The 55,650-nt window shown below is 65.3% G+C and carries 55 protein-coding genes and 1 pseudogene (2 of these 56 only partly in view); 26 read left to right on the plus strand and 30 right to left on the minus strand.

The genetic code is table 11. From position 1 onward, the window contains the following. The 4 genes from B1756_RS10515 to B1756_RS10530 all read right to left on the minus strand — a co-directional run. Positions 1–69, minus strand: the 5' portion of a protein-coding gene (locus B1756_RS10515; RefSeq protein WP_086888495.1) for a pyridoxal-phosphate dependent enzyme. The gene continues 1,134 nt to the left of window position 1, outside the view; 69 of the gene's 1,203 nt are visible here — the first part of the coding sequence; it begins with the start codon at positions 67–69; its stop codon lies beyond the left edge, outside the window. After that, entirely contained in the window at positions 69–1,028 is a 960-nt protein-coding gene (locus B1756_RS10520) for a succinylglutamate desuccinylase/aspartoacylase family protein (RefSeq protein ID WP_086890142.1), read from the minus strand. Before B1756_RS10520 ends, B1756_RS10515 begins: the two co-directional genes overlap by 1 nt. 100 nt (positions 1,029–1,128) lie before the next feature. Continuing rightward, positions 1,129–2,253, minus strand: a complete 1,125-nt coding sequence (gene ygfZ / locus B1756_RS10525) for a CAF17-like 4Fe-4S cluster assembly/insertion protein YgfZ (RefSeq protein WP_086888496.1) — start codon at positions 2,251–2,253, stop codon at positions 1,129–1,131. A gap of 78 nt (positions 2,254–2,331) precedes the next feature. Then, on the minus strand, positions 2,332–2,640 hold the full coding sequence (locus tag B1756_RS10530) for a DUF6432 family protein (RefSeq protein WP_086888497.1): 309 nt from the start codon (positions 2,638–2,640) through the stop codon (positions 2,332–2,334). Between the two features lie 144 nt (positions 2,641–2,784). Here B1756_RS10530 and B1756_RS10535 point away from each other — a divergent pair, with 144 nt between their 5' ends. The 3 genes from B1756_RS10535 to B1756_RS10545 all read left to right on the plus strand — a co-directional run bounded on the left by B1756_RS10535 (position 2,785) and on the right by B1756_RS10545 (position 4,665). Then, complete coding sequence (locus B1756_RS10535) at positions 2,785–3,879, plus strand: DUF7093 family protein (RefSeq protein ID WP_086888498.1); 1,095 nt, start codon at positions 2,785–2,787, stop codon at positions 3,877–3,879. Between the two features lie 106 nt (positions 3,880–3,985). Beyond that, positions 3,986–4,372 carry a DUF5611 family protein gene (locus B1756_RS10540; RefSeq protein WP_086888499.1) on the plus strand — a complete coding sequence of 129 codons (387 nt, stop codon included), beginning with the start codon at positions 3,986–3,988 and terminating at the stop codon, positions 4,370–4,372. A gap of 104 nt (positions 4,373–4,476) precedes the next feature. Then, positions 4,477–4,665, plus strand: coding sequence for a hypothetical protein (locus B1756_RS10545; protein WP_086888500.1), 189 nt, complete (start codon positions 4,477–4,479; stop codon positions 4,663–4,665). A gap of 109 nt (positions 4,666–4,774) precedes the next feature. On the opposite strand, the gene B1756_RS10550 is transcribed toward B1756_RS10545, so the two are convergent. After that, on the minus strand, positions 4,775–6,295 hold the full coding sequence (locus tag B1756_RS10550) for a heme-binding protein (RefSeq protein ID WP_086888501.1): 1,521 nt from the start codon (positions 6,293–6,295) through the stop codon (positions 4,775–4,777). A gap of 169 nt (positions 6,296–6,464) precedes the next feature. On the opposite strand from B1756_RS10550, the gene B1756_RS10555 reads away from it, so the two are divergent. Next, positions 6,465–7,001 (plus strand): PadR family transcriptional regulator, encoded by a 537-nt coding sequence (locus tag B1756_RS10555; protein ID WP_086888502.1) that lies wholly within the window; start codon positions 6,465–6,467, stop codon positions 6,999–7,001. A 39-nt stretch (positions 7,002–7,040) separates the two neighbouring features. Here B1756_RS10555 and B1756_RS10560 read toward each other — a convergent pair whose 3' ends face one another. Together B1756_RS10560 and B1756_RS10565 are read right to left on the minus strand one after the other, a co-directional pair. Beyond that, positions 7,041–8,897 (minus strand): site-2 protease family protein, encoded by a 1,857-nt coding sequence (locus B1756_RS10560; protein ID WP_086888503.1) that lies wholly within the window; start codon positions 8,895–8,897, stop codon positions 7,041–7,043. A 61-nt stretch (positions 8,898–8,958) separates the two neighbouring features. After that, positions 8,959–9,855 carry a cation diffusion facilitator family transporter gene (locus tag B1756_RS10565; protein ID WP_086888504.1) on the minus strand — a complete coding sequence of 299 codons (897 nt, stop codon included), beginning with the start codon at positions 9,853–9,855 and terminating at the stop codon, positions 8,959–8,961. 300 nt (positions 9,856–10,155) lie between these two features. On the opposite strand from B1756_RS10565, the gene B1756_RS10570 reads away from it, so the two are divergent. Then, entirely contained in the window at positions 10,156–10,584 is a 429-nt protein-coding gene (locus B1756_RS10570) for a fluoride efflux transporter FluC (protein ID WP_086890143.1), read from the plus strand. Continuing rightward, on the plus strand, positions 10,581–10,982 hold the full coding sequence (locus tag B1756_RS10575) for a fluoride efflux transporter FluC (RefSeq protein ID WP_086888505.1): 402 nt from the start codon (positions 10,581–10,583) through the stop codon (positions 10,980–10,982). Before B1756_RS10570 ends, B1756_RS10575 begins: the two co-directional genes overlap by 4 nt. A 17-nt stretch (positions 10,983–10,999) precedes the next feature. On the opposite strand, the gene B1756_RS10580 is transcribed toward B1756_RS10575, so the two are convergent. From B1756_RS10580 to B1756_RS19650, 3 genes are all read right to left on the minus strand, one after another. Beyond that, positions 11,000–12,508, minus strand: a complete 1,509-nt coding sequence (locus tag B1756_RS10580; protein WP_086888506.1) for a globin-coupled sensor protein — start codon at positions 12,506–12,508, stop codon at positions 11,000–11,002. A gap of 164 nt (positions 12,509–12,672) precedes the next feature. Then, the gene (mgtE, locus tag B1756_RS10585) at positions 12,673–13,722 is read right to left on the minus strand and encodes a magnesium transporter (protein ID WP_086888507.1); all 1,050 of its coding nucleotides are present in this window, start codon (positions 13,720–13,722) and stop codon (positions 12,673–12,675) included. Continuing rightward, on the minus strand, positions 13,709–13,876 hold the full coding sequence (locus tag B1756_RS19650) for a hypothetical protein (protein WP_186336448.1): 168 nt from the start codon (positions 13,874–13,876) through the stop codon (positions 13,709–13,711). Before B1756_RS19650 ends, mgtE begins: the two co-directional genes overlap by 14 nt. Before the next feature lie 189 nt (positions 13,877–14,065). Here B1756_RS19650 and B1756_RS10590 point away from each other — a divergent pair, with 189 nt between their 5' ends. The 3 genes from B1756_RS10590 (at position 14,066) to B1756_RS10600 (ending at position 15,680) form a co-directional block, all read left to right on the plus strand. Then, on the plus strand, positions 14,066–14,635 hold the full coding sequence (locus B1756_RS10590; RefSeq protein ID WP_086888508.1) for a magnesium transporter: 570 nt from the start codon (positions 14,066–14,068) through the stop codon (positions 14,633–14,635). A gap of 34 nt (positions 14,636–14,669) precedes the next feature. Beyond that, positions 14,670–15,251, plus strand: a complete 582-nt coding sequence (locus tag B1756_RS10595) for a magnesium transporter (RefSeq protein ID WP_086888509.1) — start codon at positions 14,670–14,672, stop codon at positions 15,249–15,251. 99 nt (positions 15,252–15,350) lie between these two features. Continuing rightward, on the plus strand, positions 15,351–15,680 hold the full coding sequence (locus B1756_RS10600) for a HalOD1 output domain-containing protein (protein WP_161493175.1): 330 nt from the start codon (positions 15,351–15,353) through the stop codon (positions 15,678–15,680). An 11-nt stretch (positions 15,681–15,691) separates the two neighbouring features. Here the strand turns inward: B1756_RS10600 and B1756_RS10605 are convergent, their stop codons facing one another. Both B1756_RS10605 and B1756_RS10610 read right to left on the minus strand, forming a co-directional pair. Next, the gene (locus B1756_RS10605; RefSeq protein WP_086888510.1) at positions 15,692–16,900 is read right to left on the minus strand and encodes a potassium channel family protein; all 1,209 of its coding nucleotides are present in this window, start codon (positions 16,898–16,900) and stop codon (positions 15,692–15,694) included. Between the two features lie 63 nt (positions 16,901–16,963). Next, positions 16,964–17,443: a hypothetical protein gene (locus B1756_RS10610; RefSeq protein ID WP_086888511.1), complete on the minus strand. Its 480-nt coding sequence runs from the start codon at positions 17,441–17,443 to the stop codon at positions 16,964–16,966. 128 nt (positions 17,444–17,571) lie between these two features. Between B1756_RS10610 and serS the strand changes: the two genes are divergently transcribed. Next, the gene (serS, locus tag B1756_RS10615; protein WP_086888512.1) at positions 17,572–18,951 is read left to right on the plus strand and encodes a serine--tRNA ligase; all 1,380 of its coding nucleotides are present in this window, start codon (positions 17,572–17,574) and stop codon (positions 18,949–18,951) included. 1 nt (position 18,952) lies between these two features. On the opposite strand, the gene B1756_RS10620 is transcribed toward serS, so the two are convergent. From B1756_RS10620 to cofG, 4 genes are all read right to left on the minus strand, one after another. Continuing rightward, positions 18,953–19,315 (minus strand): PIN domain-containing protein, encoded by a 363-nt coding sequence (locus tag B1756_RS10620; RefSeq protein ID WP_267128186.1) that lies wholly within the window; start codon positions 19,313–19,315, stop codon positions 18,953–18,955. 29 nt (positions 19,316–19,344) lie between these two features. Continuing rightward, positions 19,345–19,578: a hypothetical protein gene (locus B1756_RS10625; RefSeq protein WP_086888514.1), complete on the minus strand. Its 234-nt coding sequence runs from the start codon at positions 19,576–19,578 to the stop codon at positions 19,345–19,347. 55 nt (positions 19,579–19,633) lie between these two features. Further along, complete coding sequence (locus B1756_RS10630; protein WP_086888515.1) at positions 19,634–21,064, minus strand: hypothetical protein; 1,431 nt, start codon at positions 21,062–21,064, stop codon at positions 19,634–19,636. 181 nt (positions 21,065–21,245) lie between these two features. After that, on the minus strand, positions 21,246–22,418 hold the full coding sequence (gene cofG, locus B1756_RS10635) for a 7,8-didemethyl-8-hydroxy-5-deazariboflavin synthase subunit CofG (protein WP_086888516.1): 1,173 nt from the start codon (positions 22,416–22,418) through the stop codon (positions 21,246–21,248). Between the two features lie 133 nt (positions 22,419–22,551). On the opposite strand from cofG, the gene B1756_RS10640 reads away from it, so the two are divergent. Then, a complete protein-coding gene (locus B1756_RS10640; protein WP_086888517.1) occupies positions 22,552–23,538 on the plus strand; it encodes a hypothetical protein in 987 nt (328 codons plus the stop codon). Here the strand turns inward: B1756_RS10640 and B1756_RS10645 are convergent, their stop codons facing one another. Further along, a complete protein-coding gene (locus B1756_RS10645; protein ID WP_086888518.1) occupies positions 23,539–24,558 on the minus strand; it encodes a DUF7972 family membrane protein in 1,020 nt (339 codons plus the stop codon). It abuts the gene before it with no gap. A gap of 92 nt (positions 24,559–24,650) precedes the next feature. Next, positions 24,651–25,733 (minus strand): DUF7972 family membrane protein, encoded by a 1,083-nt coding sequence (locus B1756_RS10650; RefSeq protein WP_086888519.1) that lies wholly within the window; start codon positions 25,731–25,733, stop codon positions 24,651–24,653. Positions 25,734–25,857: 124 nt separating this feature from the next. On the opposite strand from B1756_RS10650, the gene B1756_RS10655 reads away from it, so the two are divergent. Further along, positions 25,858–26,382 carry an FxLYD domain-containing protein gene (locus tag B1756_RS10655; protein ID WP_086888520.1) on the plus strand — a complete coding sequence of 175 codons (525 nt, stop codon included), beginning with the start codon at positions 25,858–25,860 and terminating at the stop codon, positions 26,380–26,382. A 57-nt stretch (positions 26,383–26,439) separates the two neighbouring features. Here B1756_RS10655 and B1756_RS10660 read toward each other — a convergent pair whose 3' ends face one another. The 3 genes from B1756_RS10660 to B1756_RS19880 all read right to left on the minus strand — a co-directional run bounded on the left by B1756_RS10660 (position 26,440) and on the right by B1756_RS19880 (position 28,693). Continuing rightward, positions 26,440–26,787 (minus strand): Cdc6/Cdc18 family protein, encoded by a 348-nt coding sequence (locus B1756_RS10660; RefSeq protein ID WP_086888521.1) that lies wholly within the window; start codon positions 26,785–26,787, stop codon positions 26,440–26,442. A 224-nt stretch (positions 26,788–27,011) separates the two neighbouring features. Then, positions 27,012–27,857 carry a PspA/IM30 family protein gene (locus tag B1756_RS10665; RefSeq protein WP_086888522.1) on the minus strand — a complete coding sequence of 282 codons (846 nt, stop codon included), beginning with the start codon at positions 27,855–27,857 and terminating at the stop codon, positions 27,012–27,014. 92 nt (positions 27,858–27,949) lie between these two features. Then, positions 27,950–28,693, minus strand: a complete 744-nt coding sequence (locus tag B1756_RS19880; protein ID WP_228434606.1) for a zinc ribbon domain-containing protein — start codon at positions 28,691–28,693, stop codon at positions 27,950–27,952. Between B1756_RS19880 and B1756_RS19885 the strand changes: the two genes are divergently transcribed. Continuing rightward, positions 28,661–29,752 (plus strand): hypothetical protein, encoded by a 1,092-nt coding sequence (locus tag B1756_RS19885; RefSeq protein ID WP_228434643.1) that lies wholly within the window; start codon positions 28,661–28,663, stop codon positions 29,750–29,752. The genes B1756_RS19880 and B1756_RS19885 overlap by 33 nt on opposite strands. On the opposite strand, the gene B1756_RS10675 is transcribed toward B1756_RS19885, so the two are convergent. After that, positions 29,715–30,341 (minus strand): IS607 family transposase, encoded by a 627-nt coding sequence (locus B1756_RS10675; RefSeq protein ID WP_086888524.1) that lies wholly within the window; start codon positions 30,339–30,341, stop codon positions 29,715–29,717. The genes B1756_RS19885 and B1756_RS10675 overlap by 38 nt on opposite strands. A 103-nt stretch (positions 30,342–30,444) precedes the next feature. On the opposite strand from B1756_RS10675, the gene B1756_RS10680 reads away from it, so the two are divergent. Further along, a complete protein-coding gene (locus tag B1756_RS10680; protein ID WP_086888525.1) occupies positions 30,445–31,083 on the plus strand; it encodes an alpha/beta hydrolase in 639 nt (212 codons plus the stop codon). Positions 31,084–31,100: 17 nt separating this feature from the next. Here B1756_RS10680 and hisA read toward each other — a convergent pair whose 3' ends face one another. After that, entirely contained in the window at positions 31,101–31,829 is a 729-nt protein-coding gene (gene hisA, locus B1756_RS10685; protein ID WP_086888526.1) for a 1-(5-phosphoribosyl)-5-[(5-phosphoribosylamino)methylideneamino]imidazole-4-carboxamide isomerase, read from the minus strand. A gap of 181 nt (positions 31,830–32,010) precedes the next feature. Here hisA and serA point away from each other — a divergent pair, with 181 nt between their 5' ends. Together serA and B1756_RS10695 are read left to right on the plus strand one after the other, a co-directional pair. Further along, the gene (gene serA, locus B1756_RS10690; protein WP_086890144.1) at positions 32,011–33,594 is read left to right on the plus strand and encodes a phosphoglycerate dehydrogenase; all 1,584 of its coding nucleotides are present in this window, start codon (positions 32,011–32,013) and stop codon (positions 33,592–33,594) included. A gap of 252 nt (positions 33,595–33,846) precedes the next feature. Then, positions 33,847–34,827 carry a CPBP family intramembrane glutamic endopeptidase gene (locus B1756_RS10695; protein WP_152031301.1) on the plus strand — a complete coding sequence of 327 codons (981 nt, stop codon included), beginning with the start codon at positions 33,847–33,849 and terminating at the stop codon, positions 34,825–34,827. A 41-nt stretch (positions 34,828–34,868) separates the two neighbouring features. Here B1756_RS10695 and B1756_RS10700 read toward each other — a convergent pair whose 3' ends face one another. Further along, entirely contained in the window at positions 34,869–35,777 is a 909-nt protein-coding gene (locus B1756_RS10700) for a hypothetical protein (RefSeq protein WP_186336449.1), read from the minus strand. Between the two features lie 150 nt (positions 35,778–35,927). Here B1756_RS10700 and B1756_RS10705 point away from each other — a divergent pair, with 150 nt between their 5' ends. The 8 genes from B1756_RS10705 (at position 35,928) to B1756_RS10740 (ending at position 46,934) form a co-directional block, all read left to right on the plus strand. Next, a complete protein-coding gene (locus B1756_RS10705) occupies positions 35,928–36,407 on the plus strand; it encodes an FxLYD domain-containing protein (protein ID WP_086888528.1) in 480 nt (159 codons plus the stop codon). A gap of 116 nt (positions 36,408–36,523) precedes the next feature. After that, complete coding sequence (locus B1756_RS10710; RefSeq protein ID WP_086888529.1) at positions 36,524–37,819, plus strand: NAD(P)/FAD-dependent oxidoreductase; 1,296 nt, start codon at positions 36,524–36,526, stop codon at positions 37,817–37,819. 382 nt (positions 37,820–38,201) lie between these two features. Beyond that, positions 38,202–38,996, plus strand: coding sequence for a M14 family metallopeptidase (locus B1756_RS10715; RefSeq protein ID WP_228434328.1), 795 nt, complete (start codon positions 38,202–38,204; stop codon positions 38,994–38,996). A gap of 53 nt (positions 38,997–39,049) precedes the next feature. Continuing rightward, entirely contained in the window at positions 39,050–40,120 is a 1,071-nt protein-coding gene (locus B1756_RS10720; RefSeq protein ID WP_086888531.1) for a glutamate-cysteine ligase family protein, read from the plus strand. 227 nt (positions 40,121–40,347) lie between these two features. Further along, positions 40,348–41,649, plus strand: coding sequence for a DUF418 domain-containing protein (locus B1756_RS10725; RefSeq protein ID WP_086888532.1), 1,302 nt, complete (start codon positions 40,348–40,350; stop codon positions 41,647–41,649). 99 nt (positions 41,650–41,748) lie between these two features. Continuing rightward, positions 41,749–44,397, plus strand: coding sequence for a DNA mismatch repair protein MutS (mutS, locus tag B1756_RS10730; protein ID WP_086888533.1), 2,649 nt, complete (start codon positions 41,749–41,751; stop codon positions 44,395–44,397). Positions 44,398–44,516: 119 nt separating this feature from the next. Further along, a complete protein-coding gene (locus tag B1756_RS10735; protein ID WP_086888534.1) occupies positions 44,517–46,475 on the plus strand; it encodes a 3-hydroxyacyl-CoA dehydrogenase/enoyl-CoA hydratase family protein in 1,959 nt (652 codons plus the stop codon). A 3-nt stretch (positions 46,476–46,478) separates the two neighbouring features. After that, a complete protein-coding gene (locus B1756_RS10740) occupies positions 46,479–46,934 on the plus strand; it encodes a PaaI family thioesterase (protein WP_086888535.1) in 456 nt (151 codons plus the stop codon). A gap of 9 nt (positions 46,935–46,943) precedes the next feature. On the opposite strand, the gene B1756_RS10745 is transcribed toward B1756_RS10740, so the two are convergent. The 6 genes and pseudogenes from B1756_RS10745 to B1756_RS10765 form a co-directional block, all read right to left on the minus strand. Then, the gene (locus B1756_RS10745) at positions 46,944–47,492 is read right to left on the minus strand and encodes an Lrp/AsnC family transcriptional regulator (protein WP_086888536.1); all 549 of its coding nucleotides are present in this window, start codon (positions 47,490–47,492) and stop codon (positions 46,944–46,946) included. Between the two features lie 286 nt (positions 47,493–47,778). After that, on the minus strand, positions 47,779–50,547 hold the full coding sequence (locus tag B1756_RS10750) for an ATP-dependent helicase (RefSeq protein WP_086888537.1): 2,769 nt from the start codon (positions 50,545–50,547) through the stop codon (positions 47,779–47,781). 123 nt (positions 50,548–50,670) lie between these two features. Then, on the minus strand, positions 50,671–50,958 hold the full coding sequence (locus B1756_RS10755; RefSeq protein ID WP_228434330.1) for a DUF8015 family protein: 288 nt from the start codon (positions 50,956–50,958) through the stop codon (positions 50,671–50,673). A 54-nt stretch (positions 50,959–51,012) separates the two neighbouring features. After that, positions 51,013–51,162 (minus strand): annotated as a pseudogene (locus tag B1756_RS19070) (alcohol dehydrogenase); the annotation flags it as partial. 49 nt (positions 51,163–51,211) lie between these two features. Continuing rightward, on the minus strand, positions 51,212–52,327 hold the full coding sequence (locus B1756_RS10760) for a Brp/Blh family beta-carotene 15,15'-dioxygenase (RefSeq protein ID WP_086888538.1): 1,116 nt from the start codon (positions 52,325–52,327) through the stop codon (positions 51,212–51,214). Then, positions 52,317–53,123: a lycopene cyclase domain-containing protein gene (locus B1756_RS10765; RefSeq protein ID WP_086888539.1), complete on the minus strand. Its 807-nt coding sequence runs from the start codon at positions 53,121–53,123 to the stop codon at positions 52,317–52,319. The genes B1756_RS10760 and B1756_RS10765 overlap by 11 nt, the downstream gene beginning before the upstream one ends. Positions 53,124–53,282: 159 nt before the next feature. On the opposite strand from B1756_RS10765, the gene B1756_RS10770 reads away from it, so the two are divergent. Continuing rightward, positions 53,283–54,959: a methyl-accepting chemotaxis protein gene (locus B1756_RS10770; RefSeq protein ID WP_086888540.1), complete on the plus strand. Its 1,677-nt coding sequence runs from the start codon at positions 53,283–53,285 to the stop codon at positions 54,957–54,959. Beyond that, positions 54,956–55,650: the 5' portion of a bacteriorhodopsin gene (locus B1756_RS10775; protein ID WP_086888541.1), read on the plus strand. 22 nt of this gene lie beyond the right edge of the window; the window shows 695 of its 717 coding nt (coding positions 1–695); the start codon lies at positions 54,956–54,958; the stop codon falls past the right edge of the window. The genes B1756_RS10770 and B1756_RS10775 overlap by 4 nt, the downstream gene beginning before the upstream one ends.

Here is a 55,650-nt window from a genome sequence, read left to right on the forward strand (position 1 = left end):
GCGCCAGGGCTCCTCCGGGCCGGCCTCGTAGGTCCGTTCGCAGGCGGGACAGGTGAGTTTCGAGGCCATCAGACGGTGTCGACGTCGGTGCCGACCGAGCAGACGTACTCGCCGGTGGCGACCTGTGGCAGGCGTCGGGTTCGCCAGAGGATACCGTCGCTGTCGGCCGTGATCGTCGCCTTCGATTCGCCGAAGGGGGTCGTCACCTCGAAGATCGGTTCGCCGCGGCTGACGCGCGCGCCGAGGTCCTTCTGCATGTCGACGAGTCCGCCCACGGGCGAGCCGTACTGTTCGAAGCCGGTCGCGCGGGTCTGGCGCTCGAGTGTCGGGCTCCCGTCGAGGAAGCCGTAGTATTCGAGGACGTTGAAGACACCCTCGACGCCCTTTCGGATGCTCGTCTCGTCCCAGCCGACGGCACCACCGAGTTCGGGGTCGACGGTCGGGATTCCCTCGTCGGGGGCGACACGGGCGAGCTGGCCGTCGGGCCCTTTCTGATCGAGGACGTAGCCACAGCCGAAGGCCTTCGCCAGCTCGAGGCAGTCCTCGTGGATGCGGTGTCGGCGGCCACAGCGTACCCGGACTTCGTCGATCATCCGACTGGTCGACCCCTGGTGGAGGTCGAGCACGAGGTCGGCGCGACTGGCGGCGTCGAACGTCGCGGCGGCGATTCGCTCGCTCGAGGTGCCGTTCTCGTTGCCGGGGTAGGCCCGGTTCATCTTCGTGTCGTCGATCGGGTTCCGGTGTTCGGCCACCTGAAACGCGTGGTAGTTGACGATGCCGACGATCAGGATCGTCCCCGAGAGTGTCGCGGGATCGAGTTGTGGGACGAGTCGCCTGATCACGCCGACGCCGTTGAGTTCGTCACCGTCGCTGGCGGCCTGCAGATATAGCGTCTTGCCCGACCGCTCGCCGTTGATTACGGCGACGGGGAGCCCGACCGGGCTGCCGTCCCGGGTTTCGCCGACCTCGAGACGGCCCGTGTCGATCTCGCCGGGCCCTGCGCTCGCCGTTCCGAGCGTCGTCGTCATGTCCCAGACGACGGACCCGTCCACTATTATACTGTCTGTTGATGATGGACAGGAACCCGCTCCAGTTGCCGACTTTCTCTCAGCAGGTGTCCCGTCCCGGTCACTCGGCCGCGTCGTACTGCGGGAGCCGTCCCGACCGCGCCGAGCCCTCGAGGAAGGGGAGACTCGTCTGCCGTGCCGGAATCTCCTCGCCGTCGACCCGGACCGAGAGCGACTCGGTCTCGCAGTCGTACTCCACGAGCGCGAGGGCGATCACGGCCTCGAGCATCGGGCTCTCGACGGCACGGGTGACTTCGCCGACGGTGGCGTCGCCGTCGAAGACGGTCGCACCGGCGTCGGGGACGACTGGTTCGTCGTCAGGTGCGTCGGCAGCCCCCTCGAGTGTGAGTCCGACCAGTCGGCGACTCGGCTGGCCGACGTTCTCGACACGGGAGACGACCTCCTGGCCGACGAAACAGCCCTTCTCGAAGTCGACGGCCCCGCGGAGACCGAGCACGTTCGGGATCTGCCCCTCGAGTTCGGCGTCGAACAGCGGCGTGCCGGCCTCGAGACAGAGGGCCTCCCAGGTCCGGTAGCCGACGGGTGCGGCGTTCATCCCCTGTGTGAGGAGGACGTCGTGGACCGCCTCGGCGTCGGCGGCACTGCAGACGACCTCGTAGGTCTCCTCGCCGGGGTGGCCGTCGGTTCGGATCACGGTCACGCCGGTGTCGCCCATCGTTCCACGGACGAAGGTGTGGGGCTGTTCGGGCGTCGCCGCGCCGTTGAGGACGCTCGCGACCTTCTCGGTCGCCTGTGGCCCGCAGAGACGGAAGACGGCGTACTCGTCTGTCGCGTCGGTGATCTCGACGTCCTGAATGAACACCTTCTCCGACCAGTCGTCTGCGAGGTCGCCGGCCGCTCCGGGCTGGGTGAACAAGAGGAGACGCTCGCCCGCGTTGTAGACGGTCAATTCGACCTCGACGCGACCCTGCGGATCGAGGACCAGCGCCTCACAGCCGCGGCCGTCCTCGGCGGGGACGCGGTTCGAGACGACGTTGTCGACGTACTCGAGTCGGTCCTCTCCCTCGACGACGACGACGCCGTAGGCGGCCTCGAGCAGGCCGACGCCGTTGCGGACCGCCCGGTGGGCGCGCTCGGGCCGGCCGTAGTGTTCGACGACCGTTCGACCACCGCGGTCGCCGAAGGTCGCCCCGTGGTCGGCGTGAATCGACTCGATGACACTCATATCACTGTCCTCGAGCCTCGTCCTCTCAGGCGTTTCGATTCGCGAAGTCCCGGGACTCGGCAGGCGAGCGGTCTCGAGTCAAAACGGGAACCGCTCGCGGAGCCACTCACCGATCGTCGCCGACTCTTCGTCGTCGACTGGCTGGTCCGGGACGACGCGCTCGTGGGGCTTGATCACCGTCCGACCGCCCTCACCCACGCTCGATTCGACTTCGATGAGTCCGTCGGCTTTCAGCGTCGACAGCGCCGTCTCGAGGTCGTCGATGTCGACTTCGACGGCTGCCCGGAGTTCGAAGACAGTCATCCCCTCCTCGGCGCGGTTGACGAGCGCATCGAGTACCGCCACCTGCGTCCCGTCGCGGTTCCGGTACTCCCGCTTGGCTCTCATCCGGTCTCACTTTCGACAGCGCGGGATTTGACGTTTGTCGTTCGCTCTCACGGATCCGTGACCGATCGGATCTCGTGGTTGACAGCGATCTGAGCAAATAGTGGGCGGTACGTTTTTTATACCCAGAATCGGTACGGTGGGACAATGGTCCTGCGATGTTCGCTGCTCGGTCACGACTACGGGGAACCCGACGTCGAACGCGAGCGCGAAGAACGGGGCAGCGAAGTCGTCGTTACCGTCCAGGAGTACGAGGAGTGTTCCCGCTGTGGCGACCGCAACGTCCTGAGCGAGAACACCGAAGTGCGGAGTCTCTCCGGGACGAGCGCCGATGGAGCCGCGCCCCCACGATCCGAGTCCGACGCCGAGGCCGAATCGACCGCCGACGATCAGCCGAACCGACCGGACGCTGCCCGGGGCGAACCGAGTGGCGCCGAGGCCGGCGCTGGCGGCGGCGCTAGCGCTGGAAGCGAGTCCGAGTCGACGGCCGACCCGGCCCCCGAGACCACCGGCGAGGACGCCGAAATCCTCGACGCAGAGGACGACGCGTCCGGCGGCGTCACCATTCCCGACGCCGAGACGAACGGCCCGGTCGAGGCCCGGCCCGACCCGGACGGTCAGGTGGCAACCGACGACGCCGTCTCGGCCGACCATCCGTCCGACGCCGACGGCGAACCGGTGACCGACGACGGCGAAATTCTGGAACCAGCGGACGAGTCCACCGACGACGACAGAGCGCCCGGTGCCTGGCCCGACTCGAGCGACGTCGGGCCGCCGGTCGACCGCGACGGGGAACCGACGACGTGGCCAGACCCGGAGGCCGACTCCGACGGGATGGAGGCGACTGGTGACTCGAGCGACGAACCCGGACCCGTAGCCGACGATCCGGCGGAAGAGCAAACCGACGCCGTCGTTCTCGAGCACACCGACCCGACCGAGACCGGTGCCGACGCCATCGCGACGGACTCCGAAATCGTCGACGCAGGCCCCACCGGTCCCGAGCCCGACCAGGAACCCGACTCGAGCGGCCGCCCGAGTCTCAGTACCGGTTCGGGGATCGAGCGGGCAGACTCGGTTCCGACGCCCGGCGAGACGCCCGCCCGACGAACCGACGACGTTCAGACGGAGTACTACTGTCCGCGGTGTGAGTTCGTCGAACCGGACGGGCAGGGCTCGCTCCGACCCGGGGACATCTGTCCCGACTGCCGGAAGGGCTACCTCGGGGAGCGTCCGGTCCAGTAACCGAACGCGATTTTCCCGGCGAATCGGGACGGCGGCGTCCGGGTATCAGTCCGGCGTAACGTCGCCTATGAAAAGAGGTAAAGACCCTGCCGTGTATCTCAGAGCCATGAAGGAGTACAAGATGCGTCGCGGCGAATATCTCGAGGAACGAATCCCCGACATGGAAGCGACCGTCGAGGAGTACTTCGGTCCGATCACGGGTACCGAGGAGTTCAAAGGGAGTGACCTCTACGTCATCGGCGAGCCCGACAACCCCGTCTTCGAGAAGATCGTCGTCGGTGCCGTCGAATACTCCGGCAAGAAGGACAAACTCGGCGTCGAATTTCACGAGCGCGATCCCACCGAACTCGGCCCGGAGGAACTCGAAGCCGCTGCCGATGCCGTCGACGCGAAAAACGACTTCCTGCTCGAGGCGACCGGTCGTGACGCCAAGGCCCGTCGTGACTCGCTGAAACGCTCGGTCGAGGACGACCCGGACCACGACGTCGCCTGATCGCGGGGTTCTTTTCTACTTCGACGGTTCCGGTCACGGATCGGCGCTCGAGCGCCAGTCCGAATTCGGAATCGTTACGACGACGCCGTCTATTCGTTCGATCGATGGAGTTCACTGCGTTTGTACTCGCGACCGCAGTTGCACACGTCGGTTTCGCGATCTTCGTCACCGCCCATGCGAAGCTCACTGCTCAGGACGCCGGTAACTGGCCGTACCTGACGCTCTTGCTGGGGCTCGCCGGTGTCGCAGGTTACTTCTTCTACGACGAGATCGCAGAATCCGGACGGATCTGACCGGCCGGCCGTCGCCAGTTTCGACTCGCTCGTGAGAAACCGGGGGTCAGAAGCGAGAACGCCAGAAGGGAGCGTTGGTGGTCGTTTCTCGAGCGTTCGAGGGGGTCGTTCAGGCCAGGAAGACGTGCCGCGGCCGGTCTGCGAGGATGTCCCGGCCGTACTGCACCGTTTCCGAGAACTCGTCGCTTCGGAAGAAGGCCATCGCGTCCTCGCGGGAGTCCCACCGGCTGGCGATGAACATGTCGTTTTCGTCCTCGCGGTTGGCCAGCAGGTCGGACTTGCGGTGGCCGTCCATCTCGGCGAGCAGGCCGCCGACGTCCTCGAAGGTGCCGACGAAGTCGCTCCGGTGCTCGGGCTTGACGGTGTAGAACATTCCCATCGTCCCCCAGGAGTCGTCGTCATCGTCGCCAGCCTGTCGGACGATTTCGGGAAGGTCGGCGAGGAACCCGGCCGCCGTCTTGGCCGCGCGCTCGGTCTCCCAGAGGCTGACGACTGCCGTCTCGGCGTCCTCGTCGCTCGTTTCGGATTCGTAGACGGCGGTCTTCACGTGCGTGTCGTAGTGGTCGAAGTTCGTCCGGAGGCCGTCGACCTCGTCGAACAGGTCGTCCGGGTCGGCCGCCGAGTAGAGGACGACTGCGTGGATGTCCTCGCCGTGTGGCTGGCCCGCGTAGACGCCCTGCTCCTCGAGTTCGCTCCGGACGTCCTCGCCGGCGACGCTGCTCGGTGGACCACCCGAGTCCCCGTGGGCGTGGCTGTCGGCCTCGTCGTCGCGCTCGCCGTGGGGATGGTCGCCTTCGCCGTGGGCACCATCGCCGTGTGGGTGGCCACTCTCGTCGTCGTCTTCGGTCGGAACCGCCTCGCCGGCCATGTATGCCTCGAGGTCTGCGGGTTCGAACCGGCGGCCGACGTAGAAGCGGCCGAACTCGGCGTACTTCGAGGTCGAGGGGTCGAAGCGCATCTCCGCGAGCAGGTTCTTGATGTTCGCCGGGTCGTTGGCGAACAGCGAGACGCTCCACTCGTGGTCGTCGAAGCCGATGCTGCCGGCGGTGATCTGGCTGACCTTCCCGCCGTAACTGCGACCGATGTCACCGTGAGAGCTCATGTGTTCCGACCGGTCCTCGAACGGCAGGTCGTACCAGTTGTACTCCGGATCGCGACGCTTCGACATCGGGTAGAAGTTGACGTACTCGGCGTCGGGGATCTGCGGGTAGAGCTTCTGCTCGAGGTAGCGCTTGAGGCCGGTGTTTTCGACCTCTTCGTCCTCCTCGAAGTAGGCGTCGGTGACGTAGTCGGACACCTCGGCGACCGAGATATAGGAGTCGGCGCGCTCGGTGAACTCGGCGAAGGCCGTGCCGTCGAACCGCCGCCCGAGGCGTTCGACCTCGGCCATCGTCGGCCGGATGTGCATGACGAGCAAGTCGACCTCGTGGCCGAGCATGGCGAACGTCGCCGAGTCGCCTTCCTCGGCGTCGACGACGGCCTCGCAATCGTCGAGGAAGGCCGCTCCCTCCTCCAGTGCGCGCTCGCGGACGTGATCCGGGGCCGCCCGCCAGGCGTCCCAGTCGACGGTCCGGAAGTCGTGCAGGATGTACCAGCCTTCTTTGGTTCGCGGTGGGGTCCGTCGTTCCATGACCGGTGGGTTGGTCCGCGACCGATAAGAAGGGTCTGCTTCGATCCCGGTTCGCTGGAGCCGACTCGAACGCCGTCGATCGCGCCGGCCAGTGATCGCCGTCGAAGGTTCCCGTCCCGAATTGCTGGCGTCAGAAACCCTTTAGGGCCGCCCCCGTAACTCCGGGCCAATGCGGAAGAGTGGGCCGCCGAAGGGGCTGATCGCGTATCTCGTCCTCGAGTTGCTCGAGGAAAAACCACGGTACGGCTACGAGGTACTCAAGGAAATCTGTGAGATCAGCGGCGGCCACTGGGAGCCCTCCTACGGGTCTGTCTACCCGATTCTCTACAAGTTCGAGGAGGAAGGGTGGGCCGAGCGAATCGACCGCGAGGACGAACCCGACCGGAAGTACTTCGAGTTGACCGACGCCGGCCGCGAGGAACTGGCCGACCGCCGGGAACGGTGTCCGACGGACGCCGTCGAGTTCGCCGACGTCATTCTGGGGTACGTCCACGTCTACGCCGCGTTCGCGACCGACGATCGGTTCGAGATCCCCCACCGCGAGGGCACCTGGCGATTCGACGAGACGTTCAACGCCTGGCTGGTCGAGCAGGTGATCCGCCACCACGAGCACTACTTCGACACCGAGTTCGAACGGCTCGAGGACAGCCCCGAGGAGTTCTACGACCGCCACGACGTCGACGAGGAGGAGCGAAGCGGTCGGTGACTGCTGTCTCACCGGTCGAGTCCCACGTCGGCGGACGAGTTAGCTCGCGAGCAACCACGGGATGAACAGCATCGCGAGGAAGCTAAACAGCATGGTGAGTCCGACCGTCGTCGTCACGGCCCGCACCATTCCGCGGGTGGCATCGATTGGTAGCCTCGAGAGGATGGCCTCCGTGGTGGTCCGGAGGATGTGCCCGCCGTCGAGCGGGAACGCCGGGATGAGGTTGAAAAAGCCCAGCTGAACGTTGATCCAGCCGGTCCAGAACAGCAGGTTCGCGATAACGAAGACGGTCCCGTCGCCGAGACCGGCGAGTGGTCCCGTCGCGACGAAGAAGTTCTCGATCCCGCCGGTAAAGCCCGCGAAGTTGTACGGGAGCAAGTCGACGACGCCCGCGATCGGCAGCAACAGTGCGATCGCAACCTTCCCGAGGAACGAGTCGGTCAGGCTGGTGAAACTCCCGTCGCCCTCGCCGCCGAGCATGACGAGGAACTCCTCTGCCGGGTAGAGCTGGATGCCGATCGGCGAGAAGTCGACGCCAGAGGTACCACCAAGGGGAGTGACGCCGAGGAACGCGGTCCCGGACTGGCGGGTGTGTTCGCCGAGCGTCACCGTCGTCTCGAGGCGCTCGTCGTCGAGGTAGCCGGCGACGACGACCTCGTCGCCGGGTTCGTGTTCGCCGATGAGCGCGTCGACGTCCTCGTAGGAGTGGACGCGTTCGTCGGCGAACTGTGTGATGACGAACGGCTCGTCGATCGTTCCGTAGTCGGCCTCGAGCGCCGATTCGAGTGGACCGTCGTCGACGACCGAGACGGCACCGCCGATCGGGATCTCTCGTTCTTCGGTGTCGCCGTCGTCGGTCGGCTCGACGGTGAGTGTCACGCGTTCTTCGTCGCCGATGGCCGCGAAGAAGTCGGATTCGGTCTCGACCGATTCGCCGTCGACGGCGACGATTACGTCACCGGACTCGAGGTCCACCGGTGCACCGCCCGGCGGTGCGATCACCTGGAGTTCGCGGTCCATCTCGAGTGTCTCGTCGCCGTTGACCTCGAGGGAGATCGTCTCGCCGTCGAGGGCATCGAATCGCTCGACGAGATCCTCGTTGTCGTCGACGGGGTCGCCTTCGAGGGCGGTGATTCGGTCGCCGGGTTCGATGCCGGCCTGGTCGGCGGGTGTGCCGGGTTCGACGCCGCCGACGGCCGCGCCGGGGGCGACGGCGATCGAGCCGGCGATGGGGCCGAACAGCAGTGCGAACACGATAATCGTCACGAGAAAGTTGGCGGTAACGCCGGCGGCGAACATCCGGGTCTGGCCACCTCTCGAGGCCTCCTTGCTGCTCTCGTGGTCGGGTTCGACGAACGCGCCGAAGGGGATGATCGCGAGCATGGCGACGCCCATCGACTCGATCTCGATGTCTTCGACGCGACAGAGCAGGCCGTGAGCGCCTTCGTGGACGACGAGGCCGACCAGGAGGCCGAAGACGATACCGGGGGCCGCAGATAGTGGCAGGAAGTCGTTGACGCCGGGGATCACGAGCACGTTCCGGGGCGTCTGGACCTCGCTCGCGGCGGGTTCGGGTGAAGAGAAGGCGGCGATGGCCGCGAGCAGGAGGAAGCCGAACATCGCGACCATGACGACGAGGCTGACGCCGATGCCGACGTTGGCGAACGCCCGCCAGAAGCGCTTCGGGCCCGAGAGCCAGTCCAGAAATTCACGACCGCGTTTGGTGTGGAAGGTGAGAATCGGGCCCTGCGTTCCGACGTAGTCGGGCAAGAGGTCGGCGTTTCGCAGGCCGATGACCGCGGCCCAGTAGATGCCGAGTCCGAGCACGACCCACGTCAGGGTTTCGGACCCGAAGAGTTCGGGAAGTGAAATGAGGGCGGGGAAGCCGGACTCCATCGATGGTACGTCAGGGGGGCGCGCTCAAATGGCTTTTGTCTGGTGTTCGGACGCGACCCGTTCACTCCGGCTGGTCTTTCCACTCGCCGATTCCCGACGGATCGAGGTGGACGTGGGCGTCGCCAACGCCCTCTACGTTCCGGAGCCGACTTGCCAGTGCAGACTCGATGTCGTGGGCCCGGCGAAACGACATGTCGCCGTCGACTTCGACGTGGACTTCCACCTCGAGCACGGGGCCGTCGTAGAAGACGGTGAGGTCGTGGACGCCCTCGACGTCGGGGTGCTTGCGGAGGGCGTTCGTGATCTCGGCGCGTTTTTTCGAGGAGGGAGCCGCGCCGACCAGATAGTCGACGTTCTCGCGCCCGATCTCGACGCCCTGGTAGACGACCAGCAGGCTGACGAGGCCACCCGCGAGCGGGTCGAGGAGTGGCTGGCCGAGCATCACGCCGAGGATGCCGACGACCGCTGCGATCGAGGTGTAGATGTCGTTCAGACAGTCGACCGCCAGCGCGTCGAGTGCGGTCGAACCGATGTCGGCGTTGACGTACTCGGTATAGCGGTAGACGAGGTACATATCGACGATCGCGAACGCCAGTGCGCCGAGCAGGAGTGGGCTGGCGACGGGTGGCTCGAGTTCGAGGAGCCCCTGTACCGACTCGTAGAGCAAGAGGAGGCCGAGCAGGGCGATGATCGCGCCGACGAACAGCGCGGTGAGCGGTTCGATCCGGTCGTGGCCGTGGGGGTGGGTGTCGTCCGGGGCGTCGAACGACCGGCGGCCCCAGACGAGCACGACGAGGCTGGCCGCGAGGTCGGCGACCGAGTGGGCCGCGTCGGCGAGCAGGGCGACGCTGCCGAAGGCCAGCCCGACGGCTCCCTCGACGACGATCTTGGCGGCGTTGCCGACGACGTTGACCGCCGCCGCCTTCGTAAACCCGTCCCGTCCGACGGCCTCGCTCATTGCCTGGTTTAGAGCGAGTCTAAACTTGGGTCTTTTCCTTCGCGCTCGTCGACGGCCGGACTGGCTCGAGTATGTCGGCGAGTAGTCGTCTGGCCCGTCTGTGGACCGTGCCGGTGCGTTCGATGCCCGGAGCTGGGTGAGTCGAGTTGCCAGATTCCAATCCGCAACGATCATACCGTTCCCGTGAGAATTCGGCCGTAACCGGGCGATGGGGCCCGCCCGACCCAACCGCCGATTCCCGTCTCGAGCGGGCGGCTGACGGTCCCTGTCCTGCTGGCGACGGCAGTCGCCGTGACCACCGTGACAGACCGACACCCACTCGTCCGACTCGAGACGCTCGCCCTCGTCGGTATCGGCGGCTTCGCCGGTGCGAACCTCCGTTTTTTCGCGGTCGGTTCCCTGCCCGACGACCTCGGGATCTTGCTCGCGAACGTCGTCGGCAGTGCGATCCTCGGCTTCCTGGTCTACGAGGCCCAGTACGCAGACGTCCTGGACCGCCGCGCCAGACTCGCGTTTACGACCGGATTCCTCTCGTCGCTGACGACCTACAGCGGCTTCGCGCTCGGAATCGCCGACGCACCGACGCTCTGGCTCGCGCTCGCCATCCTCGCCGGCAACTACGTACTCGGTTTCACGGGCGTTCTCGTCGGCCGTGCCGTCGCCTTCCGGGTGAGCGGCCTCGAGCCTACCGAACCAGCCACCGGCCCGACTCGAGGTGATGGTGGATGAACGACGTCGTATTCGCGCTCGGCCTGTCTCTCCTGGCGCTCGAGCCCGAACCGGCTCACCTCGTCGGCACCGGCGGGGCGATCGGTGCGATCTGTCGTCACTGGGTGTACCTCCAGTTGTCGTCGGAGAAGTACCCGATCCCGACGTTCCTCGTCAACGTCGTCGGGAGTTTCGGCCTCGGACTGCTCGCCTTCGGCGGGGCGAGCGAGTCGACGGTTCAGCTGCTCGGACTCGGGGCCTGCGGGGCGTTCACCACGTTCTCGTCGTTCTCCGTAGAGACGGTCCAGATATGGGAACGGGGCGACCGTGTGCTGGCGGTCCTCGTCGCCGTCGGAAACCTCGCCGGTGCACTCGCCGGCGTCGCGCTGGCGTGGGGCCTCGTGGGCGCGCTCGCCTGATCCGTCCTCCTCCCCTCTCAACTCTCTCGCAACCGCTCGAGGTGCTCTCCGATGGCGTCGAGTTCCCTCGTCTGGCGATCGGTCGCCGATCCGATGGTCTCGATCTCCTCGGCGATTTTCGTGGCCCCCTCGAGCACGTCGTCGGTCATGCTCGCGACTTCCTCCGTACTCGCCGCGAGATCGTCGGTCGCCGTGGCCACCTCGCGGGTTCCCGCAGTCGCCTCGTCGACGGTCGTCTCGATCTCTTCCAGCCGATCGACGGTCTCGGTGACGTTGTCGACCCCCCGCGAGACCGCCTCGTTGGCCGCCTCGAGGTGGTCGACCGTCGAGTTTGTGTGCTTCTGGATCGCCGTGACCATGCGTTCGATCGACTTGGCCTCGGTCTGGGACTCCTCGGCCAGCGACTTCACCTCGTCTGCGACGACCGCGAAGCCGTCCCCGGCCTCGCCCGCCGTCGCGGCCTCGATCGAGGCGTTGAGCGCGAGCAGGTTCGTCTGGTCGGCGATGTCGTTGATCACCGCCACGATCTCGTCGATCTGCCTGACGCTCTCCTCGAGTTCGTCGACCGTCGCCGTGACCTCGTCGGCGGTCGTCTCGACGGTTTCCATCTCCTCGATCGCCTCGCCTGCGGTGGTGGTCGCGCGGCCGGCAGCGTCGGCTGCCTCCTCGGTCGTCGCGTTCACCTCCTCTGCCGTCGACGCGATCTCCTCGACGGTGGCGCTCACGTTCGACACCTCGCCGGCTGTTTCGGCCATGGCGTCTGCTTGCTCGTTCGCGAGTTCCTGAATGTCTGTTGCCGTCTCCGCAACGTCGCTCGAGGTCTCTCGCAGGTCGTCGACGGAGTCGTTCACCGACGCCGCGATCCGCCGCTTGTTCTCGAGGGCCTCGCTGTCCTGACTGTAGGAGTGGAGGTACGTGTCGTTGACCACCTGCATGTCGAGGTTCGTCCCCCGGATGACGGCCGCGAGGTCATCGAAACCGTCGTCGATCGCGTCCTCGACGGCTGCCGTGGCCGCTGCTGGATCGTCCGCATCTGCGAGTGCTGCCCGGGCCCGCTCGTTCGTCGCCGCCTGCAGTTCCTCGAGAAAGAGGATCGCGAGGTTCGCGAACATCCCCCCGAAGTAGTACAGCGGCATCTCCAGACGATCGTGGAGTCGCCCGATCCGGGCTCTGTGCGTGTAATATCGACGGTCGTAGGTCCCGCCGGTGAGCGTCTCGAGGTAGCCCTCGACGATCTGGCGGAGGGCCCGTTGGTCGCGTGGCGACCGCTCGAGCACCTCCTGCGTTCGGTCGTACGCGAGAAGTGGCCCGAGGAATGCGTCGACGAGATCCTCACGTCGATCCGTCACGACGTCGTTGAGTCCCTCGAGTCGGCTGGCGTCCTCGTCGGTGAAGCCGACGAACTCCTGACGCCAGCGAACGTTTTCGTCGGTGAGACCGATCTCCGTCGTCAGATCGACGGCGTCGTAGTCCATCCCGATCGATTCCCCAGCAGCGACGGATTCCCCCGGCTCTGGTACGCGCATGGTGTACCATCAGATAACTTTTGTATAAGTGTGCTGGCCGGTAGTGGGAACAAAACGAAATACTGAATAAATCCACGGGATGGCTTCTCTCGAGGCAACTACGCCGCTCCCGTCAAATGACGGGGTCGGCAGACCACTCCTGAAAGAAAACGTATGTGTCCGCGCTACAGCAGTTCTTGAAGCAACACTGCGGCGAGCCCGAAGTAGATCACGAGCGCCGTGACGTCCTTGACGGTCGTGATCAGCGGATCCGAGGCGGCCGCCGGGTCGAAGCCGAGTTTGTTCATCAGCCACGGAATGACGTAGCCGACGACGGAGGCGACCACGCAGACCGAGACGAGTGCGATGAAGACGACTACCGCGATCGTTCCGGCGTTCGGGTCACCCGCCCAGGTCCGCCAGCCGAAGGCAGCCAGTGCACCGATGCCACCGATGATGAGGCCGATGATGAAGCCGATGAGCCCTTCACGGCCGAAGTGACGCATCGCGTTCCGGTCGTCGATGTGACCCAGCGCGAGGCCGCGGACGAAGATCGTCGACGCCTGCGTGCCGACGTTGCCGCCCATGTCCATGATCACTGGAACGAAGAAGGCCAGCGCAACGACGGCCTCGAGCGTGTCCTCGAACTGCTCGATCACGCCGCCGGCCATCAGCCCGCCCGCGAGGGCGACGACCAGCCACGGCAGCCGAAGCCGGAGAATTCGTGGGATCGAGGACTCGAGGATGGCCGAGCTACGACTCTCCTCGATGTCGGCGAACGAGAAGCCGGCCGACTTCAGGATGTCTTCGGTCGCTTCCTCCTCGACGACCTCGAGCATGTCGTCGGTCCGGAGAACGCCCGCGAGGACACCCTCGCCGTCGACGACGGGCAGCGCCGGGAAGTCGAGGTCGGCCATCTGCCCGGCGGCGAGTTCGGGGTCGGCGTCGGCGTCGATCGTCACCAGGTCGGTCTCCATGTGGGCTTCGACGACGTCGTCCTCCGGGGCGTTCAGGAGTTCCCGGAGGGACATGACGCCGACGAGACGGCCGTAGTTGTCGGTGGCGTAGAGGTAGTAAACGGTCGTTTCCTCGGAAACTGGCTCGAACTCGCGGAACTGTTCGATCGCCGTATCGACGAACGTGTCCTGCGTGACTGCGACGTACTCCTCGTCAGCGATCTCGTCGGCGCGGTCTGCGTGGAACTCGAGTTCGCGCCCGTGTTCAGCAGCCCCCATACACCTCACCCCGGCTGTGAGACCGCATGACGCCTGCGAACTCTCCTTCGAGCAGATCGAGGATCAGGTCCTCGAGACTGGGGCCGCGTTCGCGACTACCGTCGCTGATCGCCGTGTCGATTCGATTTCGACTGCTGTGATTGGTGTCCAGCATGCGGGCGGGAGTTATTAGAAGGGGCTAAAAGTCGTTTTCCTTCAGGACAGGGGCTGTATTCTAGTGACGTGGGTGACCGTCACCGACGGGCGAATGGGATCTCGGTGCCGAGAGATATTGCGCTCGACGGAAATCACATCGGGCGAACGACCCCGGTACACTTAACAGGTAACTGGGTGATTTCCCCGTATGAGCGTTCGGCGCGATTTCTGGTCGATCTATCGCGAATCGTTGCCCGTTCTCGTCATCGCGCTGGGCGGCGGCCTGTTCGCCGGGCTGGTTCTCGAGGGACTCGTCGAGAGCCTTCAGCGGTTTCCCGGTCTCTTCGTCATGATCCCGGTGTTTCTGGCGACGCGGGGCAACGTCTACGGTGCGCTGGGCGGCCGAATCGCGAGCGGCCTCCATCAGGGGCTGATCCCGCCGCGGTTCGAGTGGAACGATCGACTCGTCAACGCGGTGCTGGCGTCGTTCATCAACGGCATCGGGATCTCGATCGTCATCGGCGCGCTGACGTGGATCGCGTTGTTGCTCCTCGGCTGGGAGGTCGCCGCTCTCTACGAACTCGTCGGAATCATGGTGGTCGCCGGCGTGTTGACCTCCGTCGTGATGATCGGCGGGTTGCTCCTGTTGATCTTCTTCGGCTATCGGCTCGGGCTCGACCCCGACAACCTCGTGGGACCGATCGTCACGACGCTCGGGGACATCTTCGGCATGGCGTTCATGTGGTTCGCCGTCGTCCTCGTGGGGGCGATCCTATGACCGCCCCGGCGATCCACGCGGGGGTGCGGAACTGATGGTCGTCCCGCAGGGCTCACTCGGCACGTGGGACTGGAAGTCGATCGTCGGGACCATGTTCCCGTTGCTGATCGTCCTCTCGGTCATCGTCCTCTGGGCGGGAATCACCCTCGAGTCTGCAGAGGAGATGATCGAGGAAATCGCCATCCTCGCGGTGATGGTGCCGACGATGGTCGACATGGGCGGCAACCTCGGCGCGATCCTGAGTTCGCGCCTCTCGAGTCGGTTCCACCTTGGGACGACCGAACTCGACCCGACCGACCGGGTGCTCTGGGCGAACGTCGCGGCGATTCTCGCGCTCGCGGCGACGATCTTCACCGCGCTGGCGGTCGGTGCGGCGATCATCGACGCCGTCGTCTTCGGGGGTGTCGTCGGCCTGGCCGATCTGCTGATCATCTCGCTGGTCAGCGGGATGTCGGTCGCCGTCATCGCGATCGTCTTCAGCTTCGCGGCGACCTACGGCTCGTACCGAATGGGAATCGATCCCGACGACACGACGATTCCGATCGTCACCAACGTCGTCGACGTCTTCGGAATGGTCATCTTCATCGGCGTCTCGGCGACCGTCCTCGGCTTCTGAGACCGGTGCGGATTCCGTCAGCCGCCCGTCTGACGCACGTCGGCCGGTCTGCCGCCCGTCTGACGGACTTTCAAGGACTCCGGTGTGGGCATCGTGGCTATGGCCACCGAAACCGACGACGCAATCGCCGTTCGAATCGCACAGCAGGTCGCCACTCTCGAGGACGTGGACCCGATCGACCTCGAGCCGCCGCTGTACGAGGTCGTCGACGTCGACGCACTCGAGGCGCTGTGTGGCGGTCCGACCAGTCACGAGCCGTTCACCGGTTCCGTCTCGTTCGACTACCGCGGCTACACGATCACCGTCGACCACGAGGGCTCGATCGACGTGCTCGCGACGACGGCGAATCCCGTCGACGCAGGCCGCGATCCGACCGGGGTTTCAGGGGGCTCGAGCGCCGACGATGGCCGACTCGTCGGCGAACAGTGAGCGAAGGAGCCTCACGCGCCAGCGAGCGCTTCGAACGCGTCTGCCGCCGTTCGGGTCCCCTTCGAGATGAGCACGTCGCCGGCCTGAATCTCGGCGTCGGTGTCGCCGACGAGTATCCAGCCGTCTTCGGGCCGACGGATCGCGATCACCGACATCGTCGACTCGGCGTCGGCGACGCCGGCCTCGATCGCGATTCCGTCGAGGTCACTCCCCGCCTCGACCTCGACGCGCGTGATGATCTCGTCGCTCTCTTCGACGGCCATCCGGACGACGGGGTGGACGTCGAAGTCACGGAGGACGCCCTCGCTGATGTCGACTGCGGCGTCGCTGATGACCTCCGTGGCGCTGCCGAGCCTGATAAGCCCGCGCAGGACGACCGGATCGGACGCATCTGTTGCCGCCCGGAGCGTCCACGCCTCGAACCGGGACTCGAGCGCGTCGACTTCGACCTCGAGGTTTCGCACCTCCTCGGCCAGCCCTTCGCTGTCGAAGAGCACGCTGCTGTAGGCGAGGTCGACCGCGAGTTCGGAGAGGTTCTTCATGTGGACGATCGTGTTCACCGCCCGCTCTAGGTCGTCGATCGGTTCGCCCTCGACGCTCGGGACCTCGTAGGGGCATCCGGAGAGCGCCTCGTAGACGTCCTCGACGGCCGGAACCGGGCCACGGAGCAGCGCCACGTCGTCGGGTTCGACGGTCGTCTCCGGGCCCGGGTTGAGCAACCACTCCGTTCCCCGTCGGAGCGCGATGATCCGGACGCCGGTCTTCGACTCGAGGTCGACGTCCTGAAGCGTCCGATCGACGTACGGCGAATCGGCGTCGACGACGCCGCGGACGAGCGTCTCCGCGGCCTCCGGTAACGCGACTCGCATCGCCTCGGGGAGGCCCATCTCTTCGAGGACGATCTTGGCGATGTCACCCGCGGCGTCGCTGATCGCGCCCGCCGCGGCCACGATTCCGAGGACGGGTGCAAGCTGTTCTGCGTCGTCCGGGTTGCGAACGGCCATCATCAGGCTCATCCGTGCGCGCAACTCGAGGACGTCCATCCGCTCTTCGAGCCGGAGGACCTCCCGCGCGAGCGCTTCGTTCCGGTGCAACACCGCCGAGTACGAGAGGTCGATCAACAACTCCGCGGTGTCTTTCATCTCGACGAGCACGTCCTTGACGCTCACCGGCTCGTACGCGACCGATCCCGACGACGCCTCCCCCTCGAGCGGGTCCATACCTGAACAGAGCGATCCGTGGTGAAAAAAGCGTTTCCCGCCAGCCGCCCGCTCGAGGTCACCCTACCCGCTCACCGGTTCGAACCTGACGACGACGAACGCGCGGGCACGCTCTTCCGGGCTCGCACTCGAGTCGCCGATCACGCGACCTCCCTCGAAGAGCAGTCTCCAGAGACGCGACCGGTGGGTCAGTTCGTCGGTCCAGGCGGCGATTGCGTCGGCGTCGGTGATCGCCTGTCCCGTCGTTTCGATCGGCTCCCCGCCGATCCAGAGCGTCGCTGGATGGGGGTTCCGGAAGTTCTTCCACCAGGTAACCGCCCGGCGGCCGGTCGTGACTGCGATCGTCTCCCCATCCCGCTCGTACAGGACTGGCGTCGAGAACCGCTCTCCGGAGACCCGACCCTCGTAACTGAGCACCGCGAGCCGTCCGCTCAGAAGCGGGTGCAGTCGGGACCGGAGGATGCGGTCGACGATCGGATTGACGAGGCGACGCTCGATCCACATCGCAGATCGAACCAGCACGTTCGCGCCGGCAGTCGCCATACGAGCCGTTCGCGGTGACCGACCGTCTGTCTTGCTCTCACCCTGGTAAACTCGAGAGACTCGTGGATCGACCCGCGGAACGACGCCATCCGACACGATTTTGGACGGCCACAGTGAAGCCACGAGCAATGATCGACCGGACCTACCTGCGCGAGCACCCCGACGAAGTACGCGACGCCGTCGAAAACCGCGGCGCGGACGTCGACGTCGACGAGATCCTCGAGCTCGACGAACGCTGGCGGGAACTCAAGGCCCGCGGCGACGAACTCCGTCACGAGCGAAATCAGGTCACCGAACGGATCGGCAAACTGGTCGCCGAGGGCAAGGTCGACGAACGCGAGCAGGCCATCGAGGAGTCGAAGGAACTCAAAGACCAGATCGAGGACGTCGAGGCCGAGGCCACCGAGCTGAAAGCCGACCTCGAAGAACGGATGCTCGAGGTCCCGAACGTCCCCGACGAGAGCGTCCCGCTGGGACTCGACGAGCGGTACAACGTCGAGGACCGCCGCTGGGGGTTCGACGATCTCAGAGTCGACCCCGACGACGTCACGCCCCACTACGAACTTGGCGAGGACCTCGACATCATCGACGAGGCTCGTGCCGCCAAGACCACCGGCTCTGGCTTCTACTTCCTCAAGGGCGACGGCGCTCGCCTAGAGCACGCGCTGGTCCAGTTCATGATGGACGTTCACCGCGAGCAGGGCTACGTCGACCTCTTCCCGCCGATTCCGGTCAAGAGCGAATCGATGCGCGGCACCGGACAACTGCCGAAGTTCGCCGACGACGCCTACCGACTGGGCGGCAGCAACGAGGAGGAATACGAAGACGAGGACCTCTGGCTCTGCCCCACTGCGGAGGTCCCGGTCACCAACATGTACGCCGACGAAATCCTCCTCAACGACGACCTCCCGCTGAAACACCAGGCCTACACGCCGAACTTCCGCCGTGAAGCCGGCGAGCACGGGACCGAAACCCGCGGCATCGTCCGCGTCCACCAGTTCAACAAGGTCGAACTCGTCAACTTCGTCGAACCCGAGGAGAGTTACGACCGCCTCGAGAGCCTGCTCGAGGAAGCCGAGGAGGTCCTCAAACGGCTCGAACTTCCCTATCGCATTCTCGAACTCTGTACCGGCGATCTCACCTTCGCCTCCGCGAAGACCTACGACATCGAGGTCTGGGCCCCCGGCGACGACATGGACGACGGCCCCGACGTAGGCGGGCGCTGGCTCGAGGTCTCGAGCGCCTCGAACTTCGAGGACTTCCAGGCCCGTCGGGCTGGCCTGCGCTATCGCCCCGAACGCCACGAGTCCGCAGAGTACCTCCACACGCTGAACGCGTCGGGACTCGCGCTCCCGCGCGTGATGGTCGCGATCCTCGAGTACTACCAGAACGACGATGGCACGGTGACGGTCCCCGAGGCGCTGCAGCCGTACATGGGCGGCAAAGAGATCATCGAGGGCCACGAGAAGGTCGGCGAGAGCGCGCTGGGTGCGGGCGAACGCGAGTAGGTCAGTACGTTCTGACGTCGACACCGAGTCGTTCGAAGTCGGTCTCGTTGGCTGTCAGTACGGCGTCGTCGAGAACAGTGGCAATGGCACCGATATAGGCGTCGTTCGTCTCGACACCGCTGTCACCACCTGCGTCTCTGTCAGCTTCAGCGAGCAACGTGCTCGCGGTCCTGGCAATCTCCTCGTTGATGTCTACCCGCGGATAGCCGAGGAGTGCATTTCGAACCCGTCGGCGCTCGTCGTCGCTTTTCGTGCAGGTGACACCGTAGTATACTTCCGCGACGACGGGTGTGGGCAGCCACTGGACTTCTCCGGATTCTGTAAGATCGTGCCCCAGAGCGAGCGCTGCTCGTGACCCATCCATGAGGTCGAAAATGTACGACGTGTCGAGGATCACTCCTCGAACGCCTCCCGGGCCCGCTTCCAGCGTTCTCTATCACGACCACCGAACCGCTCGGCTGCCGCTCGAGCCTCCTCGACCTCGTCTGACGACAGAATCCCCGCGAGTGCTTCTGGATCCGGTTCACGAGTCAGTCGCCTCAAGGTCTCGAACATCGTCTCGTCATCCCGATTGTGGGCTTTCACCCACGCATGATACTCGTCGGGAACGCGAATCATCTTGGTCATGCTGTAAATTACGATTTACGAGCCAAAAAGCGTTCGCTCGAGCGCGTCTCTCGAGTCACTGACCCGACCGCATCCAGTACGCAGCCGAGAGGAGCGTCAGGCCGGACCCGAGGACGAGGACAACGAGCCACGGGGCGGGGGACAACTCGAGGACGTCGCTCCCCACGTCGGTGTCGACGCTCGAGTCGGCGTCTTCGACGGACTCGGTGCCTCCTTCGTCGTCTTCGCCCGTGTCGTCACGTTCGCCCTCCGAACTCGAGTCGTCGTCCGCTGGCCACGTCTCCGACTCCTCGAGTACGTCGTCGGGAACGGCTACGACCACGTGCTCGAGTGGTGCAGTCAGTCCACTCGCCTCGAGGACGTACCGGTCGCCGTCTGCGTGGTGGGCGACGTCCAGTTCGGTCCACTCGCCACCTGCTCCGGCGTAGATGGTCACGTTCGCGGCTGCGAGGTCGGCTGACTCGAGCCACGCCGTCGAGACGCTCGCCCTCACGGTTCCGGAGGCCGCGTTGCCGTCTTCCCGGACGTCGATCGCGGAGAGGACGACAGCGTCAGCCGGCCCCTCGCGGTCACCCGCCGCCCCGTCGCTGACGCGCACCGACTCGGCAGAATCGACGCCGGCGAACTCGACCCCTTCGAATCGGACGTCGTCGCTCGCGCCCTCGAGGGTCTCGAGGGCGTCGCCGTCTGCGCCGGACGCGCCGTCGACGCTGGCACCGACGCCCTGCGTGGTCCGGTAGTACCGAACCGCTGGCTCGTCGCACGTTCCGGACCGGATCGTCACTGGCTGGTCGAGTGCCAGCGGGATTCGCTCGGGCTGGTTGGCGTCGCCCGAGAGGAGGTGCCACTCGGCGATCCGGCCGTCGCCGTGCCAGTCGGGGTCGTGGAGCGTCGGGTCGTCGTAGAAAGGGGAGGCCTCGTTGAACGCCGGGTGGATCGTCAGCGCGAGGTCGTCCTCGAGGCCGCCGCGGATCGCCCCGCCGTCGGTGCGACCGTCGGCCCAGATCCAGTCGGCCGCGAGCCAGCCGTGACCGGCGTGCCACTCGGCCATGTTGGTCTCACCGCGGTACTCGTCGTCCCTGACGACCCAGTCGGCCTCGGGCGGGACGCCGACCACGTTGAACGAGACGACGCCGCCCTCGGTCGCTCCCCCGAGTCGATCGTGGACTGCGACGAGGCTCGTTCCGTCGGTCCCCTCGTGAAGCATGAGGATGCTCGTGTCGTCTCGCTGGAGGTGGGTCGTCCCGTAGGAACTGTACTCGTTGTCGTCGATGTCCGGGTGGGTCTCGTGGTTTCGGTAGTCGTAGAACCCTTCGACTGTGCCGCCGGTCTCGAGCGGCTGGATTTCGTGGCACGTTCCAGCCTGCTCGACGACGTACGTGTCGCTCGAGTCGCCCCCGGCGTCGTGGGTGGACTGGGCTGTCACGCCGTCGACGCCGACGGATGCGACGCCGGCGACGCTCGCGAGGACGAGAAGAGCGACCATCGCCCCAGCACGTCGACCGCTCACGCGGTATCACGCTCCCGGAAATCGGGGTCGTCGGCGAGCGCGCTCGTGGCGGGGAGGGCTAGCACGAAATTCATCGCCGATGTATCACCGAAGTAACGGGTTAGTAAATGGCCCCGTTCCGGTGGGTAACGATCGCCGACTGCCACTCACGAACTGGTTACCGTCTGCCGGTCACGAACCGATCGTCGAGCACGCGTCGGTAGCGGGCACCGGCCGCGTCGTCGGCTGTGATCGCCTCGCGAACCGGTAGCGCGATCCACTCACGATCGTCGTCGCCGGACGTCGCCGTCTCTGCGGGTTCGCCGTCGAATCCCCGTGGACGCAGCGCTGGCGGGAGGAATCGCTCGTAGACCGGCAGTCGTTCGACCAGCGGGAGGCCAGCGTCGTCGGCGATCGCCTCGAGTTCGCGCAGGGCTGGCCACGTGTAGTCGGGGTTGACGTGGTCGTCGGTCACGGGCGAGACCCCGCCCAGGTCGTCGACGCCGCAGTCGATCAGTTCGCCCGCGGCCACGAGGTTCGGCGGCACCTGCACCGACACCTCCTCGGGGAGGGCCGCGCGGGCCATCGCCGTCACACGACGCATCGTCTCGAGGTCGGGTTCCCCGCCGGACCAGCGGTCGTTCTCGCGGACGGGCTGGACGATCACCTCCTGGACGTGATCGTAGCGGTCGTGCAGTTCAGCGATGGCGAGCAGGCTCTCGGCGCGGTCGCGCCACGTTTCGCCGATGCCGACGAGGATGCCGGTCGTGAACGCCACGTCGAGTTCACCCGCGTTCTGGATCGTCCGCAGGCGCTGGCCGGGCACCTTCGTCCGGGGCCCGGCGTGGGCGGCGACGTCGGCCGTCGTCTCGAGCATCGTCCCCATGCTGGCGTTGACGTCGGCGACGGCAGCCATCTCCTCGCGGGTCTGGTCGCCCGGATTCGCGTGCGGTAACAGGCCCTCCTCGAGGGCGACCTCGCAGGCCTCGCGCAGGTAGGTGTGGATCGAGTCGTGGCCCCACGCCTCGAGTTGCCGGTGGATCTCCGTGTAGCGGTCGTCCGGATCGTCACCGAAGGTAAAGAGCGCCTCCGTACAGCCCGCGTCCGCGCCGCGCCGACAGATCTCGCGAACTTCCTCGAGGCTCAACAGCGAGGCCTGCCCCGGCGGGTCGAAGTAGGTACAGTAGGTACACGTATAGCGACAGGCAGTCGTCAGCGGCACGAACACGTTCCGCGCGAAGGTCAGTCGGTCGGGGGCCGAGACGTCCGCGGGACTCACTGCGAGGAGATCCTCGATCGCTGCGTCGGCAATCTCGAGGTCGACGCCGTACTCGCCTGCCCCCTGAATCATCGTCTCTGAGTGTCGTCGGACGACCCATAAGGGCTTCCTTCGGGCTCGAGGGCGTCGAACCGATCACCGCTCCCCACAGTCGCTACGATCGCCAACATCGTTTAGGTACGTCCTCGGTGTGGTCCGTGCTGGAATGACAGACAGTCCTGACGGCACGGAGGTCTCTCGACGGCGGCTCTTGCGCGCAACGGCGACCACGGTATCGATCTCGGCCGCCGGGATCGGCCAGGCGAGCGCCACGGATCCCGACCCCGCGCCCGCTTTCACGGGCCGGTGTTCCGAGGCGACGATCCGACCGAGTATGGGTCCCTGCGACGGCGCGAGCACGGACGCCTGCGACGACGACCACCCGGCGACCCTCGAGTTGCAGTCGGCCGTCGCGGAGACGCTCGAGGAGCGGTATCCAGATGCGAGCGCGCTGGCCGATGCGGGGTTCAAACCGTACTTCGACACGCTTTCGGACGGCGAGGACGGCTGGTCACACTGGCTCTCGCCGGAGTACGTCGGCGACGACGTGATGCTCGATCCCGGGCGGCCGGAGTCGGTCCTCGTCGACAACGAATCGTGGCGATCGATCGGCGTGATGTTCGTCGCGACGCTCGAGGGCGACCCGGTCGAGGCACCGACGGTCTTCGAGGCCGACGACGACGGCTTTGCGGGACCCGTCCGCAGGCCGGACGCCGGGGAGCCGCTGGATCTCGAGAGCGAACGTGACCCTGCGGACGGTCACACCGGGGATGGTCACGACCACCACGACGACCACGACCACCACCTCCCCGACCGCGACGACGGCCGCTGTGCTCCCTGGCACTACCACGCCGGCCTCCCCGGTCGCTTCGCCTGGTGGTTCTACCGGCAGGCCTACGAACGCGATTTCGAGGACGGCGACCTCGAGCTTCCCTGCCGGACGCCCTGCATGATGCACGTCTGGACGGTCGACCATCCCGAGGGCGTCTACGCCCACGACGCGCCCCCGGCGGAGTACCGGGACCTCGACCCGGCCGACCCGGCCGACGGGTTCGACGACGCGACGCCCGGCGAGGACGACCTGGGGTGGGCCGTTCTCCCGGACGACGTCGGCCCGGACCGAAGGCCCGAAGAGTTCGTTCCCGGCTGGTAGTCAGCCCAGATCCTCGTCTCGCTGTGACTCCCGGAGGATGAACGGCCCCATCGCCAGCGTGCGTTTCGCCACGCTCGCGATCCGCAGGATGTAGACGATGAAGACGACGAACGGCGAGATACCGATCACGAAGCCAGCGCTCGTGAGCCAGACGAGGTTGTCCACGCCCAGCGTCGTCCCGGGAAGCGCGCTGGCGTCGATGTACATGATCATGAACGCCATCACGGTCAGCGCTGGCACCGCGATGTACAGCAGCGCCCGCGAGAGGTTGATGAGTTCCCACTGGAAGTACAGCGTCTTGAAGTGTTCCCGGGCCGGCCCGAACAGTTTCAGCGTGTCGATCATGTGGCCGAGTTTCTCGTTCGCCTCGTCCGAGAGCGACCCCTCGTGATCGGCGCGGATCTTTCGTGCGTCGTAAATCTTCCGCGAGTAGTTGAACTCGAGGGCAGCCCAGATCACCTCGAACGTGCCGAACTGGGCGTCCTCGAGGTCGTCTTTGACCTCGTCTGCGTTCCCGGTGACGTCCTCGACGTAGTCGGCGATCTTCTCGCGAACCTCCTCGTCGCGCTCGTCTTCCATCTCCGTCTCGAGTTCGTTCGCCCGGCTCTCGACGCCATCCAGAAGTTCGTAGAGGAACGCGGCGGGTTCGGGCGGGCTGGCGTCTTCGTCGATCGTGTCCTCCGTGTCCTGTCGGAACCCCATCGCCTCGCCCATCCGCTCGCGCTGTTCGCCGACCGCACCCAGTTCCTGTGAGAGGACGAGCTGGTTGATCGTGACGACGATCGAGGTCCCCGTGATGATCGCGCCGATGAACGCAGAGAAGAGGAACTCGAGGCCGTCCTGGTTCTCGACGATGGTGCGAAGCGGCGTCAGTCCGAGCTGGCTGGCACCGACGAGGACCACAAAGACCGCAAACAGGATGCCAGTGGTCAGCACCCAGCGGTTTACCCGGAGTAGTATCCAGAGTCGTGGACCCCCGAGCCGGTCGCTCTCGCCATCGTCTGTGTCCGAATCGCTCATCGAGTGATGGATCGACCACGTCGCCGACCAAAAGTTCACGCCCGGCAGTCACGCTCAGGGTGGTGGCGAGGGCGACGGTCCATACTGGGCGCTCAGTCGGAGGGAGTTCCGGTTCCGCTGCCGGTCCCGCGTCCGTCGCCGGCTTCTACCTCGAACGGCCCTTCGTCCGGATCTTTCTGGGGGAGCATCGGGCCCGTGGAGACGGTCCGTCTGGTCACCGTCGCCGTCCGGAGGATGTACGCCGTGAGCAGGGAGAGCGGCGAAATGACGATCGTAACGAGGGCGCTCGCGACCCACGGCAGAGCGCCGACGGCGATCGTCGGTCCCGTCGGGTCGGCGTAGACGAAGCCGAGGATCATCGCTGACAGCACCGCCGGCACCCCACAGTAGATCGTCAGCTGGGAAAATCGGGTGAGCTCTCGCTGCAGGTACGTCGTCTTGAAGTGCTCTCGAGCCACCGAGAACAGCTCGATCGCGTCGATTAGCTCCTCCATCGCCTCCTGGGCCTCCCGGGAGTACTGCTCGCCGTAGCGTCCCTGAATGTGCCGTGCCGCGTACAGGTGCCAGGCGTCGTCGTAGCCGATCGCTGCCGAGACTGCACGGAACGTGCCGAAGGTGGTGTGCTCGAGGGTGTCGTCGATTCGATCGGCGCTCTCTCGGACTTCGGCGGCGTAGGCGTCGATCGGGTCGGCGACCGACGCGTCGTGATCGGCGACCGCATCGGAGAGGGCCTCGGCTCGATCGCCGATCGCGTGGACGACCACCTCGAGCAGGCGCGTGGGAGAGGCCGGCGCGGCCGGAATCTCCGCGACGTCGGCGACGTCCTGTCGGAAGTCGACGACGCCTTCGATCTGTGACTCGGACTCGCCGGCGGCGGTGAACTCCCGTGAGAGGATGAGCTGGTTGATCGAGACGACGAGGGTGACGAGCGAGAACGTGCCGGCGATCATGCCGCCGGCGAGCCGGGTGATCGAATCGTCGTTGACGAACGCGATCAGGCCGAGTTCGTTCAGTACGAGCAAGCCGACGAACGTCGCCAGCGAGATGGTCCCCGCGACGACCAGCCGATCGGCTTCGACGAGGAACCAGTCCCGTAACCGGGTCCACGAGTTCGTCCGTTTCCCGATGTCGGTCCCGTAGGAGCCGATCGTCTCGTCGCGGTCTGTGGACCCCATGCCGCCTCGTTCAGCGGTCTCGTCGATAAGGCCCCGCGTTGCACATCCCGACACGGGCCCAGAGCGCGCCGAGAACAGGTCCGCAAGCTACGGACTGAAATGCGTTCGCGCCCTCGCGTCGTCTATGACCCGCCAGCGAACGCCGTCGGGAGCGTCGCGCACGTCACGTCCTCGAGCGAACCGTCGGCGCGTCCTCGCGGGCCTCGGCTCTGGAGTGGCTGTCGCACTCGCCGGCTGCACCGACGTCCTCGGCGACGACGCCCCGGCCTACGAGGACGGAACCGTCGACGTCGACGGCGGCCCACGGTCGCCCGACGAGACAGTCGCCGCGGAAGCCCTCGCCGAAACGGAGATCAACGAAAGCGTCACGCCGATCGGCGATCTCGAACTCGAGGACCACGACTTCGTGCTCGAGGACGACTACCGTGGGTCGATCGTTCAGGGAACTGTCCGGAACGACGGCGGTGATCGAATCCAGCTCGCGGAGGTCCGCGCCCGCGTCTACGGCGACGGCGACCAGCTCGGCCGGTACGTCGACACCGTCGGCGACCTCGAGCCCGAGACGGGGTGGGCGTTCGAAGTCGTCGTCCTCGAGTCGCCCGCCGAGATCGACGCCTACGACGTGGCGGTGCTCGGGACCCCGTCCTGACGCTGGCCCCGTAGCCGCCCGGCTGCGTCACTCGTGGACCTCCTCGAGGACGGTCCCTCACTCGAGTGCCCCCTCGACGAGGTCGTCGTCGACCGCCTCGAGCACCGCCTCCGGCTCTCGACCGAGCCGATAGGCGGGTCGGCCCTTCCCGGTCGGTGACGTCGATCCTTCTTCGACCTCCTCGACGACGCCCTCGTCCTCGAGTCGGTAGAGCGCGCGCATCACGTCCGCCTCGGTCGGGGTGCCGACGAGGTCCGCCTCGAGGTCGTCGACCAGTCGTCGACAGGCGCCCCGGAGGTCGTGGGTCTGAACCGGTAGCTCACCTGACCGGTGGACCGAGACGACGCCGAGAAGGACGACCTGCTCGGTGACCGACAGCGAATCGCCGATCGAATCGGTTGCCATACCCTCCGTAGGTGCCCAACAGTGGTAATTGTTGGTACATGTCACACTGAGTGAGACCGACCGTCCCGCTCCGGGTGGCGATCGACGACCGACGAGCCGTCTGCGGCGCCATCGGCCCTCTCGAAACTGTACTCCTGGGTCGACGGAAAATGGATCGGCTCCCGGCTCGAGTGCACCCGTCTCTCGGACGCGGGAGGGAGCGGTGGCTGGTCGTCTCCCGGGCCTCAGGAGGACTCTTCGTCCTTGAGTTCGGCGAGTTCCGCCTCGATTTCGCCATCCTCGACGTCCGACTCGAGGTCATCGAGCTCGGTTTCGTCGACCTCGCTGTCGACTTCGGTCGCGCCCGCGGGTTCAGCGTCGCTCTCGCCCTCGTCGCCGCCGACCTCGGACTTGAGCGTCTCGAGTTCGGCTTCGACGCCGCTGCCTGCCGAGAGTTCCTCGAGTTCCCGGTCGATGTTGTCCTTGTCGGAGAGGACGTCGTCGAACGCGCCGGACTCGTGGAGCTCGTCCAGCGCGGCCGCCCGGGCCTCCATGTCCTCGGTCTTCTCTTCGGCGCGTTCGATGGCGCGGCCGACGTCCTCGAACTCCTCGCCCGTCGCAGTCATCGCTTCGGAGACGGTCGAACTCGCCTCTGCGGCCTCGTAGCGGGCTTTCATCGTCTCCTTCTTGGTTCGGAACTCCTCGATGCGTGCCTGTAGCTCGTCTTTCTGCTCGATGAGCTGATCCTGCTGGCTCTGGAGATCCGAAATCTGGCGCTCTAGGTCCTCGATCTGGTTCATCTTCGTCTTCTTCTTCTCGAGCGCCCGCCGTGCGAGGTCTTCCCGGTCCTGCTGGACCGCCGTTCGTGCCTGTTCGTTGTGTTTCTCGACGTTGTCCTCGAGCCGACGCTTTTGCATCTCGAGGCGCTTTTTCTGCGTGGTGAGGTCGGCGATCCCACGTTTGACGTCCTGAAGCTGGTCGCGCATCTGCTCGTAAGAGTAATCGAGCGTCTGCGTCGGGTCCTCGGCCCGGTTGAGCAGCGAGTTGATCTTCGACCGGATGACGTAGGAGGTCCGAGAGAGGATGCCCATAGTCGTACCTATTGCTCGTCACCCTTAAAAACATCACTTCAACGACAGTCCACGAAGTGCCTCGCGTGCGACCTCGAGAACCGTTCCAATTTTCAGTAGCTTTCAGTAGTACACCGTACAAAACGGGTACACTGTTGGACGACTGGTCCGCGTCCATCACTCCCATCCGCATTCGACTCGGGCAAGACGACAGCGGGTGCTATGACAGCCGACCCACCACCAGTGGTCGCCGCTGCCTGTTCAGGTTCGTAGGCGACGATGCCAGATCCGAACGTGAGCCGCGTGCCAGCGTCAGAAGGGAGTTCTGACGAGGATCGCAGTCCATCGGACTGCTCACCAGCGGAACGGCCAGCTAGCACGATTTCAGAATCCCCCGTATAGGAGGACGTGAAACCGTGGTCTAGCTCGTCCGTGTCGCTGAAGAACACGCGAGCTACGTTCAGTGTCCCGATGTAGTCCCGGTCGCCCTCGAACCCACACCGGGCGTTGTCACACCGGAAGTGCCCGCCCCACCAGTGTTCTTGCTGGTGGTCGGGTGACTTGCAGGTGTGGCCGGTTGAGCCACACCGGGGACACGACCGACTTGTTCCCTGTGGATAGACTCGCTCAACAGCGAGACCGGCACACTCTGCCCGGTATTCGATTTTTTCGATGATGTCTCGACGCGCCCACGACGACAATTCCCACGACAACGTGCCTTCGTCACTCGGCGGGGAGAGCGACCGCAAATCCTCGTGGACGATGGCGTCTACGTCGTAGGCGAGTGCAAGTGCGAGGACTTGGTTTGCGACGTCGTGTGTTAGTTGATCGCGCTTGTGCTGGATCTTGCTGTTCACTCGCTCGTACTCACTGTGGATGTGGGCGAACTCGTCAGTATGCGAGCGACCGCCACGGCGCGACGCGGCAAGGCGGTCGTTCAGGCGGGTACGTTCGCGGTGCAGTCGTCGCATCTTCTCGCGGTCTGTGAACTGGATGAACTGTGGCGTGGATCGTTGCTCACCCTCGTCAGTGACCACCACGGCAGTCATGTCTTTTCGCATCCCGGCGTCAAGCGCCAGTACGCAGTCTGTGCCGTCAGTCGTCTCCGCGTGTTCGACTTCGGCGGGGAAGGACAGTTCGTAATAGGTGTCACCGGTCTTTCGACGAGCGGGCTGAAACTCGGGAGCCGAGAGATCGCCGTGAGCGAGGAGGTCATGAAACGCCTCGTAGCCGTCACGCTCGTACTCTGTCCACGACCAGTCACCTCGTGTCTCCGGCGACAGCGTGTCCGGTGTCTTGAGACGAATGGTCAGCGTCTCACTGTCGGTGTCGTACTGGTATTTGACGGCTTGGCCGCTCGTTGGGCCGTCGTCCGCAGAAAACGGCAATACGCCGCTATCGTACTCTGGACAGTCCTGCATTTCGAAATACGTGGCAGGATACGTGCCATGACGGTCGTAGTAGCTGTTGAGTTGGTCGATGAGGATGTCCACGTATCCCGACGAGAGGTAGTCACCGTCACCCCAGAGTTGTTCTTTGATGCGACGACGGTGGATACGTCGGATTTTATGGTCGGGCAACACGCTTTGGAAGGACTGGAAGGCGTCTCGGCGGTCGGCGTGACTTCGGAGCGTTTCACCGACTTTCTGCAAGATGCACCGTCGAAACCGCGAGGGGAGATACAGGCCGAGTTCGTCGAACGGTTCGTGTTCATCGAAGTAATTCCATGCCTGATGCGGTGCGTCGGCAATGCCGTCCAGATGGACTGGCGTCCAGTGGTCTTCAAGGACATGGTTGGCGACACGACGGGTGAGTGTTGCCAGTCGATCGAATCGTTTGTCGTCCTCATCTGGGAGGTGAATCGGGAGCGAGAGGTGGTCACTCATCGGTTTTCACCTCAGATTCGACGGTGTTGACAACCTGTTTCTTTTTCGATGAACGCATTCCGTAGAGTTTGCCGCTGAAGCTGGCGACGAGTTTGATGAGGTCGTCAACAAGTTCTTCCTGTGCTGATTTGTCCGTCTCGTCTTCGATGACAGTGATGGTGACACCGTAGCAGTCGAAATACCGTTCGAGATACGAGAAGCCAAAGCGAGTAAGTCTGTCTTCGTAGGTGACGAGAATGCGTCCATAGTCGGCTTCTTGTACGTCATCAAGGAGCGAGTCGAGTCCACGACGGTCTTCGTTGAGGCCACTGCCAACGTCGGTGTATGTATTTTCAACGCTCCAGCCGTGGTCGTGAGCGTAGTCTGTGAGTCGCTCAAGTTGGCGGTCGAGATCGCCGTTGTCTTTCTGCCCGTGACTGGAGACGCGAGCGTAGAGTACAACACGGTCTGTCGGACGAGTATCGCCAGCAAGTCGGCGAAGTTCCCGATGTGGTATTCGTCGTTCACCGCCGGGTGTTCGGGTGTAGTCAAGATCGTCGTTGCGGCACCAACGTTTCACGGTCTGGGCGTGAACACCGAGTTCATCCGCGAACTCACCAATCGAGTACAACCGCGGCATTCTGATGTTACTGGTTACTACTGGTAGTTACTTACAGGTACTGAATTCTGTAACAGTCACATTACCCGAAACGCATACCCGTCCACGCGTCCCGCTCGAGGCTATGAGCGACGTGTTGATCCCCGGCGGCCGAGACGTCCGCGGAACGCTCGAGGAGCCGGCTGGTGGCGACGAGTCTGACACCGAGGCGATCGTCGTCGCCTGTCCACCCCATCCCCAGCACGGGGGGTCGCGAACTGACGGACGGCTCGTTGCCGTCGCCGACGCGCTGACCGACGCCGGGATCGCCTGCCTGCGATTCGACTACGGACCGTGGGACGAGGGTCACGGTGAGCGCGCCGACGTTCGCAACGCCCTCGCGTGGGCTGCCGAGGAGTACGACCGCGTCGGCCTGTTCGGCTACAGCTTCGGCGCGACGCTCTCGCTGCTGGCAGCAGTCGACGTCCAGTCGGAATCGGGGCTCGAGGTGGCGTTCGAGGCGGTATCCGTCCTCGCGCCGACGGCCCAACTCGGTGCGGACGACGATCTCGACGCCCACGCGGCGCTCGCCGAGCTCGACCGACCACTGCAGGTCTGTCACGGCGAGCGCGACACGACCGTCGACTGGGAACCGATCGTCGAGCGCGCCCGCGACCGCGGCGCAGAAATTCACCCGCTACCGGCCGATCACTTCTTCCTCGGGACCCAGCCGGAGATCGCCGACGCCGTCAGGGACTTCTTCGAGGGACACCTGCTCGAGTAGCCCTCGATCGCTCTCGATCACTGCGTGGCGGCCTGCGCTTCCTCGAGCGTGAACGCTCCCTCGTACAGTGCGCTCCCGACGACGACGGCTGCAGCACCAGCGTCCTCGAGTGCGCGGACGTCCTCGAGCGTGGCGACGCCACCGCTGGCGATCACCGGGACGTCGGTTGCTTCGACCAGTTCGCGGACGGGTTCGGTGGCGACGCCCTCGAGTTTCCCCTCGACGTCGACGTTCGTAAAGAGGATCCCGGCGGCACCGAGGTCGTCGTATCGCTCGGCGGCCTCGACGGGCGAGATTCCCGCGCCCTCGGTCCAGCCCTCGACGACGACCTCGCCGTCTTTCGCGTCGAGACTGACGACGACGCTCTCTGGATACCGCTCGCTGATCTCGGCGACGATCTCTGGCTCTTCGACGGCAGCAGTCCCGAGAATCACGCGGTCGACCCCGCGCTCGAGCAAGTCGCAGGCATCCTCGACCGTGCGGATGCCGCCGCCCAGTTGCGTGGGGACGTCGACGGTCTCGAGGACGGCGTCGATGGCCGCGGCGTTCTTGCGTTCGCCCTCGAACGCGCCGTCCAGGTCGACGAGATGCAGCGACTCGGCACCGGCGTCGATCCAGCGCTGGGCGGCCTCGACGGGGTCGCCGTAGGTCTTCTCCGTACCGCGCTCGCCCTGGACCAGCTGGACGACCTCGCCATCCTGCAGGTCGACCGCCGGGATCACTTCGAACTCCGGAACGTGGCTCATACGGGGTGGGTCGGGGGCCGGTCGCCTAAAGACACCGTTTCGCGGCCTCGAGCAGTCCGCGGCTTCGGTCATCGGCCGGGCGTTCTGGTCCGCTGTGGCCGCTCGAGTCGAACTGCGGAGAATCTTGCCGGCGCAGGACGACAACGGAAGGGTTTACCTGCTCGACCCGATTGTCTCGCGCATGAAGGTGCTCGTCACGGACCCCATCGACGACGCGGGTCTGGACGTACTGAGAGACGCAGGCTGTGCGGTCGAAACGGGCTACGAACTCGAGGGCGAGGCACTCCTCGAGGCCATCTCCGATGCAGACGGACTCATCGTCCGTTCTGGCACCGAGGTGACCGCGGAGGTCCTCGAGGCCGCCGACGAACTCGTGATCGTCGGCCGCGCCGGGATCGGCGTCGACAACATCGACATCGACGCCGCGACCGACGAGGGCGTCATCGTCGCCAACGCCCCCGAGGGGAACGTCCGCGCGGCGGCCGAACACACCGTCGCGATGACGTTCGCCATCGCCCGTTCGATCCCACAGGCCCACGCCCGCCTCAAAGACGGCGAGTGGGCAAAGAGCGACTACCTCGGTGCCGAACTCGACAGCAAGACCCTGGGCGTCGTCGGCCTCGGCCGCGTCGGTCAGGAGGTCGCGAAAAAGCTCGACTCGCTCGGGATGGACGTCGTCGCGTTCGACCCCTACATCTCCGAGGACCGGGCCGCCCGCATCGGCGCGGAACTCGTCGACCTCGAGGCCTGTCTCGAGCGCGCGGACTTCCTCACGATTCACACGCCGCTGACCCCCGAGACCGAGGGCATGATCGCCGAGAACGAACTCGACTTGCTCGAGGACGGTTACCTCGTCAACGTCGGCCGCGGTGGCATCGTCGACGAGGACGCCCTCGCCGCCAAAGTCGAAGACGGCACGGTCGCCGGCGCGGCACTGGACGTCTTCGCCGAGGAACCACTCGCCGACGATTCGCCACTGCTCGAACACGACGAGATCGTCGTCACGCCCCACCTCGGCGCCTCGACGGAGGCCGCCCAGGAGAACGTCGCCACCTCGACCGCCGACCAGGTCGTCGCCGCGCTCGAGGGCGAACCCGTCGCGAACGCGCTGAACGCGCCGTCGATCGACGAGAGTGCGTTCCCGCGGGTCGAGCCCTACATCGAGATCGCCGACACCGCCGGCAAGGTCGCCGCCCAGTTGCTCGAGGGCCGAATCGAGGAAATCGAGGTCGCTTACGAGGGTGACATCGCCGACGAGGACACCGAGTTCGTCACCGCCAGCGCCCTGAAGGGAGTCTTCGAACCGCTCGAGTGGCAGGTCAACGCCGTCAACGCTCCCCAGATCGCCGAAGACCGCGGCGTCGACGTCACGGAGTCGAAGACCCGCCAGGCCGAGGACTTCCAGAGTCTGGTCTCGGTCACCGTGCGAAACGGTGACGACGAGGTCGCCGTCGAGGGAACGCTCTTCGCGGGCGACGACCCGCGGATCGTCCGCGTCGACGGCTACCGTGTCGACGCTATCCCCCACGGCAAGATGGTCGTCACGCGCAACACGGACGAGCCGGGCGTCATCGGCCTCATCGGCTCTGTCATGGGCGAGTACGACGTCAACATCGCGGGGATGTTCAACGCCCGCGAGACCCACGGTGGCGAGGCGCTGACCGTCTACAACGTCGACAGTCAGGTTCCCGACGCCGCGAAACAGGAACTCAACGAGGACGACCGGATCATCCGCGTCGATTACATCACGCTGAACGGTCACTAGTACCGTTCCACGCGTCGACTGAGGAGTGAACCCGGTCACCCGCGCTCGGTTCCACCCACCAGTTCAGGCCTGGACCGCCACTAGCGACGCTACCTTCCCGCTTCTACTCACGGTCAAATTGCCGGTGCCCTGTCTGACTCGAGCCGTCTTTTTCTCACCGGCAGCCCAACCCGGTCGGTCGTCTCGAGCGACGAGGCCCCCTTCTTGTCAGTGATCGGCAGACTGAAACGCGATCCGATCGAACGGGCACGTATGCCTTCCCCGCACGACGACCCTCCTCGAGACGACGACCGGGAGCCTGGCTGGCCCCGGACCGGGGGCGACGATCGGGACGTGGACGACCGCGATCACGATCACGACCGCGCCCGTGCCGACGGTTCGTACGACGAGTCGACGCAACCCGGGGCCCCAGCCGAAACGCCGCCGGGTGGCGATCCACACGGCACCGATCCCGGTCACGACGGACCCGGGGAGGACGACGACCGGCCGCCGTTACACGAGCGCTCTCGGCTGGCAGCCTTCCTCGGTGCGACTGGCTACGTCGTCGGCGTCTTCGCATTTTCGATGGCTGTATTTCTGCTGCTGAGTTTCGCGTTACTTCCGTTTGCCTTCGTTGCCGACGATCCCATGACGTTTTTCGAGTCCATCGAACGCGTGCTAATCTTCGTCGATCCAGTCGTCATGGGCGTCGGGACGGCTATCCTCGCCGCGATCTCGTTCTGGCGAGGGTGGGTCCCGAGGCGGGCCGTCGGGTTTTCGGTGCCGAACGCTCGAGAAGTGCTCGTCGTCGTCGGTGGCGTGATCGGACTGCTCGCGCTCGGCTTAGTCACGTCGGTCGTCCCGGAGTACTTCGGCGTGCCGCCTTCCGAACACGCTCTCATGCTCGAAGAGGGCAGCGTCCAGTTCTACGTCGGTCTCGCAGTCCTCTCGATCCTGGTCATCGGACCGGTCGAGGAGGTGCTCTTCCGGGGGTTGATCCAGAACTACCTCCGGCCCGCCTACGGCACCGCCGGGACCGTCGTCGTCACGTCGATCCTCTTCGCCGCTGTCCACCTGTTTGCCTACTCCATGCAGGCACCGCCGCTCGAGACCGTTCTCGTCTCGCTCGCGGGCATCTTCGTCCTCTCGCTCGTCCTCGGCGGGATCTACGAACGGTACCGGAACATCGTCGTGGTGTCGGCCATCCATGGCTTCTACAACGCGGTCCTCTTTCTCTCACTGATCTGGGCGTAGCCTCGCTCGGACTCCCTGCTTCAGGTTCCGAGTGCCGTCGGTTACTCGCCCGGCGCCGCCTCCTCGGGAACCTCCGGCGGCGCGCCCACGACCGTCGCCGTCCGCCCGTCGCGCTCGGCCGAGTGAACGTCACTCGAGACGGCTTCGAGATCCTCGAGTGCCTCCTCGGTGAGTGAGTCGGCCGAGTCGAAGACGAACACCCAGGTCATCTCCTCGGCCATCGGCGTCTCGCTCGAGACGCCCCACAGGTAGATGTCCTCGTTGACGACGCTCCCCTGCGGGGCGTCGTACTGCCCGGTGACGGTCGTCTCGTGGGGAAGTTCGTGGAAGAGGTGTGTGAACTCGGGGTCGACGTCCTCGAGACGGTCGGCCTCGCCGTTCCGGGCGTCGATCCGTACCTCGTAGTCGTCGCCGATCACGATCGCGCTGGAGTCGATCGCCAGCGTTCGCTGGCTCCCGCCGGGCATTTCCTCGGTGATGACCGCGTATCCCTCGTAGGTCCCCTCGTAGGTGGCCTCGTCGGCCGTCTCGGCAGCGGCGGCGATCGCCTCGACGTCGTACCCGCCGAGGAGGACCTGCGTGTAGCCCTGGATCAGGTGGCCGTCGACGTCGTCGATCGTCAGGTCCGAAAACGCAGGGAGGACCGTCGCGAGATCGACGTCGTCGGGGAACGCTTCGGTGTAGTCGAACCGACGCGTGCCGCCCGCGACGGGCGAGTCGAAGCGGAGCCACGTGCGGAACGTGGCCGCTTGCTCCCAGTCGGGTTCGATATCGCGATCCGGAATGTCGTCCTCACGGGAGGTGGCGGTATCGCTGGCGTCGTCGGTACCCGCCGCCTCCTCCGGTGGCGCCGCATCGTCCGATTCGCCACTGGTACAGCCTGCCAGCCCGACCGCCGCTGCCGCGGCGATGACGCTTCGACGGGACATCCGTGAACTCGAGTCTGCCATCACAGCGGGCAACCACGAACGGAGTCATAATTGCTCGTGACTGTCCGCTGTGTGAGAACGTCCTGTCGACCGAGCGGAATTCCGGTCGCGTCGGCCGCGTTCGAGGGTTGCACCAGTAGGCTTACCGCCGCGATATTCGACTAGCTCGACATGGAACGGCGGGTGGGAGCGCGAACACCGAGTCGACGAACGATGCTTCGTGCCAGCGGTTGCACACTCCTCGCGGCGGTCGCCGGCTGTGCCACGCGCGCCGACGATACAGCGGAGACCGACCTCGAGGGCGATCCCGTCGACGGACCGCCACCGGACCACGTCGACATTTTCGAGCACGCGTTCCGTCCCGGACACACGCGGGCAGTCTGTACGTTCGAGGGTGGCCCCGGCGAGACGGTAAACCGAATCGAACGGAACGTCGTCGTCGGCACCGTCGGGAATCGCTCGGCGACGCCGCTCGAGCGCGTTGGTGTCGCCGCCACGATCTACGACGACGAGGGCGCGAAACTGGACACCTATCGCGACGAAACGACCGACCTCGAGTCGATGGCAATCTGGGAGTTCGAGATCCTCGTCTTCGAGGAAGCGGCCGACGTCGCCGACTACGACATCGAACTCGAGACCCTCGAGTGGTGACCGGGCACGGCCTCGTCACTCGTCACTCGTCACTCGTAACTCGCCACTCGTCACGACGTCCCGGAACCGACCCTGTTGGGTCGAGGACTTTAGGGTTCGGCTTCGAATCACGTGACATGGACGAGAATGCGAGACAGCGACGACGGGTCGTAATCGCTGGCGGTGGACTGGCGGGACTCGTCGCCGCTCGCCACCTCGCTGCACGGGGGCTCGAGGTCACGCTGTTCGAACGGCGCGAAACCGTCGGCGGCCGGGTCCGAACTCGTCGGGACGACCGGGCCGGCTACCAGTTCGACCGCGGGTTTCAGGTGCTGTTTACCGCGTACCCGGCCGTCCGGCGGGAACTCGACCTCGAGGCGCTCGCCCTTCGACGGTTCGAGCCGGGAGCAGTCGTCGTCCGCCCCGGAAGCCGTTCGATGCTCTCGGATCCGCGCCAGTCGCCGGCGACGATTCCGGCGACGCTCGCGAGCCCGGAGGTGGGGCTAGGCGACGCGATGCGGGTCGCCGGACTCTGGGCCGACCTCGTTCGCACCGATCCGGACGAACTCTTCGACCGACCGGACCGGTCGATCGACGAGTACCTCCGCCAGCGTGGCTTCTCGCGGCGCTTCCGCGAGCACTTCTTCGCGCCGTTCTACGGCGGCATCACCCTCGATCGGTCGCTGTCGACCTCAAGTCGGGTCTTCGAGTACACGTTCCGGGCGCTCGCGTCGGGCGACATCGCCGTCCCGGCGGCGGGCATGGGTGCGATTCCGGCCCAGCTTGCCACCCGGGTCCGTGAGGCCGGTGGAACGCTCGAGACCGGCGTCGCCGTGACGGACGTCCGGGAACGCGAGGACGGGTCGCTCGCGGTCACGACAGCCGACGGGACCGTCACGGCCGAGGCGGTCGTCGTGGCCACCGATCCACCGTCGGCCCGGGAGTTGACCGGCGTCGACGCGATTCCGACCGAGTCACGGGGGTGTGTCACCCAGTACTACCGGCTTCCCGGCGAGGCCGCCCTCGAGACGGGTGGTCGACTCGTCCTGAACGCCGCCGACGACGCAGCGCCGAACCATATCGCACCGCTCAGCGAGGTCGCCCCCGAGTACGGCCCCGCGGACGAGACGCTCCTCAGTGCGACCTTTCTGGGCACCCCCGACGCGGCGGACAGCGAACTCGCCGACCGCACCCGGCGCGCTCTCGAGGCGTGGTTCCCAGAACAGGCTGTCGAGGGCCTCGAGTTGTGCCACACCGATCGCATCCCGTTCGCCCAGTTCGTCCAGCCACCCGGGATTCACGACCGACTGCCCGACGTCCGCGACCCCGACGGCCCGGTCTACCTCGCCGGCGACTACACGCGGTGGTCGTCGATTCAGGGCGCGCTCGAAAGTGGCCGACAGGCGGCGATGGCTGTGCTCGAGGAGCTGTAGGCTCGGGGCTCGGGTTCCGGGGAGCATCGCCAGTAGATGTTCGCTCGAAGTGAACCGTCTCGGAACACGTTGGATGATATCATGAATTTGATGAAACTGGCCTGCTGGATACAGTCACGTAGTCTCGTGTCGACAGCTGTCTCGGTGCGGTAACCCAGAATGGAGAGGGGCAGGGCCAGAGACAGTACCCGGATTTCTCGAAGGTGGGGGTCCATCGGCGCGTTGGTCTACCCGGGAGACAAACTACAGTTCCGTCTCTAGCCACTGGTGACAATTTCAGTACATCTTTCTGGATACTCTGGGAGACAGAACTTTAACGGCATCGGGATGAATCCCTTCAACGTGAGGGAAGAACTTGAAAAATGGAATACCGTCGCTCGATGTGACCATCCGGGGTCCGGGAGAGCCAGAGGTTGTGGTTGTCGGTGGCGTTCACGGCGACGAGCCCTGCGGCGTCCGTGTGGTCCGTCGATTGCGGGAGGCAGATCTCGACCTGATGCGCGGTGTTGCGTTCGTCGTTGCCAATCCAGCCGCAGTCGACGCCGGTGTGCGGTATCTGGACTCGGACCTCAATCGTGCATTCGCTGACACCCCTGTCGACGGCCACGAAGCGAAACTCGCCGCCCAGCTCCGTGAGTTGATTCAGGACCGCGTCACACTCTCGCTGCACGGGACGCACTCGCAGCCGACTCCATTTGCACTCGTCCACCGTTCTCACCCACGCCAGTTCGATCTTGCAGCACAGTTGCCGGTTCCGTATGTCGTCGATCACTGGGGAGTAAACGAGGGGGCGATGACTTCCTGTGGAGTTTCGATCGATATCGAGGTCGGTCCACAGGGCACCGAGCAAGCGGCTGTGGCCGCCGAAAATCAGGCCTATGCGTTTCTCAAGCTGGTGGATGCGCTCCCTGGTGAGCCGTCCGCTACAGATCCGTCGTTCTTCCATATGGCCGACCCGATTCGAAAGCCGCCCGGGATATCCCACGAGATCTTCACCGAAAATTTCGCATATGTCCCGGCGGGGGCGGCCTATGCAAGCGTTGACGGACAGAAGTTGATCGCAGATGATCCGTTCCATCCGATCTTGATGTCAGAAAACGGGTACTCGGACATCTTCGGCTTCAGGGGAACCAAAATAGCGGAGTCACTGGAAAAAGCCAAGGAAACGATTGTGTAATCAGGAACCAAGAGAGTTGCACAATGAGTCACAATCAGGAAGATGATAAATCAATGCAGAAAAGCATCGAAGCTGAGTACTGGGTCGTCGATCAGGACGGCGAGCTCACGGGCCCGGGGGAACTCACGGAGTATTCTGAGAACGTGGAAGAAGAATTCGTCCGTCCACTGCTCGAGCTAAAGACACCTCCCTGTGAGACGTTCTCGGCACTTCGGTCGACGTTCCTCGAACTACTCGACGAGCTACTCGACAAAGCCGACGAACTCGACAAAGTGCTCGTCCCACTCGGGACTCCAATCAATAGTGGCCCAATCGAGCTCCGGCCCAGCGAGCGGAGTCGGATTCAAAAGCGTGTGCTCGGCGACAACTTTGCCTATGCGAAACACTGTGCCGGGACGCATCTCCACTTCGAGAAGCGAAACGTCACGGATCAACTCAACGTCCTTGCCAGCCTCGATCCGGCACTGGCACTGCTCAACTCTTCTCCATACTTCCGTGGCGAGACGGTTGCAAACGGTGCTCGAGCCTACATTTATCGGAAGAAGTGTTACGAATACTTCCCGCTGCACGGTCAGCTGTGGGATTACGTCAATACCGTCGGACAGTGGGAGCGACAACTCGACCGGCTCTTCGACTCGTTCAAAGCGGCGTCGATGAACGAAGGTGTCAGTGAAACTAATATCGATGCCAGTTTCTCTCCACAGGACATCGTCTGGACGCCAGTGAGACTCCGTGACGAGATGCCAACTGTCGAGTGGCGAGCACCCGACACGTCGCTTCCAAGCCAGATTCTCCGTCTGGCCGAAGACGTCGGCACGATAATGGAGCACCTCCATCACGCGGAAGTCCGGATCGAAGGCGACACTGGTGAGGTGACTGCTGATCGAATCACGATCCCCGAGTTCGATGCTGTCCTTACCTACGTCGAGGAAGCGATACACGAGGGGGTGGAGTCACCAGCGCTCTCTTCTTATCTCGAGCGAATGGGGTTCGACGTTGGGGAATACGACCCACTGACGAGGAACATCGACGGACGTGATTACGTCAGTCCGGATGAGGCCCGTGAGATCCGGCTTCGATACGGAGACCGGCTGCGACGAGATGTCGATAATCTGATCACATAACCGTCCACTGTTCTGTCTTCGATGACAATTACTGCCTAGATGGTCAGTATCATATCGTTTTTTCGACCAATCACGTGTCGAACAACCGGCCACGAACGTGTGCTCGAACTGACGACCGTGAAATGTAATTCTTATCACCATCCTTCCGAAACAGGATGATGTCACAGGAGTAACCGATTCCGGATTGCTACCAGCCCCGACCTTCAGAACCAGGACTTCACTCACCGATGACGACGAACGACGACACACATCCGCCGATGACTGCGTCCCCTGAGGACTCCGAGACGACACCAGATTCGTCAGATCCCGGACCGACAGACCCGTCCGACCGGATCGTCGCCCTCGACGCGCTTCGTGGCTTCGCCCTCCTCGGGATTCTGGTAATCAACATCTGGCTGTTCGGAATGCCGACGATCGCGTCGTTCAATCCGGCCCTCTACGGGAACTTCACCGGCGTCGATTACGCCGCCTGGTTGATCAGTCACGTCTTCTTCGAACAGAAATTCGTGACGCTGTTTACCTTCATGTTCGGTGCCGGGATCGTTCTGTTCCTCGAATCGAAAGCGCGCAAAGACCAGCCCGGTCGACGGTTACACTTCGCCAGGACGTTCTGGTTGCTCGTCATCGGTCTCGGGCACGCGTACCTGCTCTGGTACGGTGACATCCTCGTCCTCTACGCCCTGTCCGGCTTTCTCGTGGTCTGGGTGTGGCGCTGGCGGCCCCGCCGACAGTTCCTGCTCGGGGCCGTGATGTACGCACTTCCTGGAGTGCTGTACCTTCTGATGGGGATCGGCTACCTCGCGCTTCCCGAGGACGGTCAGGCCGAACTCGAGGCCGAACTGCTCGCTGCGTTCGGTGCGGGATTCTCGCCCGAGCGCGAAATCGACATCTACCAGAGCGGCTGGTTCGACCAGATGGCTCACCGCGTCCCGGTCGTCCTCGAGTTTCACACGATCGGGTTCGTCTTCGAGGCGTTCTGGATGCTCGGTGGCCTGATGATCGTTGGAATGGCCCTCTTCAAGTGGGGTATCATCTCCAACCAGCGGAGCACGCGCTTTTACCGGCGTCTCTTCGTCGGTGCCAGCGGGATCGGGTTGGTGCTGGTCCTCGCCGGGGTCTGGGCCCGCGAAGCGTTTGCGTGGGAGACGATGCCGGTGCTCACGCTCGCGTTCCAGTTCAACTACTGGGGTGCCCCGTTCCTCGCGATCGGCTACCTCGCCGGGATCATGCTGCTCTGTCGGTGGGTTCAGGAGGGGATCGTCGTCCACGCGTTGACGGCGGTGGGCCGCACCGCGTTCTCGAACTACCTGCTGCAGACGGTTCTGGCGACGACGATCTTCTACGGATACGGGTTCGGGTTGTTCGGCGAACTTGGCCGGGCGGAATTGCTCGGCGTGGTCGTGTCGATCTGGGCGGTTCAGATCGTGCTTTCGGTGTGGTGGATGAACCGGTTCCAGTTCGGTCCCGTCGAATGGGTCTGGCGGACGCTCACGTACCGTCAGCGACAGCCGATGCGACTCGAGGAGTAGTCCGAACTGGGTTTCGCCGAGGCTCCCTCGAGCAGCACGATCCGAGACGTCCACCGCGGAACCCGCAGCATTTTAGCGATGGGACGACTGTCACCGGATATGACCGAGGCGACGGGTATCGTCGGGGAGTTCCTCTCGCTCAAGGGTGAGACCGACGCCGACGTGCTGGCGATGCAGTGTGGTGATTTCTACGAGTTCTTCGGTGACGATGCCGAACTCGTCGGCGAGGAACTCGAGCTCAAGGTGACCTCGAAGTCCTCGCAGGGCCAATCGTATCCGATGGCCGGCGTCCCGCTCGACGACCTGACGCCGTATCTCAAGGCGCTGGTCGAACGCGGCTACCGCGTCGCCGTCGCCGACCAGTACGAGACCGACGGCGGCCACGCCCGCGAAATCGTCCGCGTCGTCACTCCCGGAACCTTACTCGAGACGAGCGACGCAGATGCCCAGTACCTCGCGGCGGTCGTATGTGACGGCGATCCGGCAGACGGGACCGACGGAGCCAGCTACGGCCTCGCCTTCGCGGACGTCACGACCGGCCGCTTCCTCGTCGCCGAGGCCGACGACCGTGAGGCGGCGCTAACGGAACTCTACCGGTTCGATCCCGTCGAGGTGCTACCCGGTCCCGACGCCAGAACCGACGACGAGCTACTTTCGACCGTCCGGAACCGGTTCGACGCGACCCTGACGCTCCACGAGACCGAAGCGTTCGCGCCGAAGCGGGCCGCCCACAGCGTCCGCGACCAGTTCGGCACCGAAACCGTCGACCGGCTCGCAGTCGACGAGCCTGCCATCGCCGCCGCGGGGGCGATCCTCGCGTACGTCGAGGAGACCGGCACCGGCGTGCTGGCCTCGATGACCCGTATCGGCACCCACCAGGGCGACGACCACGTCGCGCTCGATTCGACCACCCAGCGCAACCTCGAGCTCACCGAAACGATGCACGGCGATCACGAGGGGACGCTGTTCGAGACGATCGACCATACCGAGACGAGCGCCGGCCGGCGTCTCCTCAAGGAGTGGCTTTCCCGCCCGCGACGGTCCCTCGAGACGCTCGAGCGCCGACAGGAGTCGGTCGCTGCGCTCTCGTCGGCTGCGCTCGCCCGCGACGAGTTGCAGGACGCCATGGGCGAGGCCTACGACCTCGAGCGACTGGCCTCGAAGGCGAGCCACGGCAGCGCCGACGCGCGGGATCTCGTGGCGGCCCGCGAGACGCTCGCTGTACTTCCCGACATCGTCGAGACGATCGAGTCGACGCCCGAGCTGGCAGACTCGCCGCTGGCCGAAATCGTCGACCGACCCGACCGTGAGGCCGCCGCTGACCTCCGGGAAACCCTCGAGGCGGCTATCGTCGACGAGCCGCCGTCGACGGTCACGCAGGGAGAACTGTTCAGGCGGGGATACGACGACGAGTTAGACGAGGTAATCGAGCGCCACGAAGCAGTTCGCTCCTGGCTCGAGCGCCTGGCCGACCGCGAGAAGCGCGACCACGGACTCAGTCACGTCACCGTCGATCGCAACACGACCGACGGCTACTACATTCAGGTTGGCCGGTCGGCCGCCGACGGCGTCCCCGACCACTACGAGGAGATCAAGACGCTCAAGAATTCAAAGCGCTTTACGACCGACGAACTCGAGGCGAAAGAACGCGAGATCCTTCGGCTCGAAGACCGACGGGGCGACCTCGAGTACGACCTCTTCGAGGAGTTGCGCGAGACCGTGGCCGCCCACGCCGAACTCCTTCAGGACGTCGGCCGGACGCTCGCGACCGTCGACGCACTGGCGAGCCTCGCGACCCACGCCGCTGAGAACCGCTGGGTCAAGCCCGAGTTACACCGGGGCGACGGCCTCGAGATCGACCAGGGTCGCCATCCGGTCGTCGAGCAGACGACCGAGTTCGTGCCCAACGACGTCTCTCTCGACGACGATCGGAGCTTTCTGGTCGTGACTGGGCCCAACATGTCCGGCAAGTCGACCTACATGCGTCAGGTGGCCTGTATCGTCCTGTTAGCCCAGATCGGGAGCTTCGTCCCGGCGCGCGAGGCCGAGATCGGGCTGGTCGACGGCATTTTCACACGCGTGGGCGCGCTCGACGAACTCGCACAGGGACGGTCGACGTTCATGGTCGAGATGAGCGAACTGTCGAACATCCTCCACACGGCCACCGAGGAGTCACTCGTCATCTTAGACGAGGTCGGCCGCGGGACGGCCACCTACGACGGTATCTCGATCGCCTGGGCCGCGACGGAGTACCTGCACAACGAGATCGGTGCCAAGACCCTCTTTGCGACCCACTACCACGAACTGACGGGCCTCGCCGAGAACCTCCCACGAGTGGCCAACGTCCACGTCGCGGCGGACGAACGCGACGGCGACGTCACCTTCCTCCGGACGGTTCGGGAGGGGCCGACCGATCGCTCCTACGGCATCCACGTCGCGGATCTGGCGGGCGTTCCCGACCCCGTCGTCGACCGGGCAACGGACGTTCTCGAGCGCCTGCGCGAGGAGAAGGCCATCGAGGCCAGGGGCGGCTCGAGCGATCCCGTCCAGACGGTGTTCGACCTCTCGAGCGGGCAGTTCCGCGGGCCGGCCAACGCCGATGGCGGCGAGCCGAGCGCGGCGAGCCTCGACCCCGAGACGAAACGCGTGCTCGAGGACCTCGAATCGGTCGACGTGAACCAGACGCCGCCAGTGGAACTCATCGCGAAAGTTCAGGAGTGGCAGCGGCGACTCGAGGACGACTCCTGAGCGGGGATCGGTGTCTCGTGACGCCGCGTGCCGTACACGCTGTACAACCGAAGACAACTGGCTTAACATTGCTAAGGTGTGTCGGTGGTATTAAGACGGTCGTAATCGTTCGTGTGGGTATGTCACTCGACAGCATCGACCGCGTCGCCGTCCTCGGCGCGGGGAACATGGGACACGGGATCACCGAAGTGACCGCGATGGCCGGCTACGACGTCACGATGCGGGACATCAAAGACGAGTTCGTCGACGACGGCTACGAGCAGATCGCCTGGAGCCTCGAGAAACTCGAGGAGAAAGAGCTGATCGACGAATCCGCAGACGAGGTCCTCTCGCGAATCGACACCACGACGGACCTCGAGGCTGCCGTTTCCGACGCCGACCTCGTGATCGAGGCCGCCCCCGAGAACCTCGAGTTGAAACACGACATCTTCACCGACTTAGAGGAGTTCTGTAGCGAGGACACGCTGCTTGCGACCAACACCTCGAGCCTGCCGATCACCGACATCGCAGAGCCCGTCGACACTGCCGATCGGGTGCTCGGCCTGCACTTTTTCAACCCGCCGGTGAAGATGGACCTCGTCGAGGTCATCTACGGCGAGGAAACCAGCGACGAGGCTGCCCAGGCGGGCTACGAGTGGGTCGAGTCGATCGGCAAGACGCCGATCTACGTCCGCAAGGACGTCCGCGGCTTCGTCGTCAACACGATCGTCGGCCCGTTCGGCGGCGAACCCGCCTGGATGGTCTCGGAGGGTGAGGCTACTATTCGGGAAGCCGACGCGACGATGGTTCACGAACGCGGCTATCCGATGGGGCCGTTCGAACTCGGCGACCTCACCGGTATCGACGTCGGCTACCACGTTCGCAAGGAAAGCGGTGCCCCGATTCCGCCGATCACCGAGGAAAAAGTCGAGAACGACGAACTCGGTCAGAAGACGGGCAAGGGCTTCTACGACTACGAGGACGGTGACGGTGCCGACTATGGCCCCGACGACGCCGGCGACTTCGACTGGCTCCGGGTCGAGGCCCGTATGATCAACCGCGCGGCCTTCCTCGTCGGCGACGACGTTGCCACTCCCGAAGAGGTCGACACGGGCGTTCAACTCGGACTCGGCTTCCCCGAGGGAATCTGCCGACGGGCCGACAAGATCGGCCTCGACGAGGTCCTCGAGAAACTGGAGACCCTGGAGGAGGAAACCGGCAGCGAGCGCTTCGAGCCCCACCCATACCTCGAGGAACTCGTCGAAGACGGCAAGACCGGCGAGGACGCCGGCGCGGGCTTCTACGAGTACGACACCGACGAGGGTGGCCTCGACTCCTACCACAACCTGAACGCCGACCTCGACGACGGCGTCCTCCGGGTCGAACTCGACCGCCCAACGCGGATGAACGCCCTGAATGCGGAACTGCTCGAGGAACTCGACGACCTCTTCTCGACGGTCGACACCGACGAGGTCCGCTGTGCGACCATCGAGGGCGCAGGCGACCGCGCGTTCTGTGCCGGTGCCGACGTCACCAGCTTCGCGGGTGCGGACCCGACCGAACTGATGGAAGTCACGCCGACGTTCGAGACGATCAACGAGTTCGAACGGCCCGTCGTCGCGAAGATCGACGGCTTCTGTCTCGGTGGCGGCCTCGAACTCGCACTGTCCTGTGATCTGCGACTCGCGACCGAACGGTCGGAGTTCGGTGCCCCCGAGATCAACCTCGGGCTCATCCCCGGCGGTGGCGGCACCCAGCGACTCATGCGCGTCCTCGGCGAGACTCGCGCGAAGGAACTCGTCTTCCGCGGCGAGCACATCGACGCCGAGCGCGCCCAGGAGTGGGGACTGATCAACCGCGCAGTCGACCGCGAGGAGTTCGACGACCTCGTCGAGGAGTGGGTCGACGACCTCGCAGGCGGCCCGCCGATCGGCCTCAAGGTCGCAAAGAAGGTCATGAACGAGGGACAGGACGCCAGCCTCGACGCCGCCATCGCGATGGAGAGTCAGGGCTTCGGCCTGCTCTCGAGCACCGACGACGTGATGGAGGGCGCGATGGCGTTCGCCGAGGACCGCGACCCCGAGTTCGAGGGGAAGTAAGCGATGGCCGATTCCGAGTCGACCGACGAGGGCTGGCCCGAGTGGCGGTCGTTCGTCGACCGGCACGGCTACCTCTCCTGGCTCGGAATCGACGTCGAGCACCTGGCTGACGGCCGGGCCGTCCTCGTCGTCGAGCGCGACGAGGAGTTCGAAAACCCCGTGGGCAACGACGGCTACGACCCCGTCCACGGCGGCATCGTCGCGACGCTGATCGACACCTCGAGTGCGTTCGCCCTGCGGACCACGTTCGAGGACCCGGCGGCGGTCGGGATGACGACGACGGACCTCAACGTCTCGTATATGCGCCCGGCGACCGGCGACCTGCGTGCGGAAGCCGAAGTACGCCGCGTCGGTGGGTCGACGGGCGTAACCACCGTCAGCGTCGTCGGTTCCGACGGCGAGGCCGCAGTCGGCCGGACGACGTACCGGCTGTTCAGGCCGAGCGATCGAGAGGCGTAACTCGAGGCCCTACTCCCCCGTTTCCTCCCGCAGGTCCTCGTAAATCCGGGGGTCGGTCCGGAACTTGAGAACGTTGTGGACGGCGCTGTTGCGCAGGTTCGCGATCACGTCGCCGTGTTCTTTGTAGCAGTCGTGAATCCACTTCGAGACCTGCTGGCGGTTGCGGAACATCATCACGCTCTTCCACTGGTACTCGCCGTCCGAAAGGAAGAAAAACAGCGTGTGCTTGTCCTCTTTGACGTACTCCATCGCCTCGCGCCAGTTGTCGGCGAAGTGTTCGGGGTTGAACTTGAACTCGAACAGCGCGAAGATGTAGTAGTCTTCGTTTGGAATGATCGCCTCCCGGAAGACGCCCTCGTCGCGCATCCGCCGAATCGACTCGCTGACGGTGACGTGGGAGACGTCGATATCGTATCGCGACTCGAGGACGTCCGTCAGTTCTCGCGAAGAGAGCTGTGGGTCGTTCGAGAGTTCACAGAGGATCGCAATGTCGCGATCCTTGAAGTCCCAGTTTGGTTCCTCGTGGCCGCCGTTGGTCCAGAACTCCTCGTCGGTCATGAGTACCGCCCCCCGGGCTGACCGCACTCCCGTGTCGGTCGGCGATGTCCGGGTGTCCTCACCGCTGTGGTACCATCCCTTTCACTACCGTACAGCCTGCACATACCCTCCCATTCGCTTCCAACAGTAAGTGAGTTCGGGATCGTTTCCTATCGTTGTTAACACCATGCTGGCAGCTCGAGCGACGAATTCCGGAGTCACTGCTGAATCGTGGATCGCTGGATCAGCTGGAGGCTGTGACGGCACTGCTCGAGAGGCACCGACTACAGCTGCCGTCAGCGCTGGGTCATTCATCCGGTGCCAGCGACGACAGCGACTCTTCGCCGATCTCCTCGAGGACGTGCTCGTGGAACGACTGGAGGGCGGCGCTCTCGTCTTCGGCGAGGACGACGTCGCTGGCAGAGAGGGTCGCGAGGCCGAACGCCCGCGGCGTCGGCGAGTCGAGTAACTGGCACTCGACGGCGACGTCGCCGTCGTCGATCGCTTCGACGAGCGCCTCGAGTTCGGCCACGTTCAACTTGTCCTCGAGAATTTCGCGGTAGGTCTCTTCGATCACAGCGAACTCCTCTAAGTCCTCGGCGAACCCGAGCAGCATCTCACTCGAGACCTGCTGTTCGCTCGCGGATTTCTCGTAGCCCTTGTAGCGTTTTAAGATCATCAGCGAGCGCGTGGCGTTGATCCGGAAGTACCGCTGGAGGAGGTCCGTCCCCGAGAGGGCCGTCCGCAGGTCTGCACGGACCTGCTCGGGCTCGAGGTCGTCGATGATGCCCTCGAGGTCGATCTTCCGATTCAGCGGCATCGTGAGGACGAAGCCGTTGTCGGCGACGGCGACCTTGACGTTCGCGGTGGCGACCTGGGCACAGCGGTAAGCGAGCAGTCTCGAGAAGCCGTCGTTGAGCCGGCGGCCTGAGCCGGAGTGGACGTAGTAGTGGCGCTCGTACTCCTCGCGGTCGCGGACGACTTCGACGGCGAGTCGGTCGTCGGTGCTGACGCTCTCGGGACCAGCGTAGCGGAGCTGGTGGTCGAACAGGCGAGCGATGGCCCGGACGGCGTCGTCGTCCAGCGGAAAGTCGCGGAGCCAGGCCCGGACGCGAGGTGGACCGCCCGCCTCGTAGTGGTCGAGCAACTCGCCCTGGAAGGCCAGGACTTCGCGGCCCAGATCGTACGATAGCGGGAGCCGTTCGGAGTACCACGAGGGAACCGTCGGCTGGGCGCTCGTGCGGTCGACGTAGATCTTCGAGCCGCGCCGGTAGCGGTACTCGAAGTGGTTGCCCCCGAGGACGAAGACGTCGCCTTTCTCGAGCGTGTCGAGGTAGTCCTCGTCAAGCTGGCCGACCCACTCGTCGCTCGCGCGCGTGTAGACGTCGCAGGTGAACGAGTCCGGAATCGTCCCGATGTTGGTCATGTAGATCACCCGCGCGAGGCGGCCGCGCTTGCCGATCAGCGGCTCGCCCACGGGGTACTCCTCGTAGTGGTGCTCGCCGTCGGGCGGGTCGTTCTCGTCGCGCCAGATCTTCGCGTAGACGTTGCGGTCCTCGAGGCCGGCGTATTCGGCGGTGAGATAGCGCATGAGCGACTCCCACTCCTCGTCGCCGAAGTCGCGGTACGGATACGACCGCCGCAGGATGGCCCGGATCTCCCGTTCCGGCCGGATTTCGGCGATGGCCATGCCGTAGACGTGCTGGGCGGCGACGTCGTGGGCGTTCTCGGGAATCGAAACCGAGTCGACGAACCCCTCTTCGGCCGTCTTGAGCATGACGGCGCACTCGAGCAGTTCGTCCCGGTCCAGGGCGATCACCCGTCCCGTGACGGTCTGGCCGACGCGGTGGCCGGCGCGGCCGACCCGCTGGAGCAGCGCGGCGACCGATTTGGGGGAGCCGACCTGCACGACGAGGTCGACGTGGGGCATGTCGATGCCCAGCTCGAGGCTGGTCGAGGTCGTCACCACGTCGAGGTCGCCGGATTTGAGCCGGGACTCGACGTCGTGGCGGACGTCCTTCGAGAGGCTGCCGTGGTGGCACGCGGAGTTCGTCTCGTCGTAGTCGTCGAACCGGTCCCGGAGGTTGTGGAGGACGCGTTCGGCACCCGACCGGGTGTTCGTGAACACGAGCGTGTTCGTGTGCTTCTGGACGTGCTCGTGGAGCCGACGGTAGAAGCGTTCCTGAACGATCTCTCTGGGCGTGTTGATCAGGTCGTCGGTCGGACACTCGAGTTCGAGGTCGAACTCGCGGGCGAAGCGGGCGTCGACGATTTCGTAGTCCCGGTGTTCGCCACCGGGCTCTTCACGCCCAACGAGGAACTCTCCCACGTCCTCGAGCGGTTCGATCGTCGCCGAGCAGCCGATTCGCGTAATCTCTGACTCGGCGAGGGCCTGGAGTCTCTCGAGGCTCACCGCGAGGTGGGTGCCGCGCTTGCCCGCCGCGAGCGCGTGAATTTCGTCGACGATGACGTACTCTACGGTTCGGAGTTTCTCGCGGAACTTCGGCGAGTTGAGCAGGATGGCGAGAGTCTCCGGCGTCGTGTTGAGGATGTGGGGAGTCTCCTCGAGCATCTTCTGACGGTCGCTCGAGGAGGTGTCGCCGTGGCGGATGGCGTGGCGAATCTCGCCGATCGTCTGGTCGTCGCGTTCGTCGACGATCGATTCGATGCCCTCGAGGGGCACCTCGAGATTCCGGTGGATGTCGTTGGCGAGCGATTTGAGCGGGGAGACGTACAGACAGTAGACCGAGTTCTCGAGGCCGTCTTCGGTGTCTCTATCCAGTCGATAGAGACGATTCAGTATATATAAGAACGACGACATGGTCTTCCCCGATCCCGTCGGCGCACACACCAGCGTGTTCGTCCCCTCGTGTATCTTCGGAATCGCCCCGCGCTGTGGCGGGGTGAAAAACCCCCCGTTCTCGGGGACGAACTCGCCGAACTCCGCGAGCCACCACTCCTGGACGGCGGGCTCGAGCAGTTCGAAGACGTCGGTGTCTTCGACCGTCGTCTCGTCCGGGTCGAACGGCAGGTCGGCCTCGGGGACGGGCAACTCGAGGAACTCGGTCCCGGCCATTGGAGGTCTCTCGGGAACGGGCGCGTAAGAGGGTTTGGCCACCGGAGTGAAAGTGAAGCTGACGCTCGAGGATCACCGCGTTCGGTTTTCCGTTCGTCCGCACGAGCGGCCCAGAACGGAGACTCAGGCCAGCGCCGAGACCAGCGTGACGGTGAGGAACACGTGCCAGACGATCGCCGCCATCGCCCGGTGGACCGTCTCCCTGGGGATCGGCGGCGACCGGAACATGGCGTCGTAGACGAACACCGACGCGAGGATCGAACCGCCTGCAACCCCCGTCGAGAGGGCCACGGGCGTCAGGAGTCCGATCCCCGCACCGAGGGCCAAGCTTCCGGCGATGGCGAGCAGGAGCTTGTCGTAGTACTCGAGATCGACCACGGTCGTTCTGGCTGGTTCTACGTGCTGGAGCACCGAAAACCTCTCCGTCCACCGGTCGTCCCGTCGCCGGTGGCGACTGTCCACCGATCAGAACGCCGTGACGACCTCGAGCCCCACGGTTTCGTAGTCGGTCATCGCAGCCAGTCTGGCGGAGACGTCCTCGAGAGCGACTTCTCGCGTGACCAGCGCTTCGGGCTCGAGTCGGCCCGCCTCGATCAGCCGAAGCAGTTCGCCGTAAGCCTCGAGGACGGCAGCGCGCATACGACGCCCGTCGCGCGGCGTCGAGTTACGGGTAGTCGCTCCGACGCGCCCACAGCCCCTGCTCGCGATCGAGAAGCGAAACGACGGCAGCGTGGGGCAGCGTCAGGACGGCGAGACAGACGAGGTAGACCCCGAGCAGATCAGTCGGTGTCGCCGGAGTCTGTGGAACGGTCAGTGCGAGGCCACCGAGGACGACCAGTGCGCCCGCGGTCATCGGTGCCGCGTCGCGGGCGAACCGACGCGTCGCAGCCGGGAGGCCGTCGTGACGCTCGAGCGCGGCGGCAGCGACGTCGTCGACGAGCAGCGTCCGGAGGACGTGGCGGATCGAGTGCCAGCAGGCGAAGTAGAGGCCGACCGCGAGGACCGGTGGGACGACCGCGAAGAACGCGACGAGGCCGACCGTCTCGCCGGCGTCGAGCAACCACGAGCGCGATGGCCCCGCTCGCAGAAGTCCCCACCCGAGCGACCCCACGACGAGCGCGCCGACGCCGACGATTATCCATCGACGTGCCGTCGGGGTGAACGCGGGCTCGAGCGCGGCCGCGGCGGCCGGATCGAACAGTCCGACGACGGCGCTCGCGACGAAGGCGTACTGCTCTGGAAATGCCGCGAGTGGGACGAGCATCGGAATCCCACCACGAACGCAGAGTGCAAGGGCGCGTTGAGCCCGCGTCTCGAGGTGATCGGCGCCGAGGAGGTCGACGAGCGCGTAGACGTCGCCCTGTCCCCAGTGGAAGATCGTCAGGGCGATGAAGCCGACGAACGCGACGACCGGTGCGAGCAGCCACAGGAGGGCGTAGACCGCGGCGAGCGCGATGTAGGCCACACAGAGACGTGCGATCGAGCGTCGCGTCGCTCGCTCGCCGCGGGCCCGCGGGAGAACCAGATGGTCGACTGCGCCGTGGGGAAGCCCGAGGAAGACGACGCTAACTGCGAGCGGGACCACCTGCACTGCGAACGGAAGCGGTTCGACCAGTGTTGCGAGTGCGAACCCGATCGCCAGAGCGGCCGCGCCGAAGGCGAGGATTGCCGTTTTCGCGGTCTCGAGCGCCCGTGGACGATCGCTCGGGGGTGTCGTGAGAACGGACCGGCCGCTGTGTGAGGGAGATCGGTCCGGCGGCGGGCTCCCATCAGGAGGCATCGCGCTCGGAGCCGTCGCTCGGTTTGGTTTCGTCACGGCGTCCCCCTGGTGTCGGAACGATGGCGGGGAGTTCGTGGCGACGCTCGAGCAGCCACAGGTAGAGGACGACGGTCTGGACGACGAAGACGTTCGTGACGAGGAAGAAGAGCGCCTCTTCAAGGGGGAGTCCGACGAGGGCGTAGCCCGTGGTGTGCGTCTCGGAGATCACCCAGATACCGAGTCCGATCGCGATCCGGTCTGCGACCCAGAGGTACAGCGTCGGGACGATGACCCCGATCGCGACGGTGCGTCGGATCTCCCAGAGGTACGTCAGGCCGAACCCCCACTGGATCGCCAGGATCGGCCCGGCCCAGAAGCAGATCGCCCCAAGGTAAAACGTCGACGGCGTCCAGAGCAGGAGGAATCCGACGCCGGAGACGCCGAGGCCGGCGACCACCCCGACGAGTCGGTGGCCCCGCGGGATCGAAAGCGACCGGTCTTCGAGCCGGGGGAACTGAAAGAGCCAGAAGGCGGCGAGAATCGGCTGCAGGACGAAAAAGAGGTACTCTTCGACGGGTGCGTGCCAGATCGTCGCGACGACGGTCCCCTCGCCGTACCACCAGACGCCCTCGGCGATGAGCAGGTTGTCCCATGGCGTCGTGTAGACGACCGCGAGCAAGCAGACGATGGCGACCGCTGACAGGGGGTCCCGACCCCACCAGGCGTCGTCGCGCCGGGCTGCGAGCCAGCCGAGGACGGCGATCGGCGGCAGGACGAACAGCGCGTGGAACTCGAGGTAGCTCAACGGAACGGTCATCGATGGCTCCGGCGGACGGATTGCCGCATCGACCGACCCTCTGGTCGAGGGTATAATGAACGATGGGGCTAACGATGAAGTCCCCACAGAGGGCCCCAGACGGGGAAGTTCACACTGTTGGCCAGCACGGATAAAGTGGGGATCTCCATATCACGTGTCATGAACGTCTCGAGAGGGCTGTTACCGGGCCCCGTCCGAAAACGGTACACGGCGAAACTCGGCGCAATATTCACGCTCGTCACCATCGTCACGCTCGCGTTCGGTGGCGTTGCCTACGGCGACGTCGCCGCTGCACTCGAGACCGGCGACGCCACGGCCGTCGCGGGTGCGTCGACGTCGGCGATCCTCGGTCTGATCGTTCTGACAGTGATCAACCTCGGGCTGGTCGCGGCGACGGTCGGGGGGAACACCGCCGCGTCGCTGTCGACCCTGTCGGCGAAGGCCACTCGCATGGGCGAGGGCGACCTCGAGGTCGACCTCGAGACTCGCCGAGAGGACGAAATCGGGGACCTCTACGCCTCGTTCGAGGAGATGCGGTCGTCGCTGAAGTCCTCGCTCGAGGAGACCGAGGAAGCCCGCAAGGCGGCCGAACAGGCCCGCGAGCGTGCCGAGCAGTCACGCGCGGAGGCCGAGGCGGCCCGGGAGGACGCCGAGCGAGAGCGGGAGCGACTCGAGACGATCAACGCCAATCTCGAGGCCGAAGCCGAGCGGTTCAGCGACGTGATGGGCCGCTGTGCGCAGGGCGATCTCACGGCCCGGATGACGGCCGAGAGCGAGACCGAGGCGATGGCGTCGATCGCCGACTCGTTCAACGAGATGATGGACGGCCTCGAGTCGCTCGTCGGACGCATTCAGGGCTTCGCAGTCGACGTTTCGGGGGCCAGTCGCGACGTCCGATCGAACGCAGAGCGGGTCCGTCAGCAAAGCGAGAGCGTCGAGGCGACCATCGCCGAAATCTCGGACGGTGCGACCGTCCAGACCGAGCAGATCCAGGAGATCGCCCGCGAGATGGACGACATCTCGGCGACGACCGAGGAGATGGCCGCGAGCGCGGCCGAAGTCGCCGAGACGTCGACCGAGGCCGCCCGGGCCAGCGAGAACGGGCTCGAGACTGCCGAGACGGCGATCGCCGAGATGAACGACGTCGAAGCACAGACCGACGAATCGGTGGCGGCGATGGAGTCGTTACACGAGGAGATCCAGCAGATCGGCGAGGTGACCGAGATCATCGCGGACATCGCCGAGCAGACGAACTTGCTGGCGCTGAACGCCTCGATCGAAGCGGCCCACGCCGACCGGGAAGGCGACGGCTTCGCCGTCGTCGCAAGCGAGGTCAAGTCGCTGGCCGAGGAGACCAAGGAAGCCACGGCCGACATCGCCGCGTCGATCGAGCGCATCCAGACACAGACGGAGACGACCGTCGAGGACATCCGGAAGACGAGCGAGCGGATCTCCCGCGGCGTCGACACCGTCGAGGAGACCGCAGACTCACTCGAGCGGATCGTCGAGGCGGTCGAGGAGGCGAATACCGGGATACAGGAGATCAACACCTCGACCGATCGGCAGGCCGACTCTGCTGCAGAGGTCGTCAGCATGGTCGACGACGTCGCGGAGATCTCGGAGACCACTGCGGACGAGGCTACGGACGTCGCCACGGCCGCAGAGACCCAGTCTGCGGTCGCAACCGACGTCTTCGATCGGGTCGAGCGCCTCGCGGACGGAGCCGACACCCTGCTCGAGGTACTCGATGAGATCCGCGTCTCGGGTTCGGAGGTGACCGAGTCGCCTTCGCTCACGCAACCCGGCGCCGACGCCGTGGGCGAGGTGAGCCGATGATCGAGCCCACGGCCCTCTTCTGGGTCGGTGCGTTCGGGATGGCCGCGGGGACCGTGGCGTTCGTCTGGGGAGGCATCGCTGCAAGTGCGGCCTATCGCCGGTACTACGCCGTTCTCACGTCGATTAGCCTCATCGCGGCCGTTGCGTACGCACTGATGGCCCTCGAGATCGGGTGGATTCCGGTCGGTGAGGACACGGTCTTCGTGCCGCGGTACATCGACTGGATCCTGACGACACCCCTGTTGCTCTACTTCCTTGCGTTGCTGGCGGGTAGCGACCGCCGGCAGGTTGGCCTCGTCGTCGGGATCAACACCGTCGTGATGGTCCTCGGGTTCGCCGCGGCGCTGCTCGAGGGGGCGATCGGTTACGGGCTGTTCGCCGTCGCTGCCCTCGCGTACCTCGGCCTCCTCTATCTCCTGCTCGGGCCGATGACCGAGGAGGCGGCCGACCAGGGTCACGGCGTCCGGGCGGTGTTCACCAGTTTGCGGAACCTCACGGTTGTCCTCTGGTCGATCTACCCGATCGTCTGGCTGCTCGGTCCGCCGGGCATCGGCATCGTCAGCCTCACCGTCGACGTGATGCTGATCACCTACCTCGACCTGCTGACCAAGGTCGGGTTCGGACTGATCGCGCTCAACGCGAGTGCAGTCCTCGAGGCCGAACTCGGCCGCACGCTGGCCGGAACCGCGGA

It is taken from the genome of Natrarchaeobaculum aegyptiacum (genome assembly GCF_002156705.1).
Taxonomy (GTDB): domain Archaea; phylum Halobacteriota; class Halobacteria; order Halobacteriales; family Natrialbaceae; genus Natrarchaeobaculum; species Natrarchaeobaculum aegyptiacum.

Excerpts from the sequence above, each read along its gene's own strand:
- B1756_RS10520 (WP_086890142.1), bottom strand. The coding sequence starts at position 1,028 with ATGACGACGACGCTCGGAACGGCGAGCGCAGGGCCCGGCGAGATCGAC.
- ygfZ (WP_086888496.1), bottom strand. The coding sequence starts at position 2,253 with ATGAGTGTCATCGAGTCGATTCACGCCGACCACGGGGCGACCTTCGGC.
- B1756_RS10530 (WP_086888497.1), bottom strand. The coding sequence starts at position 2,640 with ATGAGAGCCAAGCGGGAGTACCGGAACCGCGACGGGACGCAGGTGGCG.
- B1756_RS10535 (WP_086888498.1), top strand. The coding sequence starts at position 2,785 with ATGGTCCTGCGATGTTCGCTGCTCGGTCACGACTACGGGGAACCCGAC.
- B1756_RS10540 (WP_086888499.1), top strand. The coding sequence starts at position 3,986 with ATGAAGGAGTACAAGATGCGTCGCGGCGAATATCTCGAGGAACGAATC.
- B1756_RS10545 (WP_086888500.1), top strand. The coding sequence starts at position 4,477 with ATGGAGTTCACTGCGTTTGTACTCGCGACCGCAGTTGCACACGTCGGT.
- B1756_RS10550 (WP_086888501.1), bottom strand. The coding sequence starts at position 6,295 with ATGGAACGACGGACCCCACCGCGAACCAAAGAAGGCTGGTACATCCTG.
- B1756_RS10555 (WP_086888502.1), top strand. The coding sequence starts at position 6,465 with ATGCGGAAGAGTGGGCCGCCGAAGGGGCTGATCGCGTATCTCGTCCTC.
- B1756_RS10560 (WP_086888503.1), bottom strand. The coding sequence starts at position 8,897 with ATGGAGTCCGGCTTCCCCGCCCTCATTTCACTTCCCGAACTCTTCGGG.
- B1756_RS10565 (WP_086888504.1), bottom strand. The coding sequence starts at position 9,855 with ATGAGCGAGGCCGTCGGACGGGACGGGTTTACGAAGGCGGCGGCGGTC.
- B1756_RS10575 (WP_086888505.1), top strand. The coding sequence starts at position 10,581 with ATGAACGACGTCGTATTCGCGCTCGGCCTGTCTCTCCTGGCGCTCGAG.
- B1756_RS10580 (WP_086888506.1), bottom strand. The coding sequence starts at position 12,508 with ATGCGCGTACCAGAGCCGGGGGAATCCGTCGCTGCTGGGGAATCGATC.
- mgtE (WP_086888507.1), bottom strand. The coding sequence starts at position 13,722 with ATGGGGGCTGCTGAACACGGGCGCGAACTCGAGTTCCACGCAGACCGC.
- B1756_RS19650 (WP_186336448.1), bottom strand. The coding sequence starts at position 13,876 with ATGCTGGACACCAATCACAGCAGTCGAAATCGAATCGACACGGCGATC.
- B1756_RS10590 (WP_086888508.1), top strand. The coding sequence starts at position 14,066 with ATGAGCGTTCGGCGCGATTTCTGGTCGATCTATCGCGAATCGTTGCCC.
- B1756_RS10595 (WP_086888509.1), top strand. The coding sequence starts at position 14,670 with ATGGTCGTCCCGCAGGGCTCACTCGGCACGTGGGACTGGAAGTCGATC.
- B1756_RS10600 (WP_161493175.1), top strand. The coding sequence starts at position 15,351 with ATGGCCACCGAAACCGACGACGCAATCGCCGTTCGAATCGCACAGCAG.
- B1756_RS10605 (WP_086888510.1), bottom strand. The coding sequence starts at position 16,900 with ATGGACCCGCTCGAGGGGGAGGCGTCGTCGGGATCGGTCGCGTACGAG.
- B1756_RS10610 (WP_086888511.1), bottom strand. The coding sequence starts at position 17,443 with ATGGCGACTGCCGGCGCGAACGTGCTGGTTCGATCTGCGATGTGGATC.
- serS (WP_086888512.1), top strand. The coding sequence starts at position 17,572 with ATGATCGACCGGACCTACCTGCGCGAGCACCCCGACGAAGTACGCGAC.
- B1756_RS10620 (WP_267128186.1), bottom strand. The coding sequence starts at position 19,315 with ATGGATGGGTCACGAGCAGCGCTCGCTCTGGGGCACGATCTTACAGAA.
- B1756_RS10625 (WP_086888514.1), bottom strand. The coding sequence starts at position 19,578 with ATGACCAAGATGATTCGCGTTCCCGACGAGTATCATGCGTGGGTGAAA.
- B1756_RS10630 (WP_086888515.1), bottom strand. The coding sequence starts at position 21,064 with ATGGTCGCTCTTCTCGTCCTCGCGAGCGTCGCCGGCGTCGCATCCGTC.
- cofG (WP_086888516.1), bottom strand. The coding sequence starts at position 22,418 with ATGATTCAGGGGGCAGGCGAGTACGGCGTCGACCTCGAGATTGCCGAC.
- B1756_RS10640 (WP_086888517.1), top strand. The coding sequence starts at position 22,552 with ATGACAGACAGTCCTGACGGCACGGAGGTCTCTCGACGGCGGCTCTTG.
- B1756_RS10645 (WP_086888518.1), bottom strand. The coding sequence starts at position 24,558 with ATGAGCGATTCGGACACAGACGATGGCGAGAGCGACCGGCTCGGGGGT.
- B1756_RS10650 (WP_086888519.1), bottom strand. The coding sequence starts at position 25,733 with ATGGGGTCCACAGACCGCGACGAGACGATCGGCTCCTACGGGACCGAC.
- B1756_RS10655 (WP_086888520.1), top strand. The coding sequence starts at position 25,858 with ATGACCCGCCAGCGAACGCCGTCGGGAGCGTCGCGCACGTCACGTCCT.
- B1756_RS10660 (WP_086888521.1), bottom strand. The coding sequence starts at position 26,787 with ATGGCAACCGATTCGATCGGCGATTCGCTGTCGGTCACCGAGCAGGTC.
- B1756_RS10665 (WP_086888522.1), bottom strand. The coding sequence starts at position 27,857 with ATGGGCATCCTCTCTCGGACCTCCTACGTCATCCGGTCGAAGATCAAC.
- B1756_RS10675 (WP_086888524.1), bottom strand. The coding sequence starts at position 30,341 with ATGCCGCGGTTGTACTCGATTGGTGAGTTCGCGGATGAACTCGGTGTT.
- B1756_RS10680 (WP_086888525.1), top strand. The coding sequence starts at position 30,445 with ATGAGCGACGTGTTGATCCCCGGCGGCCGAGACGTCCGCGGAACGCTC.
- hisA (WP_086888526.1), bottom strand. The coding sequence starts at position 31,829 with ATGAGCCACGTTCCGGAGTTCGAAGTGATCCCGGCGGTCGACCTGCAG.
- serA (WP_086890144.1), top strand. The coding sequence starts at position 32,011 with ATGAAGGTGCTCGTCACGGACCCCATCGACGACGCGGGTCTGGACGTA.
- B1756_RS10695 (WP_152031301.1), top strand. The coding sequence starts at position 33,847 with ATGCCTTCCCCGCACGACGACCCTCCTCGAGACGACGACCGGGAGCCT.
- B1756_RS10700 (WP_186336449.1), bottom strand. The coding sequence starts at position 35,777 with ATGGCAGACTCGAGTTCACGGATGTCCCGTCGAAGCGTCATCGCCGCG.
- B1756_RS10705 (WP_086888528.1), top strand. The coding sequence starts at position 35,928 with ATGGAACGGCGGGTGGGAGCGCGAACACCGAGTCGACGAACGATGCTT.
- B1756_RS10710 (WP_086888529.1), top strand. The coding sequence starts at position 36,524 with ATGGACGAGAATGCGAGACAGCGACGACGGGTCGTAATCGCTGGCGGT.
- B1756_RS10720 (WP_086888531.1), top strand. The coding sequence starts at position 39,050 with ATGCAGAAAAGCATCGAAGCTGAGTACTGGGTCGTCGATCAGGACGGC.
- B1756_RS10725 (WP_086888532.1), top strand. The coding sequence starts at position 40,348 with ATGACGACGAACGACGACACACATCCGCCGATGACTGCGTCCCCTGAG.
- mutS (WP_086888533.1), top strand. The coding sequence starts at position 41,749 with ATGACCGAGGCGACGGGTATCGTCGGGGAGTTCCTCTCGCTCAAGGGT.
- B1756_RS10735 (WP_086888534.1), top strand. The coding sequence starts at position 44,517 with ATGTCACTCGACAGCATCGACCGCGTCGCCGTCCTCGGCGCGGGGAAC.
- B1756_RS10740 (WP_086888535.1), top strand. The coding sequence starts at position 46,479 with ATGGCCGATTCCGAGTCGACCGACGAGGGCTGGCCCGAGTGGCGGTCG.
- B1756_RS10745 (WP_086888536.1), bottom strand. The coding sequence starts at position 47,492 with ATGACCGACGAGGAGTTCTGGACCAACGGCGGCCACGAGGAACCAAAC.
- B1756_RS10750 (WP_086888537.1), bottom strand. The coding sequence starts at position 50,547 with ATGGCCGGGACCGAGTTCCTCGAGTTGCCCGTCCCCGAGGCCGACCTG.
- B1756_RS10760 (WP_086888538.1), bottom strand. The coding sequence starts at position 52,327 with ATGCCTCCTGATGGGAGCCCGCCGCCGGACCGATCTCCCTCACACAGC.
- B1756_RS10765 (WP_086888539.1), bottom strand. The coding sequence starts at position 53,123 with ATGACCGTTCCGTTGAGCTACCTCGAGTTCCACGCGCTGTTCGTCCTG.
- B1756_RS10770 (WP_086888540.1), top strand. The coding sequence starts at position 53,283 with ATGAACGTCTCGAGAGGGCTGTTACCGGGCCCCGTCCGAAAACGGTAC.